Here is a 41872-nt window from a genome sequence, read left to right on the forward strand (position 1 = left end):
CTGAGGCCGTCCGGGGTGAAGGCCGTGCCGTCGTAGTCGCCGCCGATGCCGAGGTGGTCGATGCCCGCCACCTCGCGCATGTGGTCGAGGTGGTCCGCCACCGTCGAGACCGTGGCGACCGGGCGCGGGTGATCCTCCTCGAAGGCTCGGTGGACCTTCATCGCCTCCTCGGTCGTGTCGAGGTGGTGGAAGCCGTGTGCGCGCATGTTGTCGTCGGCCGCGGCCGTCCAGTCCACGGCCGCCTGGAGCACGAACTTCGGTACGAACGTCACCATCGCCATGCCGCCGTTGGCGGGGAGGCGTTCGAGGACGTCGTCGGGGATGTTGCGCGGGTGGTCGCACACCGCCCGGGAGGAGGAGTGGGAGAAGATCACCGGCGCGGACGTCGCAGCCAGCGCGTCGCGCATCGTCGTCGCCGCCACGTGCGAGAGGTCGACGAGCATGCCGAGGCGGTTCATCTCGCGGACCACCTCGCGGCCGAACGCCGACAGGCCGCCGACGTTCGGCTGGTCCGTCGCCGAGTCCGCCCACGGGATGTTGTCGTTGTGGGTGAGCGTCATGTAGCGGACGCCCAGCTCGTACAGACCCCGCAGCGTGGCCAGGGAGCCCGCGATCGAGTGCCCGCCCTCCGCGCCCATCAGCGAGGCGATACGGCCCTCCGCACGCGCCGCCTCCATGTCGGCGGCGGTCAGCGCGGCCCGCAGGTCAGCGGGATAGCGGGCGATCAACTGCCGTACACAGTCGATCTGTTCGAGGGTCGCCGGGACCGCGTCCGGCTGGTCCGAGCGGACGTACACCGACCAGTACTGCGCCCCGACCCCGCCCTCGCGCAGCCGCGGGATGTCGGTGTGGAGGTAGGCGTTCTGGTGGGCGGCGATGTCGCGGGCGTCGAGGTCGTAGCGGACCTGTTCGCGCAGCGCCCACGGGAGGTCGTTGTGCCCGTCGACGACGGGGAACTCGCGCAGCAGCGCCCGGGCTTCGTCGAGAGAGGTCGATGAGGTCTGAGAAGTCATACCTGTCACTTCCCGAAGCCGAAGCCGCCCGACCCCTCCACCTTGGAGCGCAGCCGGCGCCCCTTCTCGGTGGCCTGGTCGTTCAGCTCCTGCTGGAACTCGCGCATCCGGGCCATGAGTTCCTCGTCGTGCGTGGCGAGGATGCGCGCCGCGAGCAGACCGGCGTTGCGGGCACCGCCGACGGAGACCGTGGCGACGGGGACACCGGCCGGCATCTGCACGATGGACAGGAGCGAGTCCATGCCGTCCAGGTGCTTCAGCGGCACGGGGACGCCGATGACCGGCAGCGGGGTGACGGACGCGAGCATGCCCGGCAGGTGCGCGGCACCCCCGGCGCCCGCGATGATCGCCTTCAGTCCGTGCTCGGCCGCCTGCTCGCCGTACGCGATCATCTCGCGCGGCATACGGTGCGCCGAGACGACGTCGACCTCGTACGCGATCTCGAACTCGTCTAGGGCCTGGGCGGCGGCCTCCATCACGGGCCAGTCGGAGTCGGACCCCATGACGATGCCTACAACAGGGCTCATTCGGTGATCGTGCCTCTCAGGTAACCGGCAGCGTGACGTGCGCGTTCCAGTACGTCGTCCAGGTCGTCGCCGTAGGTGTTGACGTGGCCGACCTTACGGCCGGGCTTCACGTCCTTGCCGTACATATGGATCTTGAGCTGGGGGTCGCGGGCCATGCAGTGCAGATACGCGGAGTACATGTCCGGGTAGTCGCCGCCGAGGACGTTGACCATGACGGTCCACGGGGCGCGCGGGCGCGGGTCGCCGAGCGGGAGGTCGAGGACCGCGCGGACGTGGTTGGCGAACTGTGAGGTGATCGCGCCGTCCTGGGTCCAGTGGCCCGAGTTGTGCGGGCGCATCGCCAGTTCGTTGACGAGGATGCGGCCGTCACGGGTTTCGAACAGTTCGACGGCGAGGTGGCCGACGACGCCGAGTTCCTTGGCGATGCGCAGGGCCATCTCCTCGGCCCGCAGGGCGAGCTCCTCGGGCAGGCCGGGAGCGGGCGCGATCACGGTGTCGCAGACGCCGTTCACCTGCTGGGACTCGACGACCGGGTAGGCGACGGCCTGGCCGTGCGGGGAGCGTACGACGTTGGCGGCGAGCTCGCGGACGTAGTCGACCTTCTCCTCTGCGAGGACCGGGACACCGGCCCGGAACGGGTCGCTCGCCTCCTCCGCGGTCTCCACGACCCACACGCCCTTGCCGTCGTAGCCGCCGCGGACCGTCTTGAGGACGACCGGGAAGCCCTCGCCCTCCGCCGCGAAACGGACCACGTCCTCGAGGTCGGCGACGATCCGGTGCCGCGGGCACGGCACGCCGATCGCGTCGAGCTTCGCGCGCATCACGCCCTTGTCCTGGGCGTGCACGAGGGCGTCCGGGTCCGGGCGGACGGCGATGCCGTCCGCCTCCAGCGCACGGAGGTGCTCGGTGGGTACGTGTTCGTGATCGAAGGTGATCACATCGCAACCGCGCGCGAACTCACGCAGCGTGTCCAGGTCGCGATAGTCGCCGACGACGACCTCGCTGACGACCTGCGCCGCGGAATCCTGAGCGGTGTCACTGAGAAGCTTGAACCTGATGCCCAACGGGATGCCCGCCTCGTGTGTCATACGAGCGAGCTGGCCCCCGCCGACCATGCCGACTACCGGGAACGTCACGCCCCCAGGGTATCGGCCACGCCAGGTCGGCCGGATTGCGCGCCTGCGAGCAGTGCTCTTACCGGTTGTTTCACCAGCTCTTGTCCTGCTTTTCCGGTGCTCTTTCCGACTTGTTTCCGATCTGTGAGCTTGCCCACGGGCGCCGGAGAAGCCGGGTGGTTAGCATGACTGAGCTGACGAAAACCTACGGACGGGGGACTGCACGACCATGGAACGTGGTTCCTCGGGCTCGCGAAAGCTCGTCCACGAGATCGCCAAGTTCGGCGCGGTGGGTGCGGTGGGCACTGTCGTCAATTTCGGAGTGTCCAACCTGCTGTGGCATCTGACCACCCTGCAGGCCGTGCGCGCCAATGTGATCGCCACCCTCGTCGCCATCGCCTGCAATTACGTGGGTTTCCGCTACTTCACGTACCGGGACCGTGACAAGAGCGCGAAGAGCCGTGAGCTCACGCTCTTCCTGATCTTCAGCGCGATCGGCCTGGTCATCGAGAACGGCATCCTGTACGCCGCGATCTACGGCCTGCACTGGGAGAGCTCCCTGCAGCGCAATGTCTTCAAGGTGGTCGGCATCGGCCTCGCGACCCTGTTCCGCTTCTGGTCGTACCGCAGCTGGGTGTTCAAGGCGCTGCCGGTCCACGAGCCCGAGCCCGTCGCGGAACCCTTCCTCGCGCCGGAGCAGAGCGCCACGCGCGCCCGGCAGCGGGCGTAGGCGGCCGGACCCCGCGGTCAGCGCACCGTCGGCTCGTCCTCGACCTGTTGTTTCCTGAGCGGCGGTGTCCGCGACAGGAACAGGCCGAACACCGGCGGCTGGGCCTGGAGCAGTTCCAGGCGGCCGCCGTCCGCCTCCGCGAGGTCACGGGCCACCGCCAGGCCGATGCCCGTCGAGTTCCGGCCACTGATCGTCCGCTCGAAGATCCTTGCGCCGAGGTCGGCCGGGACCCCGGGCCCCTCGTCGGTGACCTCGACCACGGACTGGTTGCCGGTGACGCGGGTGCGCAGGGCGACCGTGCCGCCGCCGTGCATCAGCGAGTTCTCGATCAGTGCCGCCAGCACCTGGGCCACTGCGCCCGGCGTGCCCACGGCCTGAAGATGCCGCTTTCCCGAGCTGACGATCGCGCGGCCGGCGCTGCGGTAGGCGGGGCGCCACTCGGCGAGCTGCTGCTGGATGACCTCGTCGAGGTCGAAGGAGACGGCGGAGCCGGTGCGCGCGTCGCGGGCATTGGTGAGCAGCCGCTCCACGACGTCCGTCAGCCGCTCCACCTGTGTCAGCGCGACGTTCGCCTCCTCCTTCACCGTGTCCGGGTCGTCGGTGAGGGTGATCTCCTCAAGTCGCATCGACAGGGCGGTGAGGGGGGTGCGCAGCTGGTGGGAGGCGTCGGCGGCCAGCCGGCGCTCGGCGGTGAGCATCCGGGCGATGCGCTCGGCGGAGGAGTCCAGGACGTCGGCGACACGGTCCAGCTCGGGCACGCCGTACCGCTTGTGCCGGGGGCGCGGGTCGCCCGAGCCGAGGCGTTCGGCGGTCTCCGCGAGGTCGGTCAGCGGGGAGGCGAGACGGTTCGCCTGGCGTACGGCGAGCAGTACGGCGGCGACGACCGCGAGCAGCGCCACCGCGCCGATGATCAGCAGGGTGCGGCCGACCTCGCGCGTCACCGACGAGCGGGGCTCCTGCACGGTGACCCGCTCGCCCTCCTCGCCGTCGGCGCTGGAGTGGATGACATCGCCCTGCGGCTTGGTGCCGAGCTCGATCGGCGGCCGGCCGGGCATCGTGATGACGGCGTACTGACCCTCGCCGACCTGACTGCGCAGTATCTCGGCGTTGACGTTCTCCGCGCCGAGGATCCGGCTGTCCACGATGCTCGCGAGGCGCAACGCCTCGGAGTCCACGCGCTCCTGAGCGCTGTTGCTGATCGTCCGCGTCTCGACGATGACCAGCGACACACCGAACACGGCGATCACGACGAGAACGACGGCGAGGGTGGACTGGATCAGTCGACGGCGCATGTCCTGTTACCCGAGCGGCCCTGGGAGGGCTCAGCTCTTCTCGAAGCGGAATCCGACTCCACGCACCGTCGCGATGTACCGGGGGTTCGCCGCGTCGTCGCCGAGCTTCTTGCGGAGCCAGGAGATGTGCATGTCGAGCGTCTTGGTGGACGACCACCACGTCGTGTCCCAGACCTCGCGCATCAGCTGGTCCCGCGTCACGACGCGGCCGGCGTCGCGCACGAGCACCCGCAGCAGGTCGAACTCCTTGGCGGTGAGCTGGAGTTCCTCGTCGCCCATCCACGCGCGGTGCGACTCGACGTCGATGCGCACGCCGTGCGTGGCCGGGGGCTGCTGGGGCTCGGCGGAGCCGCGCCGGAGCAGGGCCCGGACCCGGGCGAGCAGTTCGGCGAGCCGGAAGGGCTTGGTGACGTAGTCGTCGGCGCCCGCGTCCAGGCCGACGACGGTGTCCACCTCGTCGGCGCGCGCGGTCAGGATGAGGATCGGAACGGTGTGGCCCTCGGCACGCAGTCGGCGGGCGACCTCCAGGCCGTCCATGCCGGGCAGGCCCAGGTCCAGTACGACCAGATCGACGCCGCCCTGCATTCCGGCGTCGAGCGCGGCGGGTCCGTCCTCGCGCACCTCCACCTCGTAACCCTCCCGGCGCAGGGCGCGGGCCAGCGGCTCAGAGATGGACGCGTCGTCCTCGGCGAGCAGTACACGGGTCATGAGGTGATGGTAGACCGCCTGCGCACGGACCTGGGGTGTGATGGCGACCAGGGATTCTTACCTTGGGGCACAGTGGTACGAACCTATGGGCGAGAGGTGCGATCGTAGGAGAGACCTTCGAAACCGGGTCCGCGGTTCCCCCGACACCTGTGATCCGTATCTCAAGTCCTTCCATATCCGGCAGTGTCCTGCCGTATGGTGACCTGAACGTCTGTAGTACACCGAGGGCCTTCCGCGGAAACTGTCGCTGAAGGTCCCTTTCGTGTGCGGGCCGGTCTGTGCCGGCCTCGAAAGGAATGACCTCTGGCCGGGCTCCCGACGCACCGTCGCGTCACGGGGCGTGGATCCCGGTGGTCGCCGTCCGCCGCTCCGCGATCCGGAGCGGGCTCCCCTCGGGCGTGGGGTGGACGCGTGGACCTGCCGGTGCCGGCCGCCTCCCCCCACGGGCGCGCAACGCTCCACCGCGCGTCCCGACCAGCAAGGAACGACCATGGCGTCCAGCCTGACGAAGGACTCGGTCCACCCGGGCACCCCCGGTTCCGAGAAGACCTTCTTCGGCCACCCCCGCGGACTGGCCACTCTCTTCATGACGGAGATGTGGGAGCGGTTCTCCTACTACGGCATGAAGGCCCTGCTCACCGTCTATCTGCTGTCCGGCGGCCCCGGCGCGGGCAAGGGCAGCATGGGCGGCGGCCTCGCCATGGACGTGGCCACCACCACGGTGATCGTCTCCGTGTACTCGGCGATGGTCTATCTGCTCGCCATGCCTGGTGGCTGGCTCGGTGACCGCGTCTGGGGTCCGCGCAAGACGGTGACCATCGCGGCCGTGACGATCATGTCGGGTCACATCGTGCTGGCGCTGCCCGGTGGCCAGGCTCCGTTCTTCGCCGGTCTGGCGCTGGTCGCGGCCGGTTCGGGTCTGCTGAAGGCCAACATCTCCACCATGGTCGGTCACCTCTACAACGGCCCGGACGACCCGCGTCGCGACGGTGGCTTCACGATCTTCTACATGGGCATCAACGCCGGTGCGTTCTTCGCCCCGCTGGCCATCGGCACCGTCGGCCAGAAGGTCAACTGGCACCTCGGCTTCGGCATGGCCGCGGTCGGTATGGCGATCGGTCTCGCCGCGTTCCTGCTGGGCACCCGCAACCTGAGCCCGAAGAGCACCGTCGTCCCGAAGCCGCTGGCGGCCGAGGAGCGCGCGACGTTCCTGCGCAAGGGCCTGACCTGGGTGATCATCGCCGCCGTCTTCTACGGCGTCGTCGGCGTCACCGGCCACTTCACCCTGAACTGGGCGATGATCCCGCTCACGGTCATCGGTCTGATCGTGCCGGCGGGCGTGCTGCTGCGCATCAAGCGGGACAAGGACCTCTCGACCGCCGAGCAGTCGAAGATGACCGGCTACATCTGGTTCTTCGTCGCCGCCGCCGTGTTCTGGATGATCTACGACCAGGGCGCCTCCACGGTCCAGGCGTTCGGCGAGGGCAAGGCCTCCGGCTCGCTGCTGGGCTTCGACTTCCCGTCCTCCTGGTACCAGTCGCTGAACCCGCTGTTCATCATGGCGCTGGCCCCGGTGTTCGCCTGGGTCTGGATGTGGCTGAACCGCCGGGACAAGGAGCCGAGCACCATTGTGAAGTTCGCGATGGGTCTGATCCTGATCGGTGTGTCGTTCTTCTTCTTCCTGGTCCCGCTGGGCATGGCGGCGAACGGCACCGCGGTCAGCCCGATGTGGCTGGTGGGCATCTACTTCATCCAGACCGTCGGTGAGCTGTGCCTGTCGCCGGTCGGCCTGTCGGTGACGACGAAGATGGCCCCGGCCAAGTACGCCAGCCAGATGATGGGCGTCTGGTTCCTCGCGGTCACCGCGGGCGACTCGATCACCAGCCTCCTGTCCAACCCCGCGATAGCCGGCATCGACCTCGGCGGCAGGGGAGCCGTCCTCGGCGAGGCCCTGCTCGCCGCACTCGCGGGCTTCGCGGTCTACATGTACCGCCGCAAGGTGAAGACCCTGATGGGCGACGTCCGCTGATGTCCCCGCACTGAACGCTCAAGGGCCGTCGCACCCACAGGTGCGACGGCCCTTGAGCGTTGTGCGGCGCCCAACGCCCAGGACGAGTCAGCGGGTTCGTCGACCCGGCAGGAACGTGAACACCGCGCCGCCCAGCAGGATCGCCGTGCCGGCCACCAGGCCCAGGGCCTTCAGGGCACCGTGGTCGTCCGAGCCAGTTGCGGCCAGGCCGCCCGAGGTGGACGTGCCGCCGCCTGTCGACGAGCCGCCCGAGCTCGAGGTGCCGCCGGACGCGCCGCCCGGTTGCTGTGTGGTGTCCAGGGTCAGGGAGACCTCCGTCTTCTGCGGTGTGCAGGTCGTCGTCGTGCCGAGGGCCTTGACCGTGAGCACGCCCGGGGACAGCGTCGACGTGCCGCTCGCGCCCGGCTTGTAGGTGCCGGTCAGGTCGGGGATCTCGATCGGGTCGCCCGACTTGATGTCGTTCGCGTTCGTCGGTCCCTCCACATGCACGGTGCCCTTGTCGGCGCCGCCCAGGACCACCTCCATCGACGGCTTCACGGAGTCCTTGGGGATGTCGGCGGGGCTGTCCATCACCGACTTCTTGAACTGCACCGTGAGGTCGTAACTCCCGCGGTTCTTCCTGGCGTTGATCTGCACCGGCGAGGTCGCGCTCTTGTCGCCGATCGGCGTCTTGCAGGCGTACGGCACCTGGACCTCCTTGCCGGTGAAGTCGGTCTGCCCGCTGCCGCCGCTCTCCGAAGCGGAGGCAGAGGCAGACGGGGAGGGGGAGGAGGAAGCCGACCCGCTCGGGGTGTTCGACGGCCCCGGTGACGTGCTCGACGTACCCCCGTCGCCCGGCGTCACCTCGATCGTCGCCGCCTTCTGCACCGTCTCCGTCGGCGTGCACTTCGTGTCCGTCGACATGGCGTTCACGGTGTACGCGTCCGGCGTCAGCGTCACCTCGCCCGGCGTCGTCAGTTTCAGCGAGCCCTTCATGGCGGACAGCACCATGGCGGCGCCCTTGGGGATCGCCGGGTTCTCGCGCGGCCCCTGCATCGCGATGTCGGCGGCCTGCGCACCCGCCGCCTTGACGATGCCGGACGGCTGGACCGAGTTGGCGGGCAGGTCGATGATGTCGGGGTTCTTCGACGCGGCCTGCACGAACGTCCACACGACGTCGACCGTGTCGCCCACCTTCGCCGTCGCCGGCGCGGTGACCTCGACCTTGGTGGTCCCGTCGACGGGCTCGATGCCCGCGGGCGGTACGCAGTGCGTGGCGAACGACACCTCGGCCGCCTGCGCGGGCGCCGCCGCCACCCCCAGCAGGACGCCCGCCCCGCCGAGTACCAGTGCGGCCGCCGCCGCGCCCGCTCTGCGTCCGCCGGCCGGTGTGACTCTCCTTCGCATGCTCACGTGTGTCCCTTCCTGCTGGGAGTCGTAGGACTCGTCGGGCTGTCGTCGTGCGGTGCGGAGAGCCGACCGGCCGTGCCCGGACCGGAGTCCGGGGTGAACCACGGCAGGGTCGAAGTCGGTGGTGCGGGAGGTGCCTGCTGGTGCCGGAACTTCGGCATGCGGAACGCCGGTCGGGGGATCGTTCGGTGCCGGACACCGGTCGCCCCGCCCGGCCGTACCCGGTCCACGACCGCCATCCCGGCGCGGAACACCGCCGCCGGCACGACCAGGCAGAGCAGGATCCAGAACAGTGTCACGCCCCAGGGCCGGCCCACACCCCAGGGCTGCTCGGCGAGCACCTTGCCGCCGTACCGGAGCGAGACGGTGTAGTCGCCATGCGCCCCGGCCGCGAGCTCCAGCGGCAACTTGATCTGCGCCTTCCTGCCGGGCGCAAGGGTGCCGCGCCACTGCTGCTCGTCCCACTGCGGGGCGAACACGCCGTGCGCGGTGCCGACCTGGAACACGGGGTCGCGGACGGCAGACGTGCCCACGTTGCCGACCGTGAAGACCAGCGTGCGGGACGGGGGCGCGCCGAACCAGGTGAGCAGTCCGCTGGATCCCGCGAGCCGGATGTCGGTGAGGACGGACAGGCGGCCGTCGGCGGTTTCGGCCGGCAGCGGTGCCACGGCGTGCCCGGCGACCTGGAAGACGGCGTCCGCCTCGGCCTTCGTCCCGGTGACGGTGGCCACGTGCACGACGCAGGGGCAGGGCACGGGCGGTTCGGCGACGGGGAGTTGCCGGTGGAAGCCCCCGCCGGCGTCGGTGGTGACGGCCCGTCCGTCCGCGTTGGCGCAGGAGTTGGTGCCGCCGATCACGCCCCGGGACGGCGTGGCCCGTCCGCAGATCAGCATCATCAGCAGGGTGCGCGGGCGCCAGCCACTGCCGCTGACGGTGATCGAGCCGCCCGTGCCCGCCTGCGACTCGGACAGCGTCACGGCCGGCCGGTCCGTCGCCGACGCCGTGCCCGCGAGCGGCGCCAGGAGCAGCGCGAGGACCGCCACCAGCGCCGGTATCCGCAGCTTGCCGCTCACGTCACCGCTCCCGTCAACTCGACTTCCCTGTCCGGCTGTTCGGCCGCCTCTTCGGTCGTGCGACGCCTGCGCAGCCGTACGACGGCCGCCGCGCCCGCGCACAAAGTCATGGCGAGACCCGTCCCCAGCGCCGCCCACGGCACGAACCGCACCGACGTCCCCGCCGTGTCGTGCGCGCCGCCGGCCGCGGTCGCCGTCAGGCGTACGTCGACCGCGTCCAGGGCGGGCCGGTCGGGCCAGGGCTCGGTCAGGCGCAGCCGGCGGCCCGGGGGCAGTTGGACGTGCAGGGTGCGCGGGGCGCGGTCCAGGACCGTTCCGAAGACACCGTCCGCGCGCACGGCGAGCTTCGGAACGAGGACGGTCGTACCGCGATTGACCAGGTCGTACGTGATGCGGTCGCCATGCACGGCGACGTGTTCCACGGTCAGCGCCGACAGCCTGGGGCCGCCGACGCGCAGCCGGATCCGGACGCTGTACGTACGGCCGGCGCCGTCGCGGGCGGTGATCGTGCCCGGGCGGTCGCCGGGCTCGGCCCCGGCCGGGACGGCCACCGTGAAGGGGACGTCGGCGCGGGTGCGGGCGGGCACGCGCACCGCGGCCTCGGCGAAGGTGACGCGGACGCCGGTGCCGCGCAGCCGTACCGTGACCGGCCCGCCGGTGCGGTTGGTCACGGACAGCGTGTCCTGCAGGACCGCGCCGGGGGTGCCCTCGGCGTAGAACGACGGGCGTCCGCCGCCCGAGGGCGCGAGGGACCAGCCCTCGGCCGCGGTCGCCGCCGGGGCGGCACCCAGCAGCAGGAGGAGAGACAGGCACGACAGGCACAGGACACGGGCGAGGGACGGCATCGGCGGCTCCAGCGGTCGGGCCCGGACGGTCAGCGTCGTACGGGCTGGTGACGCCTCGTCAGCCACAGCCCGCCCGCCGCGCCCGCGAGGAGGACCGTGCCGCCGAGCGTGCCGAGGGCGATCGCCGAATCCTCCGGACCGGTCTGCGGAAGCTGTCCGCCGGAGTCGGCACCGCTCTGCGAGGCCGAGCCGCTTCCGCCGCCGCCCGCCGCCGTCACGTCCAGGGTCAGCGAGGGCTTGGGGTTGTTGGCCGGAGTACAGGTCGTCGTCGTACCGAGCGCCTTGATGGTGAGGTTGGCGGCGGTGAAGGTGACCTTGCCCGACTTCTTCGGCGTGTAGGTGCCACTCAAGTCGTTGATCTTGATGGGGGTGTTGGCGGGGATCGCGGCCTGGTTGGCCGGGCCCGACACGTTCATCGTGCCGCTGTCCGCGCCGCCCAGCTTGATGGTGGCGCTCGGGTTCATCGCGCCCTTGCCCAGTTCGACCGGGCTGGAGGAGACGCCCTTCTGCCAGGACATGGTGATCCGGTATCCGCTGCCGCTCCTGACACTTTTGATGTCGATGGGAGAGACCGCGCTCTTGTCCCCGATCGGCGTCTTGCACTGGTAGTTGACGTCGACGACCTCGGCATGGGCCGCCGGCGCGGCCAGCAGCACCGCCGAGCCGGCCAGCGCGGCGGCGGACGCGAGCGCGGCGGTTCGTTTCGGGTACGACACGGCGGGCCACCTCATTCCTGACGGCACATCAGATCGGCCGTCAAGGTACGCCGGGGCTCGTGAGGAGGGAAGACACGACGCACGCCTGAAGTTGTGACGATCCGGCGTGCGCGCGCAGGGGTTCGGGTGGAGAGGGTGACCCCGGGTAACCCGGAGCTGGAAGGATGGCGTCAGGCCGGGGCGCCCAGCTCCGCCCAGACCGTCTTGCCCGCGACGCCGGGAGTCCGTACGACCCCCCAGTCCAGACACAGGCGCTGCACGATGAACATCCCGTGGCCGCCGGGGCGACCGGCGCGGTGCGGGGTACGCGGGGCCGGCTGGCCGGTGCCGCGGTCGGAGACCTCGAGCCGGATCACCTTGTTGTCGCAGGACAGGAGCAGCTCGTCGGGGCCCTCGGCGTGCAGACAGGCGTTGGTGACCAGTTCGGAGACGACGAGCAGCACGTCCTCGGCGGCGGCGCGCTGGTCGGCGGTGGCGGCGGGGAGCCAGCCCCAGGCGTACAGCGCCTGGCGGGTGAAGTCGCGGGCGAGTGGCACGACCCCGCTCTCGCCATCGAGGCGCAGCCTGCGGACCTGCGGCCCATCCGACGGCACGGCCGTCGCCCCCTCGGTGCTCATCAGCGCTTCACCTCACCGATTCGCCGGTTCGCGATTCAGTAGTCAGTACGTCGGTACAGCTGGCTCAGTACAGGTCGTTACGGGTCGTTACAGGTCGGTACGTACGTCGTACGCAAGTCGTTCGTGGTTCACCCGAGGCTTTGCCTGCCGACGGGCTCAGGTTGTCTCCTGCCCGGCGGATCCGGCGGAACACCCCCTTGTGCGGCGGCGGCGCCGGAGCCTGTATCGGCCCAGGTCAGCCGGTCCCGTCGGCCAGGGCTGCCTCGATCGAGTCGTGGACGGTGAAGACCGCCCCCGCACCCGTGATCTCGAACACACGGGCCACCACGGGGAGCATCCCCGCGAGGTGCACCCCACCCCCGGCGGCCTCCGCCTTCAGGCGTGTGCCGAGAAGCACGTTCAGGCCCGTGGAGTCGCAGAACTCGAGTCGCGAACAGTCCACGACGAGCCGCGAGAACCCCTTGGCGAGGAGGCCGTCGAGCGGCTCGCGCAACAGATCGGCGGTGTGGTGATCGAGCTCACCCGCCGGTGTCACAACTGCGCTGGAGCCTGCTTCCCGCACCTCCACCAGAAGCCGGCCCGACTGTGCGCTGCCGACCGTCCCGCGGTCCATGCCGTCTCTCTCCCGAGGTCGTGGCTGCTGACTGATGCCCTCGAACACTACGCCTTCCCTACGCACTCCGACACCCGAACAACCGCCCAGAATCGGACATATGACAACAGAATGCACTTGCGACGGACTCGGTGAAACGGGTAGGGCTAGTAGGGACAGGAAATCGACACGGCCGGCTTGGAGGCGCCGCACGCCGCAGTGCACGCAGGCTTCGGCAGCCATATGCCGAGAACGATGGAGGACACCATGTCACCCCGGCTCGACGCACCGCCTACCCACAACGCGACGTCGACACCCCCACCGGAACCACTGGATCCCATCGAGGGGCTCCCCGAGATCCCCCCGTACGACGAGGTCGGCGCCGTCGACGCGCGGGCTCTGTCCAAGACCCTCTTCGCGCGGCTCGAGTCGCTCGAGGAAGGCACCCACGAGCACGCGTACGTCCGCAACACCCTCGTCGAGCTCAACCTGGCACTGGTCAAGTTCGCCGCCTCCCGCTTCCGCTCCCGCAGCGAGCCGATGGAGGACATCATCCAGGTCGGCACCATCGGCCTGATCAAGGCAATCGACCGCTTCGAGCTGTCCCGCGGTGTGGAGTTCCCCACCTTCGCCATGCCGACGATCATCGGCGAGATCAAGCGCTTCTTCCGCGACACCTCGTGGTCCGTGCGCGTACCGCGCCGCCTCCAGGAGCTGCGGCTCGACCTGGCCAAGGCCGGTGACGAACTGGCCCAGAAGCTGGACCGCGCCCCGACGGTGCCGGAACTCGCCGAGCGCCTCGGCCTGTCGAAGGACGAGGTGGTCGAGGGCATGGCCGCGTCGAACGCGTACACCGCCGCCTCGCTGGACGCCCAGCCCGAGGAGGACGACTCCGAGGGCGCTCTGGCGGACCGCATCGGGTACGAGGACCACGGGCTCGAAGGCATCGAGTTCGTCGAGTCGTTGAAGCCGCTGATCGCCGAACTCCCGCCCCGGGACCGGAAGATCCTCTCCCTGCGCTTCGTGGCGGGCATGACCCAGTCGGAGATCGGGGACGAGCTCGGCATCTCGCAGATGCATGTGTCACGGCTGCTGTCGCGGACGCTGGTGCGGCTGCGCAGGGGGCTGACTGTTGAGGAGTGACCCCAGCCTGGGGTGACTTCCGCCTCCGTGCAGAGACTTGGGGCGGTCCGGCCGATGGTGCCGGACCGCCCTCGTCTTTCTCCATCGCACCGGGAGTCTCCTCGGTTACCCCGGGAAACGTCTTTCCCAGAAGGTCTCCCTCCATCACTATGGGCACCCCGAACTGGCTGGTATGTCAGAAGCGGGAGCGCGGAGGGACGACCGCGCCGGGTGCGAGGAGGCTCAGGAATGGCTCAGGGCGACGTGGCCGACGGCGACGACGGTTACGGCGACCACGGCAGCGGTTACGGCGATGGTTCCGGCGACGGCGAGAACGCGCGGGCGTCGGACGCACGGCTGACGGAGTTGCTGCGCACCCACGCCTCGACCGCGTACCCGGCCCTGCGGGAACTGCGCCGCCGCCACCATCCGCGCGTCCTCGACTACGCCCGGTTGTGCACGGCGAGCGAGTCGTCGGCACGGCAGCTGGCGGCGCAGACGCAGACCACCGCCGCCCGCGAGACGGCACGCGGCGTCGAACCGCGCGTCCCCCTGCGCCACCAGCTCCTGCTGCTGACCGCCCGCTCGGCCGCGACCTGGGCCGCCGACGAGCGTGCCGCGGGCGTGGACCCCGGTCTGCTGCTGGTCCTGAACACGTCCGGCACCGCCGGCGGCCCGACCCCGCCCCTGCTTCCGGCGTTCCGCTCGCTGCCCTCCCGCACCCAGGGCCTGATCTGGTACGGCGTCGTGGAGCGGGAACCGACCGAACGGACAGCCACTTTCCTCGGCCTGACCCACGAGGACGTGACGTACGGCATCCCGCAGGCCCTCCAGGCCATGTCCCAGGCCTGCCTCCGCTCCCGGCTGGCCGCCTCCGACGACCCCCGCTGCGGTGACTTCCGCCGCCTGATCGAGGAGTCGGTCCGCCCCGGCACTCCCCGCTACAGCGCCGACCTGCACGCCCACATGGGGCACTGCCCGCACTGCACGGCCGCCTACGAGGACCTCACCGCCCTGCGGGACGATCCTCGTACGGCGCTGGCGGAGGGGCTGTTGCCGTGGAGCGGCACGGCGTACGTCCGGGACGAGGGTGCCGTATCCGCTCCCGACTCCCCTGCGGCCCAACGGAGTTGGCCATCGTCCCGCCGGCTGCTGCTGGCCTCGGCGGCGCTGGGCGTGGCCCTGGCACCGATTCTGGTGTTCCTGCTGGCACAGGCCGACACGCGCGACTCCGGATCGACGGCCGCGACCGTGCTGCCGACGAGCCCGCCGGTCACGGTGACGACGACGGCGACGCTCTCTCCATCGCCGTCCAAGTCCACCGAACCCCCCTCGCCGTCACCGACCCGCACGTCCCACCCGCCGAGGACGTCGGCGCCCCCGAAGCCGAAACCCACCCCCAGGCCGACGCCCTCGCCCCCGGGCGCCGCCTACGCCCAGGTGGTGAACGCGGCCACGGGCCGCTGTCTGGACGTCCGCGACGGCGACTTCGAGAAGGGCACGGACGTGATCACGGCCCCCTGCTCCGCCTCCGCCACCCAGCGCTGGCGCGTCGACACCGGCCGAGGCGTCGTCCAGTCCGCCGCCGACCCCGACTTCTGCCTGGACAGCCGCGGCTCCGCGGACCGGGGTGTCGGCATCTGGGAGTGCTCCTCGGTGTACGGCAGCAACGGGCAGAACCTGCGTTTCACCGTCGACCCCGACGGCGTGATCCGCCCGGCGATCGCCATCGAGACGGCGGTGGCACCGGACGGGGACGGGGGCGACGGGATGGTGCTGGAGCCGTTGGACGGCGGGGCGGGGCAGCGATGGCGGGCGGGGGCGGTCTGAGGAGACTCAGACCGCGCGGACGCCGCGCCGCCACACCCCGCTGACCAGGGGCACACCCGGCCGGTACGCGAGGTGCACATGGCTCGGCGCGTCCAGCAGGATCAGGTCGGCGTACGCGCCGGGGGTGAGCCGGCCGATGTCGTCCCGGCGCAGGGCCGCCGCGCCGCCCGCCGTCGCCGACCACACCGCCTCGTCTGGGGTCATCCCCATGTCCCGTACGGCCAGCGCGACACAGAACGGGACGGAGGAGGTGAAGGACGAGCCGGGGTTGCAGTCGGTCGACAGGGCGACGGTGACACCCGCGTCCAGCAGTCGGCGGGCGTTCGGCCACTCGGCGCGGGTGGAGAACTCGGCGCCGGGGAGGAGAGTGGCGACCGTACGACCGTTCGCGAGCGCGTCGACGTCCGCGTCCGTGAGGTGGGTGCAGTGGTCGGCGCTGGCCGCGTCGAGCTCGACGGCGAGCTGCACACCGGGGCCGTTGGAGAGCTGATTGGCGTGGATGCGGGCCTGGAGCCCCTTCGCCTGGCCGGCGGTGAGGATGGCACGGGCCTGGTCGCCGTCGAAGGCGCCCTTCTCGCAGAAGACGTCGATCCAACGGGCGTACGGGGCGCAGGCGTCGAGCATCTCGCCGGTGACGAGGGCGACGTACGCCGCCGGGTCGTCGGCGTAGTCCGGGGAGACGATGTGGGCGCCGAGGTAGGTGACCTCGTCGGTGTGCTTCGCCGCGATGCGCAGGGCGCGGGACTCGTCCTCGACGGTGAGGCCGTAGCCGGACTTCGTCTCGAACGTCGTCGTGCCCTGGCGCAGGGCCTCGGTCAGATAGCGGGTGAGGTTGGCCTCCAGTTCCGCGTCGCTCGCCGCGCGGGTCGCCGCGACGGTCGTCCGGATGCCGCCCGCGCTGTAGGAGCGGCCGGACATCCGGGCGTTGAACTCCTGCGTGCGGTCGCCCGCGAAGACCAGATGGGAGTGGGAGTCGACGAAGCCCGGCAGCACCGCCCGGCCGCCCGCGTCGACGCGATTGTCAGTGGCGGGTGCTTTGCTGGATTCACCGGTCCACGCGACGCGGTCGCCTTCGATGACGACGGCCGCGTCCTGGATCAGACCGAGGGGAGACCTTCCCCCACTCTCGAATTTGCTCGAGTGGGGGGACCCCCATCCGAGGGAGGGGTCGTTGGTGACCAGCGTGGCGATGTTGGTGATGGCGGTGCTGCTGCTCATGGCGTCCTCAGGGGTGATGGGATTCAGCCGCGCAGGGCTTCGATCGCGTCTGCCAGCGCCGACGGCACATTCGGTACGAGGGTGTGCGCGCCGTCTCGTACGACATGGCGGCCGCCCACGACCGTGTGGCGCACGTCCGCGGCGGAGGCGGCGAATACAGCCGTCTCCGCACCGAGCCTGGGCAGCGGCCCCGCGGTCCTGACCGAGTCGAGGGCGATCGTCGTGAAGTCGGCGAGTGCACCCGGCTCCAGTCGGCCCGTATCGTCCCAGCCCAGGGCTGCGTGACCGTCCTCCGAAGCCGCGCGCAGCAGTGCCGCGGCCGTCCAGTGGCCGCGGGTGCGGGTGCGCAGCCGCTCGTTCAGCTCCATGGCGCGCGCCTCTTCGAGCAGGTCGATGACGGCGTGGCTGTCGGAGCCGAGGCAGAGCGGGGAGCCCGCGCGCTGGAGGGCCACGGCGGGTCCGATGCCGTCGGCCAGGTCGCGCTCGGTCGTCGGACACATACAGGTGCCGGTGGTGGAGTCGCCGAGCAGGGCGATGTCCTCGTCGGTGAGATGGGTGTTGTGCACGCCGGTGGTGCGCGGCCCGAGGACACCGTGGTCGGCGAGGAGCCGGGCGGGGGTGATGCCGTGCGCTTCCCGGCAGGCGTCGTTCTCGGCGGTCTGCTCGGACAGGTGCACATGGAGCGGGGCCCGCCGCTCCTCGGCCCACCGTGCCACGGTCGCCAACTGGCCCGCGGGCACGGCCCGTACGGAGTGGATGGCCGCTCCGATCCGTGCGTGATCCCGTTCCTTGAGAACTGAACAGCGTTCGGCCCAGGCCTCCGCGCTCCCGTCGGAGAAGCGCAGCTGGTGGCTGTTGGGCGGCTGTCCGAAGCCGGAGGAAAGGTAGGCGGTGTCGAGGAGGGTGATGCGGATACCGGCTTCGGCGGCGGCCGCGATGAGCGCCTCACCCATGGCGTTCGGGTCGGCGTAGGGGGTGCCGCCGGGCGCGTGGTGCACGTAGTGGAACTCGCCGACGGAGGTGACGCCGGCCAGCGCCATCTCCGCGTACACGGCGCGGGCGAGGGCGTGATAGGTCTCCGGGGTCAGCCGGTCGGCGACGGAGTACATGACCTCGCGCCAGGTCCAGAAGGTGCCCGAGCCGACCTGGACCGTGCCGCGCAGGGCGCGGTGGAAGGCGTGGCTGTGCGCGTTGGCCAGCCCGGGGAGGGTGAGTCCGCGCAGGATCTCGGCGCCGGCCGGCGGCGTGGGCACGCCGGTGCGGACAGCGGCGATCCGCCCGTCGCTCACGTCCAGGGCCACGCCCGGCTCGACATAGGTTCCGAGCCAGACGTGCTCCAGCCAGTACGTCCGCTTGGTCACGTGGCGAGCCCTTCCAGTACGTCGGCGAGAGCGGTGACCCCGGCCAGGCAGTCGTCCTCGGCCGCGAACTCGGCCGGGGAGTGCGAGACGCCGGTGGGGTTGCGCACGAACAGCATGGCGGTCGGGATGCTCCCGGAGAGGATTCCGGCGTCGTGTCCGGCACCGGTACCCAGGACAGGCACCTTCATCTCCGTGTCCTTGCCGAGGATGCGGGCGAGTTCGTCGCGCAGGGCGTGGTCGAACTCCACGACGGGCGTGAAGGACTCGCGGACGACGTCGAGGTCGACGCCATGGGCGGCGGCGTACTCCCGGGCCGCCCCCTCGATCCCGCCGACGACCCGGTCGAGGGCCTCCTGATCGGCGGCACGGGAGTCGAGCCAGCCGCGCACCAGGGACGGGATGGCGTTGACGCCGTTCGGCTCGACGGCGATCTTGCCGAAGGTGGCGACGGCACCGGCGAGTTCGGCCTCCCGGCGGGCGGCGAGCACGGTCTCGGCGTACGACAGCATCGGGTCGTGCCGGTCCACCAGTCGGGTCGTGCCGGCGTGGTTGGCCTCGCCCCGGAAGTCGAACCGCCAGCGCCCGTGCGGCCAGATGGCACTGGCGACTCCCACCGCGTCACCGGTGAGGTCGAGGGCCCGCCCCTGCTCGACGTGCAGCTCGACGAAGGCACCGATCCGGGCGAGCCGCTCCGGATCGGGACCGATGGCGTCGGGGTCGTACCCGGCGGCCTCCATCGCCTGCGGCAGCGTGACCCCGTCCCCATCGGTGAGCCGATGGGCCTGCTCGACGGTGAGCTGCCCGGCGGCGAGCCGCGACCCGACACAGGCGAGCCCGAACCGGGCCCCTTCCTCGTCACCGAAGTTGACGATGGCAAGGGGCTTGGCGAACTGCACTCCCCTGCGGCGCAGTTCATCGAGCGCGGCGAAGGAGGACACGACCCCGAGGGGCCCGTCGAAGGCCCCTCCATCGGGCACGGAGTCAAGATGCGACCCCGTGACGACGGCGCCTCCGGCCTCCGGGTCCCCGAGCCAGGCCCACTGATTCCCGTTCCGGTCGACTTCGTAGGTCAGCCCACGGGCGCGGGCCTGGTCCTCGAACCAGACCCGGCACTCGGCGTCGGCCCCGCTCCAGGCGTAGCGCCGGTAGCCGCCCGAGGCGGAGCTGCGGCCGATGGGCTGCAGCTCGCGCCACATCTCATGGAAGGAACCGCCCACAGGCACAGGCTGCGCAGAGCGCACGGGCAGTGCAGGCCGTCCAGGCTGTGGGCAGTCGTTCCGCAGGGCGATGGGGGTCCCCCCGGTCGAGCGAAGCCGAGACTGGGGGCGGGTGGGCACAGCCGAACCGGCAGCCGGCGACGAGACCTCAGCCCCCACCGGAGGGTTGTCGTGCCCGCCCTCACGAACCGTCACGCGTCGTCACCCTCGCGCATAGGAACCCGAACACCGCGCTCCTGGGCGACCGACTCGGCGATGTCATACCCGGCGTCCACATGCCGAATGACACCCATCCCGGGGTCATTGGTCAGCACCCGCCGAATCTTCTCGCCAGAGAGCTTCGTACCGTCGGCCACAGTCACCTGCCCCGCGTGGATGGACCGCCCCATGCCCACACCACCACCGTGGTGAATGGACACCCACGACGCACCCGAGGCCACGTTCACCATGGCATTCAGCAGCGGCCAGTCGGCGATCGCGTCGGAGCCGTCGAGCATCGCCTCGGTCTCCCGGTACGGAGACGCCACGGACCCACAGTCGAGGTGGTCACGGCCGATGGCCAGCGGAGCCGCCAGCTCACCGGAGGCCACCATGTCGTTGAAGCGCTCACCGGCCTTGTCCCGCTCGCCGTAGCCGAGCCAGCAGATGCGCGCGGGCAGGCCCTGGAAGTGCACGCGCTCACCGGCCAGCTTGATCCAGCGGGCCAGGGACTCGTTCTCCGGGAAGAGGTCGAGGATCGCCTTGTCGGTCTTGGCGATGTCGGCCGGGTCACCGGACAGCGCCGCCCAGCGGAACGGACCCTTGCCCTCGCAGAACAGCGGCCGGATGTATGCGGGGACGAAGCCGGGGAAGGCGAACGCCCGCCCGTACCCGGCGAGTTGGGCCTCGCCGCGGATCGAGTTGCCGTAGTCGAAGACTTCGGCGCCGGCGTCCATGAAGCCGACCATGGCCTCGACGTGCTTGGCCATGGACTCACGGGCCCGGGTGGTGAACCCGGCCGGGTCCTTCGCGGCGGCGGAGCCCATGTCCTCGAAGGCGATACCCACCGGCAGGTACGACAGCGGGTCGTGGGCCGAGGTCTGGTCGGTCACAATGTCGATGGGCGCATCCATCGCGAGCAGCTGCGGAACCAGCTCGGCGGCGTTGCCGAGGACGCCGATGGACAGCGGGCGGCGGGCGTCGCGCGCCTCGACGGCCAGCTGCAGCGCGTGGTCGAGCGAGTCGGCCTGCACATCGAGGTACCGGTGCTCGATACGGCGCTCGATGGCGCGCGGGTCGCAGTCGATACAGATGGCGACGCCGTCGTTCATGGTCACGGCGAGCGGCTGGGCGCCACCCATGCCGCCGAGGCCGGCGGTGAGGGTGATCGTCCCGGCGAGGGTGCCGTTGAACTTCTTCGCGGCGACGGCGGCGAAGGTCTCGTAGGTGCCCTGGAGGATGCCCTGGGTGCCGATGTAGATCCAGGAGCCTGCGGTCATCTGGCCGTACATGGTCAGGCCGAGGGCCTCCAGGCGGCGGAACTCCTCCCAGTTGGCCCAGTCGCCGACCAGGTTGGAGTTGGCGATCAGGACGCGCGGGGCCCATTCGTGGGTCTGCATGACGCCGACCGGGCGGCCGGACTGGACCAGCATGGTCTCGTCCTGCTTGAGGGTCCTGAGCGTGCGGACCATGGCGTCGAAGGAGCGCCAGTCACGGGCGGCCTTGCCGGTGCCGCCGTAGACGACGAGCTTGTCGGGGTGCTCGGCGACCTCTGGGTCGAGGTTGTTCTGGAGCATCCGGAGGGCGGCCTCCTGCTGCCATCCCAGGGCGCTCAGTTCCGTACCACGCGGCGCTCGTACGGGGCGGGGTCCTGACATGGTCTGCCTCCTGGCGGTTGCTCCCAAGGGATTGTTACTGCGGTTATTCACATCCTGGCCTGATGAATAGAACTAGTCAATACGGCAGGACGCCGATGTCGGCGCGGCGCAGGTGCTTCGCTGGAGACATGCAGTCGAGCGATGACATGACGGGGGGCCTCGTGGGCGGTGCGAAGTCCGGGTACGCGGACGAGTCCGAGCGAGCGGCACGGCGGGACGACGCGGTGCGGGCCGCCGTGGAACAGGGGCTGCTGGGGCCGGGCAGTCCCGTCGTGGGCCTGCTCGACGTCACCGGCATCCGGGAGTCCGCGGCCGGGCTGCGGGCGGCGTTCGAGGCGGTCACGGCGCCCGGCACACCGGTGCTGCATGCCTTCGCGGTGAAGGCGTCGCCGCTGGTGCCGGTGGTGCGGCTGCTGCACGAGGAGGGCATCGGCGCGGAGGTCGCCAGTCCCGGCGAGATGGCGCTGGCGCGGGCGGCGGGGGTGCCGGCGGAGCACATCGTGCTCGACGCGCCCGCGAAGACGACGGCCGAGCTGCGGGAGGCGCTGGACCTCGGGGTCACGGTCCATGTCGACAACCCGCAGGAGCTGGACCGGCTCGACGGTCTGATGCGCGGGTCGAGCAGCCGCTCACCCCTCGGGATCCGGGTGAACCCGCAGGTCGGCGGCGGCTCCATCGAGGCGCTGTCGACGGCGACGGCGACCTCGAAGTTCGGGGTCGCCCTGCGCGACGAGGGTGCCCGGGAGTGGGTCGTCCAGGCCTATCTGGACCGGCCGTGGCTGAACCGGCTGCATGTGCACGCCGGATCGCAGGGGATTCCGCTGTGCGTGGCGGCCCGGGGCATCACGGAGACGTACCGGCTCGCCGAGGAGGTCAATCGGCGCGCGGGCCGCCGGCAGATCGACACGCTCGACATCGGCGGCGGGCTGGCGGTGAACTTCGGCTCGGACGCGATCACGCCGACGTACGCGCAGTACGCGCGGCTGCTGAGCGAGGCGGTGCCGGGGCTGTTCGACGGGCGGTACGGGCTGGTGACCGAGTTCGGCCGGTCACTGCTGGCCAAGCACGGGACGATGGTGGCGCGGGTCGAGTACGCCAAGAGCGCCGGCGGGCGGGCGGTCGCGGTGACGCACGCGGGCGTGCAGGTGGCGACGCGGACGGTGTATGCGCCGGGGACGTGGCCGCTGAGGATCGCCGCGTACGACGCAAAGGGGCGGCCGAAGACCGGGCCCGAGGTGGTGCAGGACGTGGCGGGTCCTGCGTGCTTCGCCGGGGACCTCCTTGCCGAGGCGCGTGCGCTGCCTCTGCTGGAACAGGGGGACCATGCCGCTGCGCTGGACACGGGCGCGTACTACTTCGCGCACCATTACGCCTACAACTCGCTTGCGCGGCCTGGGGTTTACGGGTTCGTTCCGGATGGGTCCGGGGGTGTGGTCTTCGCGACGGTGCGGGAGCCGCAGACGGTTGCAGAGATCGTCGCGGAGTCCGGGGGCAGGCATGTTGGTTCGTTGACGGAGTTGGGGTAGCTACGCGCCGTAGGGGCCACGGTGGTGTGTCGACTTGCGGTCCGTCGTGGCAAATCGACACAGCCCCGCGCCCCTTCGGGGCGACTGCAGTTCCGTCAGACCAAAGCCTCCGTACGCCTTCGCGCACCCCCCGGCGCCGCATCCCCCGCCGCCATGCCCGTGCCGCGGTATGCCTTGACCCGCTTGCCCACCGGGCGCCCGCCGCGGGTGTCGAGCCAGTCGACGCGTACCCACAGCAGCGTGTCCGTGTCCCTCTCCCGCCGCCCGATCCAGGCCGCCTTCAGGCGGAGACCCGCGCCGGTCCCGGCGAGGAGCATGCCACCGGCCGCGGGGAGGGCGAAGGAGGTGCCGAGGGCCGCGGCGAAGGCGAGCAGCAGCCACCAGCGGTGGCCGCGGCGCCAGGTGCGCACGCTGACCGCGCGGTCCTGGAGCACGTCGTGCCGGCCCGCACGGGCGGCACCGCGGGCGAGAGCGGCGTACCGGCTGCGGCGCGCATACGCCACCACCGCCGCACCCACGATGAACAGCGCCGCCCCGGCCAGGACGCCGATCCGGCGCCCCGTCACCCCGGGCGGCAGCACCCCGGTGCCCGCCGCGAACACCCCGAGCCACCCGAGCGGTGCCGCCCCGGCCCGCACCACGACGGCCACCCGGGCAAGTCCCTGTCCTCCGCGTCCTGCGCGCGCCACGTCCGACCTCCCGTGTCACGTTCGTACGAAACGTCTGCGGGCGGCATGTTAACGACTCAACGTGAGACCAGTCTGAGAGCGGCGGATCACTCCACGAACAGGCTGCGCGCCGCCGCTCTGGCGTCGAACTCCTCCAGGCGGGCCTGGGCGTCGGGCAGGTCGTCCGCCATGGCCTCCAGGAGCACGCGCCCGAGCAGCATCGGCGCGCACGCGGTGTCGAAGGCGAGCCCGGTGCCGACGTTGGCGGGCAGCAGCAGGTCCGAGTACTTGGCGACCGGCGCGAACACGGAGTCGGCGACCGTGACCACGGACAGGCCGGCGTCCTTGGCATAGGCGAGGGTGTCGACGACCTCGCGCGGATGCCTCGGCAGCGCGAAGCACAGCAGGGTCGAGGCGCCCGCGTGGACGGCCGCGTCGATACGGTCGTGGATCATCGTGCCGCCCTCGTTGAGCAGCCGGACGTCGGGGTGGACCTTGGCGGCGAAGTACGCGAAGCCGTATGCCTGGGAGGCGGCGGCCCGCAGCCCGAGCACCGCGAGCGGGCGGGAGGCGGCCAGCATCCGGCCCGCCCTCTGCACGGGGCGGGGGTCGGCGAGCACCTCGGCCAGGTGCCGCAGGTTCTCGATCTCGGCCTCGACGGCCTGCTGGTACTCGTTGTACGACGCCGAGCCGGCGGCCTGCTCGGCGGGCACGACGTCGCGCAGGTGCTTGCGCAGGGCCGGGTAGCCGTCGAAGCCGAGGGCGACCGCGAAGCGGGTCACGGACGGCTGGCTGACCCCGGCCAGTTCGGCCAGCTCCACGCTGGACAGGAACGGCACGTCGGACGCCCGCCGCACCATGCTGTGCGCGATGCGCCGCTGGGTCGGCGTGAGCCGGTGCCCCTCGAAGAGCGCCTGCAGTCGAGTCGCAGGGCTTTCGGTCACGCTCATGACGTGCTCCCCCTCCAGATGTCCGTGAACCGGTCGAGCAGTGCGGCAGCGGCCGTCACGTCGTCCGTGAGCGGCCGGTCGGCCGGGTCCTCGTCGAGCGCCACCTCGGCGAGCGCCAGTGCCCGGCCCACCGGAAGATCCGGGTCGGGCTTGAGGTCGCGCTGGCGCAGCGCCCGTACTGCGGCGACGAGTTCGCAGCCGACCACCAGACGGTACGCAGCGCAGGCGCGCAGCGTTTGACGGGCGGCGAGCGAGGCGAAGCTGGCCTGTTCCTCGACGCCCCGGGAGAGTACAGCGTGGCCGAGCGACGCGGGGGCGGAGAAGGCACGCAGGTCGCCGAGGGCGGCGCCGGCGGAGTACTCCAGGATCATCACGCCGGAGGCGGCGGGCTCGTGGTCGGCGAGGAAGGGGCGCAGCCGCGTGTAGGCGGGCTCGTTGAGGGTGGACAGGCGTGACGTCGACAGCCGTGCCACCTGGGTGACGGCCAGCCTGAAGTGGTCGAGGGCGAGGGCGAGTTGGGCCTGGTAGAAGCCGCCGTGGTGGTAGGCGGCGAGGTCCTCGACGGAGATGAGGGGGTTCTCGGCGGCGGCGTTGATCTCGACGGCGAGCACCTGCTCCAGGGCGTCGGCGGCGTCGTGCGCGGGGCCGTGGATCTGGGGCAGGCAGCGGAAGCCGTACGGGTCCTGGATGCGGCCCAGCGGCGGGGTGGGCCGGTCCGCCGCCCCGATCAACTCCCGCATACGCCGCGCCACTTCGACGCTCCCCCGGTGCGGGCGGGCGGCGTGCACGGGGGCGGCGTAGGCCTCGTGCGACCCGTCGACGGCGAGCAGCGAGAGGGCGGCGACGACCTGGGTGGCCCCGATAAGCCCCTGCAGCTCGTGCAGCGCGAGAGCGGCCTGCCCCAGAGTGAGCGCGTTGCTGCTGATCAGGGCCAGGGCGTCGTTGTTGTCGAGGGGCTGCACCTCGGGGGCGCCCGCACCCCGCCAGGGATGCTCCCCGGCCAGCGCCAGGCCGAGTTGCGCAAGGGGCGCGATGTCTCCGGTCCCGACCGAGCCGAACTCGTTGACAACCGGGTACGCGCCCGTCTCCAGCGCGGCGCACAGGGCCGTGATCACACTGGGCCGCAGTCCCGCGCCGGCCGCGAGGAGCTGGTTGGCGCGGACCGCGAGCATCGCGCGGACCTGGCGGGCCGGGAGTTCCGCGCCGATCGCGCCCGCGTGGCTGCGCAGCAGGCGCAGACCGTGTCCCGCGGCGGCCTCGGTGGGCACGTCCTCGTTCCGGTTGGCACCCACGCCGGTCGAGCGGCCGTACACGCGCCCGGTGGCCGCGATCTGCCGCGCGGCGTTCCAGGACTCCTCGGCCCGGCGCATCGCGTCGGTCCCCGGAACCGGCCGCGCGGCCCCGTCGGCGAGGCGTACGACGTCCTCGACGCCGAGCCCGATCCCGTCGAGGACGACCAGGCCACCGCGCACAGACTCAGGGGCGTCCACGATTCGAGACGACATAAAGCCCAAATTCCCCTCAATCCGAATATTCGATCTTGATTCTCGGTCATCGGTTACCTCGGCTCGGTCATCGGTTACCTCGGATTGACACCGGAGCATTGACAACCTATTCAGACACCAAGAACTCTGCATGACGTTATACAGCCGGGCAAGGGACATCTCATGATCCAGTTCGATGCGGTCCACAAGCGCTTCCCCAACGGCACGACAGCAGTCCACGATCTCTCCCTGGCGATGCCGGAAGGCGGGGTGACCGTCCTGGTCGGCTCCTCCGGTTGCGGCAAGACGACCACCCTGCGGATGATCAACCGGATGGTGGACCCCACCTCCGGCACCATCCGGGTCGGCGGCCGGGACGTCATCGAGCAGGATGCCGCCGAGCTGCGCCGCTCAGGCGGTTACGTCATCCAGCAGGCCGGACTCTTCCCGCACCGCACGGTCCTCGACAACGTCGCGACCGTGCCGCCCCGGCCGAGGACTCCGACGCCTTCGTCGTGACCCGCGAGACCGCGGACAAGTACGGCCTCACCTCGCTCGCCGACCTCCAGAAGCAGAACGGAAAGCTGGTCGTCGGCGCCGCCCCCGAGGTCAAGAAGCGCCAGGTCGGGGCGGTCGGCCTGAAGGAGGTGTACGGCGTCGACTTCAAGGAGTTCAGGTCGCTCGACTCCGACGGACCCCTGGTCAAGGGCGCCCTGAAGAAGGGCGACGTGGACGTGGCGAACCTCTTCACCACCGACACCGACATCGAGGCCAACGGCTGGGTGGTGCTGGCCGACCCGAAACATCTGATCCCGAGCCGGCACATCGTTCCGCTCATCGCCGACCGCAAGGCCGACGACACGGTCCGCAAGGCCCTCGCCCGGCTCGGCAACACCCTGACCACCGCCGACCTCACCGAGCTCAACCGCCAGGTGGACAAGGACAAGAAGGACCCCGAGGACGTGGCGAACGCGTACGCGCGCCGGAAGGGACTGGTGAAGTAGATGACCGGGCTCGTCGAACTCCGCTCCATCGACGTCGTCCCCGACGAGGAACGCCACGGCACCGCGTTCAGCCAGTTCACCCTCTGGCTCGGCGCCAACCTCCAGATCACCGCAGTCGTCACCGGCGCCCTCTCGGTCGTCTTCGGCGGGGACGTGGTCTGGTCCCTCGCCGGCCTGCTGCTGGGCAATCTGCTCGGCGGCGCCGTGATGGCCCTGCACTCGGCACAGGGCCCCAAGCTGGGCCTGCCCCAGATGATCCAGTCGCGCGCCCAGTTCGGGGTGCGCGGGGCGGTCGTACCGCTGCTGCTGGTGATCGTCATGTACATCGGCTTCTTCGCGTCCGGCAGCGTGCTGGCCGGTCAGGCGGTCGGCGAGCTGACACACACGAACGACACGGCCGGCATCGTCGTCTTCGCCGCCGTCACCGCGGTCGTGGCGACGGTCGGCTACCGGGTCATCCACACGCTGGGCCGCATCACCAGCGTGATCTGCGCGCTCGCCTTCGTCTACCTGGGCATACGACTCCTGGACCGAGCCGATCTCTCGCACGGCGCTCTGCGGCTCTCGCGCCGGAGCGGACGGCCCATGCGCCGGTTGCCGATCAAGAGGCGGTATCGCGGCGGCGATGATCTGACGATGAATCAGCCAAGTGTCGTTAAATGGGCACCGAGGGTGACCGTACGCATGCCTACGGTGAGTGCGCGCCACAAGCGCTACTCCTGAGGAAGCGTCATGGCCTCGAACCGCAGGATCTTCCTGACGGTCACCGCCGCCGGTGCGCTGACCGCCGCCCCTCTGACCCCGGTGGCGGCGGCAGCGCCCGGTTTCCCTCCCCGTCCCCCGCGCTCCGCGCGCGCCGCGCTCGCCGAACTCCTGGCAGGCAACCGCCGGTACGCCACCGGTCGCCCCCGGCACCCGCACGAGAGCCGGCGGCTGCGCCGCCAACTGGCCGCCGTCCAGCACCCGTTCGCAGTGATCGTCGGCTGTATCGACTCCCGGGTCCCGCCGGAGCTGATCCTCGGCCACGAGCGCCGCGGGGCCGGGCGACGAACTCCCGGACGGCGCGGGCGGGGCATCGAGGTCCGCATCAGCGGGGTCGAGCACGGCCATCGCAGGGTCCTGGAGTCCTGCGGTGTCCTTTCGGCCGCTGCCCCCAGCCCCGACAGGGGGGCTATCCCCAGTGCGGCGGGGTCCCCGGCTCCCTAACCTGACGCGTATGACCGGAATGGACGCGCGCGACACCGACCTGAAGAAGGAACTCGACGCCACCCTGCGGGCCCGCGGGGAACTGGGCGAGGAGTACGAGTCCGCGCTGGTCGACTCGTTCCTTGAGAAGGTCGACCAGCGCATCGACGGAGCGGTGGAGCGCCGGCTGCGCCGGACGCTCGCCGAGCAGCAGATGCAGGTCGCCCGCGGATCGCGGTCGCCGAAGGCCACTGACTCCTGGGGCGAGCGCTTCGGCTTCGCCATCGTCTCGCTGGTGCTGGCGATCCCGCTGTCCGCGATCGGCGGCGGCATCGCCCATCTGCCCGGCCTGCTGGTGGCCTGGACGGGCATCGTCGGCGTCAACGTGGTCCAGGCGGCCCGCAGCAACCCGGGCCTGTTCGGCGGTCGGCGGCGCAGGAAGTCGTCGCAGGACAGCGACTGGGAGGACTGACACTCCCCGGTTGACGCACCGCACTCACCCCGGCCGGCCGCTCTACGCCGGCCGGCTTCTTTTCTCCGCCGCAACCAGACATCGGCCGAACCCGGCGAAACTACAGGTAGGCCAAAAGATGTGCGCGGGGACCGCCGCACCCCCGTTGCCGGGGGGCGGGACGACGGCGGTCCCCGCGAGGGACGCGGGCCGGGTCAGGGCCGGGCTTGCGCGTCCTAGGCGTCCATGGAGGTCCGGGAGCCGCTCCGGAGGTCCTTGGCGCCGTTCGGCGCCGGCCTGGGCGGGGAGCCGCTCCCGCCCTGCCGACACCCACTAATGTGCCGGACCCGTGTTAAGCCGGTGCTGCGCGCACGTGACGCGCTCGTACCACTTCCGCGAAGTCCACAGACCGGACAGGAAACCGTAAGTTCCCCGCCGTCACGGTCGGTTCACCGGACGTTTGCTACTGCCTTGCGCCCTTGGCGAGGAAGGCCAGCAGGTCCTGCCGGCTGACCACACCGGTCGGCTTGCCCTCGACGAGGACGATCGCCGCGTCCGCCGAGCCCAGCACCGACATCAGGTCCGCGACCGGCTCGCCGGAGCCGACCTGGGGCAGCGGGGCGCACATGTGCTTCTCCAGCGGGTCCTCCAGCGAGGCCCGCTTGTTGAAGAGGGCGTCGAGCAGCTCCCGCTCCACGACCGAGCCCACGACCTCTGCGGCCATCACGTCGGGGTGACCGGCGCCGGGCTTGACGACCGGCATCTGCGAGACGCCGTACTCGCGCAGCACCTCGATGGCCTGCCCGACGGTTTCGTCCGGGTGCATATGGACGAGGGAGGGGATGGCGCCGTGCACCTTGTCGTTCAGGACGTCGGCGACGCGGGCGCTGGGGCCCTCGTCCTCGAGGAAGCCGTAGTCGGCCATCCACTCGTCGTTGAAGATCTTGCTGAGGTAGCCGCGCCCGCTGTCGGGAAGGAGAACCACCACGACGTCGTCGGGGCCCAGCCGCTCGGCGACCCGCAGCGCGGCCACGACCGCCATGCCGCAGGAACCGCCGACCAGCAGCCCCTCCTCCTTCGCGAGGCGCCGGGTCATCTGGAAGGAGTCCTTGTCGGAGACCGGGACGATCTCGTCGGCGACGGTCCGGTCGTAGGCGGTGGGCCAGAAGTCCTCACCCACGCCCTCGACCAGGTACGGCCGCCCGGAGCCGCCGGAGTACACCGAGCCCTCGGGGTCGGCGCCGATGACCTGCACCCGGCCGTCACTGGCGTCCTTCAGATAGCGGCCGGTGCCGGAGATGGTGCCGCCGGTGCCGACACCCGCCACGAAGTGGGTGATCTTCCCCTCGGTCTGCTCCCACAGCTCGGGGCCGGTCGAGTGATAGTGCGAGAGCGGGTTGTTGGGGTTGGAGTACTGGTCGGGCTTCCAGGCCCCCGGGGTCTCGCGCACCAGCCGGTCGGAGACGTTGTAGTAGGAGTCGGGGTGCTCGGGATCGACGGCGGTCGGGCACACGACCACCTCGGCCCCGTACGCGCGCAGCACGTTGATCTTGTCGGTGCTCACCTTGTCCGGGCAGACGAAGATGCACTTGTAGCCCTTCTGCTGGGCCACGATGGCAAGTCCGACACCGGTGTTCCCACTGGTCGGCTCGACGATCGTGCCGCCCGGCTTGAGCTCCCCGCTCTGCTCGGCGGCCTCGATCATGCGTAGGGCGATGCGGTCCTTCACGGAACCGCCCGGGTTGAAGTACTCCACCTTGGCCAGGACGGTCGCCTGGATGCCCTTGGTCACGTTGTTGAGCCTCAGCAGCGGGGTGTTGCCGACGAGGCTGATCATCGAGTCGTGGAATTGCACCGTTGTCTCCGGTTGCTTGCAAAAAGAGTGGTCGTAGTGGTTCCGCCAGCCTAAGGCCCGGGCAGGGCGGGGTGGGCGTTCACTCCCCGTTGAGATTGGCGCACTGCCAGTACGGGGCAAGGAGTGGATGTACGGCTACGAGGAGGTGGCGGCGGCGGATGACGAACATGTCGAGGGCGAGGGTGGCCCGGCGGATCGCGGCCGGTGCGGCGTACGGCGGTGGCGGGGTCGGACTGGTCGGCGCGGCGGCCGTCGGCCTGCTGCTGGCCGAGGTGCGGCTGGCCAAGCGTCATGTGGGCAACGGGGACGGCGGCCGGGTCCCGTCGGCGGACGGTCTGTACGGCCCCGGCTATGCCGTCCCGGGCGAGCAGGCGCTGAGGCTGACACTGCTCGGCGACTCCACGGCGGCGGGCCAGGGCGTGCACCGGTCGGGGCAGACACCGGGCGCGCTGCTGGCGTCGGGACTCGCGGCGGTGGCGGAGCGACCGGTGGTGCTGCGCAACGTGGCCCTTCCGGGTGCCCAGTCGGACGACCTGGACCGTCAGGTGGCCCTGGTCCTGTCCGCGCCCACGCCCGCCCCGGACGTCTGCGTGATCATGATCGGCGCGAACGACGTGACCCACCGAATGCCCCCGACCCGCTCGGTGCGACACCTCTCGGCGGCGGTACGACGGCTGCGCACGGCCGGTGCCGAGGTCGTCGTCGGCACCTGTCCCGACCTGGGCACGATCGAGCCGGTGCAGCAGCCGCTGCGCTGGCTGGCCCGCCGGGCCTCGCGGCAACTGGCGGCGGCCCAGACGATCGGGGCGGTCGAGCAGGGGGGCCGTACGGTGTCGCTGGGCGACCTGCTGGGCCCCGAGTTCGCGGCGAACCCCCGTGAGCTGTTCGGCCCCGACAACTACCACCCCTCGGCGGAGGGCTACGCCACGGCGGCGATGGCGGTCCTGCCGACCGTCTGCGCGACCCTCGGCCTGTGGCCGGCGGGGGAGGAGCGCCCGGACGTCTCGCGCCGCGAGGGCTTCCTGCCGGTCGCCCGCGCCGCCGCGGAGGCGGCGTCCGAGGCCGGCACCGAGGTCACGGCGGCGATGCCGACGGGGCCGCGGGGACCGTGGGCACTGCTCAAGCGGAGGCGCAGGCGCCGGGTCAGCGAGCCGCAGCCTGCACCCACGTCACCGACCAGCCCGTCCGGCGTTTGAGGACGAGGCCGTCGGCAAGGCCGCCCCAGCGGCCCAAGCAAGCGCTTAGACAAGTGCGGTCAGGGTCACATGGCGAGACCGGTGACCGCGACGGTACGTGCGGGTAACTTCCCAAGTGAGCCCTGCCCGTACCCCCATACGCCCATGGAGCCGTGATGCCCGAAGCCGTCATCGTCTCGACCGCCCGTTCCCCCATCGGCCGCGCCTTCAAGGGCTCTCTCAAGGACCTGCGCCCGGACGACATCACCGCCACGATCATCCAGGCCGCCCTCGCCAAGGTCCCCGAGCTGGACCCGAGGGACATCGACGACCTGATGCTCGGCTGTGGTCTGCCCGGCGGCGAGCAGGGCAACAACCTCGGCCGGATCGTCGCCGTGCAGATGGGCATGGACCACCTGCCGGGCTGCACGATCACCCGCTACTGCTCCTCGTCCCTCCAGACGAGCCGCATGGCCCTGCACGCCATCAAGGCCGGCGAGGGCGACGTCTTCATCTCGGCCGGCGTCGAGATGGTCTCCCGCTTCACCAAGGGCAACTCCGACAGCCTCCCGGACACGCACAACCCGTTCTTCGCCGAGGCCGAGGCCCGTACCGCCGAGGTCGCCCAGCAGGTGGGCACGACCTGGCACGACCCGCGTGAGGACGGCCTCGTCCCGGACGCCTACATCGCGATGGGACAGACGGCCGAGAACCTGGCCCGCTGGAAGGGCGTCACCCGCCAGGACATGGACGAGTTCGGCGTCCGCTCGCAGAACCTCGCCGAGGAAGCCATCAAGAACGGCTTCTGGGAGCGCGAGATCACCCCGGTGACCCTCCCCGACGGCACGGTGATCAGCAAGGACGACGGCCCGCGCGCCGGCGTCACGATGGAGGGCGTCCAGGGCCTCAAGCCGGTCTTCCGCCCCGACGGCATGGTCACGGCGGGCAACTGCTGCCCCCTGAACGACGGCGCGGCGGCCGTGGTCGTCATGTCCGACACCAAGGCCCGCGAGCTCGGCCTCACCCCGCTCGCCCGCATCGTGTCGACCGGCGTTACGGGCCTGTCCCCCGAGATCATGGGCCTCGGCCCGGTCGAGGCGTCGCAGCAGGCCCTCCGCCGCGCCGGCCTCACCATCGACGACATCGACCTGGTCGAGATCAACGAGGCGTTCGCCGCCCAGGTGATCCCCTCCTACCGGGAACTGAACATCCCGCTGGAGAAGCTGAACGTCAACGGCGGCGCGATCGCCGTGGGCCACCCCTTCGGCATGACCGGCGCCCGCATCACCGGCACGCTCATCAACTCGCTCCAGTTCCACGACAAGCAGTTCGGCCTGGAGACGATGTGCGTCGGCGGCGGCCAGGGCATGGCGATGGTCATCGAACGCCTCAGCTGAGCCCGTTCGGTAATCGCTGCGGAACCCACCGTGACGCTTCGGCCCGGCTTTCGAGTACCGCTCGAACGCCGGGCCGATTTGTGATCCAATCTCCCCCAGGATGTGACCTATCTCCCTTCGGGGGGATATCTACGCAGGTCAGCGCCAGTACACAGCTAAACCCCAGACCCAAAGTCCTGTCCGTTTCGTGACGTTACGCACTGACAGCTGGTTAGTCCACCCTTCAAGCTGATGTAGGAAGTCGGGGGTCGACTTTGAACCGGGAGTACGTAGTGAGCGCCATGCCGATCGCCTTGCTGCTCACCACGGTCGCCACGGGCGCCGTGGGCGTCGCTGTTCTGCGCACCGTTCTCGTGCTGCGCCGTCAGGTGGCGGCCCTGCACACCCAGCTCGCCGAGAGCCAGGCAGCCGCCATGCGTGCGTTGCTGCCCGCCGCCCGCACCGCCGCCGACGCGGACGAGATACGCGCCGCCGTGGCCGAGGCGCTCGCCGAGGAACGGGAGCGGGAGCTCGCCGAGGCCCGCGCGTTCTGGGCCGCCCAGGAGAGCCGGGACGCCTCCGACGCGCCCTCGCTGCTGGGCCTCTCCGACAACGAACCGTTCCTGCCGCGGCAGACCGACTTCGTGGGTCTGGAGCCGCTGGAGCCGGTGGCCGAGCCGACGACGGAGGTCGACGAGTTCGCCGGGGACTCCCCCGAACTGGCAGCCGCCCGCCGCCGTCACCCCTCGCACCCGGACTTCGTGCCCGTGCAGTCGCCGGTCGTGAACGACCACGAGCGCACGGTCTCCACCCTGGAGCAGCTCGCCGAGGCCGGCGTGGAACTCACCGACGTCCGCCCGGGCCCGCTCGGCACGCTCGACGTCTACGTGTTCGCCGACGGCACGACCCTGTGCATGACACCGGGCCACCGCGAAACGGCGGAACGCCTGGCCACGGCCCTACGCTCCGGCGAGACCCCGGTCCTGCTGGGCGGCTCGGGAATCTCGGGGGCGTACACCCTGACGTTCGCGTGCGGCGAGCAGAACATCTACATCCTGGCGGACAGGGTCATCGCGTCGCTGTAGGAGCGCTCTCAAACCCCCGCCTTCTTCTGCGCCTCCTCGACCAACCGCACCGCCTCGACAACCTCGGCGTCGCTGCGCAGCAACACCGCCAAGTCATGCCCGGCAACGGTGATCTGGTCCGCGACCGCAAACATCCCCGCCTCGGGCATCTCCCGAGGCTCGGCACCCGGCTCCTCGATACGCTGCGCCCACTCGGACAGTTGCCGGGCCAGAGCAAGCGCGGCACCCGCCCCGCTACGCTGCAAGCGACTTTGCGGGGCCGCCCGCAAACGGTCGGCGAAGTGATCCACGGCTCGGCTCAGGGGTGACGTATCAACCACGCGGTGAGCGTAACGCGTAGCAGCGGGACTGTTGCCAACACGCCAACGCTCAGGCACGGTGACGTGAAGGACCGGCTTCGAATGCGTCCGGAGGCGCCGATGTCCCAAGTCTTCTCCGAGGAGACCCATCGCAATCTGCTCGCCCGCATCCCGCACTGCACCGGTCGTGAAGTCACCGACTGGCTTCGCGCTGTCGACGAAGGCCCCGCTCTCTTCAACTTCGAGGAGAAGGTCAGCTGGCTCCGGCACGAGCACAACCTCGCGTACGGCCACGCCAAGGCGATCGTTCATGAGTACGACATGAGGAGGGCCGCGCGCAAACTGCTCTAGGCGCGCACATCCGGAACGTCGAAGGGCCCCGGGACGGATCCCGGGGCCCTTCGCGACGCGTCTGCCGAGCGGCAGGTCGTCGGCTAGTCGCTGCTATTGAAGATCGCCACCAGCCGCAGCATCTCCACGTAGATCCACACCAGGGTCAGAGTGAGACCGAACGCGGCCAGCCAGGCCTCGTTGCGCGGGGCGCCGTACGCGATGCCGTCCTCGATCTGCTTGAAGTCGAGGGTCAGGAAGAACGCGCCGAGCAGGATCGCGATGATGCCCACGATCGCGCCGAGCGGACCGAAGCTGCGCAGACCGCCGTCCTCGGCGACGCCGAACACCACGAGCAGCAGGTTGACCGCCATGACCACGATGAACGCCATGGCGATGGCCAGGCCGATACGGGCGTAGCGGGCGGTGACGCGGATCCATCCGGCCTTGTAGACGAGCAGGGTCGCGCCCGAGACCGCCATGGTGCCGAGCACCGCCTGGAACGGGGCGCCGCTCCACGCGCTGTTGTACATCTCGCTGATCACGCCGAGGAAGACGCCCTCGAAGGCGGCGTATCCCAGGATCAGCGCGGGCGTCGGGGTGCGCTTGAAGCTCTGGATCAGCGCCAGGACCATCGCGACCAGGGCGGAGCCGATCGCCAGGCCGTAGCTGGTGGCCGAGACCGGGAGCAGCGCCCAGGCGAGGACCGCGCCGAGGGCGACCACGCCGAGCGTGGTGGCCGAGCGCATGACGACGTCGTCCATCGTCATCCGGTCGGTGGTGACCGGGGCCTGCGGGGCGCCGTACTGCTGGTCCTGCTGGGCGTACGGGTTCTGCGCGTAGGGATTGCCGGCCTGGGCGTACGGGTTGCCCTGTGCGTACCCGGCCTGCGGCGCGGTGTTGAAGCTCGCGTAGCCGTTGTCGCGGCTGAACCCCCGTCGCGAGAAGACCGGGTTGCTGCTCCTCATTTCACTCCTCCATGGCCACCCTGCGTGGCCTTGGCTCAAGAGTAATAGGTTGGCAAAGGGAAGACGCTAGTTCCTGGGGAGGATCTTTCCCAGCCGTGGTGCGCAACACGCTACGCGGGTGCCTCATTCCCGGCCATGGAGGGTGGCATTCCATGACCGACCCGCTACACGTCCGGAACCGGCCGGTAACCGCGAGGCCGCCCGCCGTACGCACTGGTCAGCCCAGCGGGAAGAGCGGGAAGCCGGTGTATGCCTCGGCCAGGTCGGTCTCGGCCGCGCGTGAGGAGGCGATGCGCTCCAGTTGGGCCAACTGGAGGCGGTCCTCGAAGGCGTCGGCGTCGGGGGCGCGGTGCAGCAGGGTCGTCATGTCGTACGAGAACCGCTCGGCCTGCCAGACGCGGCGCAGACACGTCGCGGAGTAGGCGTCGAGGAGCTCCGGCGATCCGGTCCGCTCGGCGTGGGTCAGCGCGTGGGCGAGGGTGACGACGTCGCCGACGGCCAGGTTGAGGCCCTTGGCGCCGGTCGGCGGCACGATGTGGGCGGCGTCCCCGGCGAGGAAGAGGCGGCCGTACCGCATGGGCTCGTGGACGTAGGACCGCATGGGCGTGACCGACTTCTGGGTGACCGGTCCGCGCCGCAGACGCCAGTCGTCGGTCGTCTCGAAGCGGCGCTCCAGCTCGTCCCAGATCTCCTCGTCGCTCCACTCCTCGGCGGCCGTCCCGGCGGGGACCTGGAGGTAGAGGCGGGAGACGGAGGGCGAGCGCATGGACAGCAGGGCGAAGCCGCGGTCGTGGCGGGCGTACACCAGCTCGTCGTGGGAGGGCGCGACGTCGGCGAGGATGCCGAGCCAGGCATAGGGGTACGACCGCTCGAAGACCCGGGACACGGCAGCGGGCACCGCCTTGCGGGCCACGCCCCAGAAGCCGTCGCACCCGGCGAGGTAGTCGCACTCCAGGACGTCCTCGCGTCCCTCCCGCCCTTCGCGCCGGAACCGGACGCGCGGCCGGTCGCCGTCGGCGTCCTCGACCCCGAGCGCCTCCGCGCCGAAGAGCAGCGGCCCGCCCTCCTTCAGCTGGAGGGCGATGAGGTCCTTGCAGACCTCGGTCTGCGCGTACACGGTCACGGACCGCCCGCCGGTGAGTCCGGGAAAATCGATCCGGTGGCGCCGCCGGTCGAAGCGCAGCTCGATCCCGTCGTGCCGCAGCCCCTCCCGGTCCATGCGCTCCCCGGCCCCGGCCGTGCGCAGCACGTCGACCGTGCCCTGTTCCAGGATCCCGGCCCGCTGCCGCTGCTCGACATAGCCGCGGTCACGGCTCTCCAGCACGACGGACTCGATCCCCGCACGGTGCAGCAGCCGCGCGAGCAACAGCCCGGCGGGACCGGCCCCGATGATGCCGACGGTGGTGTGCATCGCGTGAGTCTGCGACCCCACCCACCGGGTGTCAACGGTCCTGCGAGGGGGTCACGTTGGCAAGGAGGGACCGGCGCGCCAGGGCCGCCCCTCACTGGTCAGCTTGCGGAGGGACGCGGGGCGCGCAGGTGCGCCCGCTTCTCCAGCTCATCCTGTTCGACATACGTGAACATCGGCTGACCCGGCTCGCAGAGCATGAGCACGAGGAACTTGGTCGACGCGTCGGACAAGGCGTTGCCGTCCTGGTAGTGGATCACGTCGCCGCCCGGCTCCCAGAACGTCTCACCGGCCTTGACCACGCGCTCCGGCTCACCCTCGAGCTCGAACCGGACCGCTCCCTCCATCACGTAACCGAAAGCCGGCCCCGAGTGTCGGTGCGGAGCAGCCCCGGGGTGACCGGGAGGCCACTCGACAAGGACGGTCATCCCGGAAGCGCCCTCGGGAATGAAGGGCGGCTTGACGTCCGCCAGCATCTTGGGTCCGAACGTCGCCGAGCTCTCCTGCTCGGTGGTTCCGCTCACTGAGTCCTTCTCCGGCACTGAACTTCACCTCCGTAAACCTGCCCACAGAGAATCCCTCAACCACCCTGCCCCCTGTGAGCGGCCTCCACAATTCGGGACCCCGCGTCATCGAGGACGCAGCGCGCCAGACCCGGACATCGCATGAACAGGTGATGCGGCCGCCGGAACGGGCCGACAAGAATGCAGGATTACCTTTCGACGAACCACTCCAATCCGAGATCGGGGCAGGATCATGGAGCCCCTCGTACATGAATTCAAATTCCGGCCGCAACCGCACTCCACCCTGTGGATCTCACGACCCCGCCTCCTTCGGGAGCTGGATGCCACGTCCGCACCGATCGTGGTGGTCTCGGCACCGGCCGGATCGGGGAAGACGTCGCTCTTGGCGGAGTGGTCGCAGGCGGCTCGGAACCGAGGCGAGTGCGCATGGCTCAACCTCGATGCCCGGGACAACACGCCGGCGCGTCTGCGGGACGGCATCACCCGGGCACTGAGGGAGGCGCGACCCGCCCTCCCCGGGCCGTCCCCGGCGCATACCGAAGCAGAGAGTCCACAGCTCGACACCCATTTCCCAGTCCTGCCGCGGGAGCTCGCCGAAGGCCGTTCCACATTGATACTCGATGGCCTCGAGTTCCTCACGGACGTGGAGGCCCTGCAGACCCTGGCGGACTTCGTCACCTGGATTCCCCCGGGATTGCGCATTGTGATCGCGACCCGGCGTGTGCCGGGCGGGCCCGTTCCGTCGCTGCGCGCCCGGGGAAGCGTCGCCGAATTCGGTCCCGACGATCTGCGTTTCACGCCGGAGGAAGCGGAGGAACTTTTCAGGGCCGCGGAAGTCGCCCTTCCGGCCGGGCGGTTCGCGGAACTGTACGCCGGCACCGAGGGCTGGGCGGCCGGCCTGGGCCTGGCTGCGCACCTGGCCGCCCGGCCGGGAGAGGTCCCTCGGGAACCGGATTACCTCACTCGTGTGGAACGGGCCATCTCGGACTATCTCCGAGCCGAAGTCCTCGGCCGGTTGACCACGCGTCAGCGGGACTTCCTCGAGGATCTCAGCGTGCTCGACGAACTGGCTGCCGGACCGTGCTGGGCGGTGACCGGTGAGGCCCGGGCCGGTGCCCTGCTGCAGGAACTCGCCCAGGCGGTCCAGTTCCTGGTTCCCCTCGGGCCCGGGCGCGAGACCCTTCGCCTGCATCCCGCGTTGCGTTCCGTCCTGGCCAAGGCCGTGGATGCCGAACGGCCGACCGGGTCTGTTCCCCTTCACCGCGCTGCCGCACGATGGTTCGATCAGCACGGAGAGACTTCGCGCGCGGTCCGGCACGCGGTTCTCGGTGCGGACCTCACGACAGCTGCTTCGGCGGTTCTGCAGGCATGGGAAGGCGCGGTGGTCACCGGGCGGCACGCGGATGTGGCGCTCTGGCTGGAGCAGCTGCCCTGGGAGATGGTTGCTGCGGACACCAGGCTGTGCATCGTCCGTGCCATGACCGCGCTCGCCGGGGGAGACGCCGAGTCGGCCGGCTGGTCGCTCGATCTGGCCGATGCGCACCGGCCGGGGCCTGTCACCTTCGGCGAGACGTCCCCGATCGATGCGACGGCCATCGCCCGGTCCGCGGTGTCCTGCCTGAGGGGAGAGATTCTGACGGCCGCTCGGCTCACCGAGCCCGCCGTTCCCCAGCTGCGTGGGCCCGGGCCTCTGACGAGCTGGCGGGCGCTGGGATGCGTGACCCGTGGTCTGGCCCTGCTGTGGCACGGGGACTACGAGGAGTCGCAGAGCTGGCTCGGTGAAGGAGCCCGTCATGCACGGGCGTCGGGCCATGCGCTGGCGTTGGTGCGGGCACTTGGGGCCCAGGCTGCTTGTGCCGGCCTCTCCGGACGGCCGGGACAGGCCGAGACACTCGGTGCGCAGGCCCTCGAGACCGCCGAGGCAGCGGGTCTGAGCGGCCACTTCGTGACCGTATTGGCCCATGTCAGCCGCGGAGGCGTGGCGCTCGGTACCCACGCCTTGGACGAGGCGGACCGTTCGCTGGCCCTTGCCGAGCGGGTCCTTGCCACCGCCGCGTGGCCGCCCGGCGAACCGCACGCCCGCGCCCTGTGCGGCCTGCTTCGATCCCGCCTGGAAGACCGGCGTGGGGACCGTGACGCGGCACGAGAAGCGCTGCGGAGCGCCGCGGTCACCGCCACGCGGTGCGAGTCCCCGGGGATTCTCAGCGGCCTTCTTCCGGTCACCTCGGTGACATCGGGCACGGTGGTCACTCCGTCGGAAGAACCTCGAGAACAGGAACTGTCGGCCGCCGAACGCCGCATCCTGCGAGCTCTGTGCGGTCCGCTGACCCTGCGTGAGATCGCCGCGGAGCTGTACCTCTCCCGGAACACCGTGAAGACCCAGGTGAGGGCGATCTTCCGCAAGCTGGACGTGCACAACCGTCCCGGCGCTGTTGCCCGGGCCCGTGAACGAGGCCTCCTATAGCGGCGAAGCACGGCCCGATGTGCGGCGGCCGCCGCACATCACCCGGGTGATACGGCGCCGGGGCGCATCAGTCACCCCATCGGCGTCCACCATCGAGCCGTTCCCTTCCCGACGAGCCCGAGGAGCCTGACGTGCTGCGAACCGGCAAGGACTACCTGGCATCCCTCAACGACGGCCGCAAGGTGTGGGTGGGCGACGAGCTCATCGACAACGTGGCCACTCACCCGAAGACGCGGGCGTACGCACAGCGCATCGCGGAGTTCTACGATCTCCACCACAGGTCCGACCTGACGGACGTCATGACCTTCGTGGACGACGACGGTCGGCGCCGGTCGATGATGTGGTTCCAGCACCGGTCCAAGGAAGACCTGCGACGCAAGCGCCGGTACATCGAGACGGTGCTCCGGGAGCTCGGTGGCGGATCCACGCCCCGTACGCCGGACGTCAACAACTACGTCCTGATCACCTACGTCGACGACCCGGAGCCCTGGAGCAGTGAGTCCGTCGGCACGGACGGCCGGGACCTGACCAAGGGCATCGCCGACTTCTGGGACCTTGTCCGGGACGGAGACCTGAACACCACGCCCGCCTTCGTGGACCCTCAGACGGACCGGTCCCGGGAATCGGCACAGGCCGAGTCGCCGGCCCTCCGCGTCGTCGCCACCTCGGAGGAGGGCATCACGGTCCGGGGCGTGAAGGCCATCAGCACCGGAGCGGCCTTCGGCGACTGGATCCACATCGGCGTGTTCTTCCGGCCGGGGATCCAGCCGGAGCAGGTGATCTTCGGGGCCGTCCCCACGAACGCCCCGGGTGTGACCGTCGTCTGCCGTGAGAGCAACGTCAGGGACGGCGAGGAGCAGGAGCACCCCCTCGCGTCGCAGGGGGACGAGCTCGACGCCGTCCTGCTGTTCGAGGACGTGCTCATCCCCTGGGACCGTGTGTTCCACATCGGCAACCCGAAGCACGCCTCGCTGTACCCGCAGCGCGTCTTCGACTGGCTGCACTACCAGGCGCTGGTACGGCAGATGGTGCGCGCCGAGCTGATGCTGGGACTGGCGTTGCTGATCACCGAGCACATCGGCACGTATCAGCTGCCTCCGGTCCAGACTCGGCTGGCCCAGTTCGCCGAGTTCCACCAGACCCTCAAGGCCCATGTCGTCGCCTCCGAGGAAGAGGGCTTCACGACTCCGGGCGGCCTCTACAAGCCGAACGTCCTGATGTTCGACTTCGGCCGTGCCTTCTACCTGGAGAACGTCGGCCGCATGGTGGACGAGATCATCGACCTGGCAGGCCGTGCGTCGCTGATCTTCCCCACGGAGGGACAGTGGCAGCGTCCCGAGCTCAGGCCGTGGCTGCAGGCGCTGCAGACGGGCCCGGTCGGGCGGCCGCATGACCGGATGAAGATCAGCCGGGTGATCCGCGACCTGTTCCTCTCCGACTGGGGCAACCGGATCGCCGTGTTCGAGAACTTCAACGGCACTCCGCTGCTTGCCATTCGGACGCTCACCATGAAGCGGGCCGAGTTGTCTCCGAGCGGGGCGATCGCCGACCTGGCGCGCCGGGTCTGCGGGATAGAGCTCCCCGAGCAGGAGTCGACGGACACCGAGTACATGGCGCAGGCCGACTACGCCCGCCGGCAGGATGCTTCCTGACCGGAGCAGAGAGAACAGGGCCGGGTCCGACTCAGTCGGATCCGGCCCTGTTCTCACGGGTGCCATTCGGCCCCTCGGGCAGCACCTACGTCCTTATGGTCAGTTCGGCGTCGGTGCTGTTGATGATCTCCGTGGTGCTCACGCCGGGTGCGCATTCGACGAGGTGCAGTCCGTGGTCGGTGATGTCGAGGACGCCGAGGTCGGTGATGACGCGGTTC

36 protein-coding genes and 4 pseudogenes (1 of these 40 cut by a window edge) are annotated in these 41872 nt (G+C 70.6%); 16 read left to right on the top strand and 24 right to left on the bottom strand.

Going from position 1 to position 41872, the window contains the following annotated elements; all coding sequences use genetic code 11:
- The 3 genes in view from ACFYXB_RS32610 to ACFYXB_RS32620 are tightly spaced (at most 20 nt apart) and all read right to left on the bottom strand, a layout consistent with a single transcriptional unit that may run on beyond the window.
- Positions 1–1013 carry the 5' portion of a dipeptidase gene (locus ACFYXB_RS32610; protein ID WP_389588463.1) on the bottom strand. It extends 184 nt beyond the left edge of the window, so only the first 1013 of its 1197 coding nucleotides appear in the window; it begins with the start codon at positions 1011–1013; its stop codon lies beyond the left edge, outside the window.
- Between the two features lie 5 nt (positions 1014–1018).
- The gene (gene purE / locus ACFYXB_RS32615) at positions 1019–1516 is read right to left on the bottom strand and encodes a 5-(carboxyamino)imidazole ribonucleotide mutase (RefSeq protein WP_351350950.1); all 498 of its coding nucleotides are present in this window, start codon (positions 1514–1516) and stop codon (positions 1019–1021) included.
- Between the two features lie 20 nt (positions 1517–1536).
- Complete coding sequence (locus ACFYXB_RS32620; protein ID WP_389588465.1) at positions 1537–2676, bottom strand: 5-(carboxyamino)imidazole ribonucleotide synthase; 1140 nt, start codon at positions 2674–2676, stop codon at positions 1537–1539.
- Between the two features lie 208 nt (positions 2677–2884).
- Between ACFYXB_RS32620 and ACFYXB_RS32625 the strand changes: the two genes are divergently transcribed.
- Positions 2885–3385 (top strand): GtrA family protein, encoded by a 501-nt coding sequence (locus tag ACFYXB_RS32625; RefSeq protein ID WP_351350892.1) that lies wholly within the window; start codon positions 2885–2887, stop codon positions 3383–3385.
- A 17-nt stretch (positions 3386–3402) separates the two neighbouring features.
- Here the strand turns inward: ACFYXB_RS32625 and ACFYXB_RS32630 are convergent, their stop codons facing one another.
- Positions 3403–4677 carry an ATP-binding protein gene (locus ACFYXB_RS32630; RefSeq protein WP_351350890.1) on the bottom strand — a complete coding sequence of 425 codons (1275 nt, stop codon included), beginning with the start codon at positions 4675–4677 and terminating at the stop codon, positions 3403–3405.
- A 30-nt stretch (positions 4678–4707) separates the two neighbouring features.
- On the bottom strand, positions 4708–5385 hold the full coding sequence (locus tag ACFYXB_RS32635) for a response regulator transcription factor (RefSeq protein WP_351350888.1): 678 nt from the start codon (positions 5383–5385) through the stop codon (positions 4708–4710).
- Between the two features lie 490 nt (positions 5386–5875).
- Here ACFYXB_RS32635 and ACFYXB_RS32640 point away from each other — a divergent pair, with 490 nt between their 5' ends.
- On the top strand, positions 5876–7414 hold the full coding sequence (locus ACFYXB_RS32640) for a peptide MFS transporter (protein ID WP_389588469.1): 1539 nt from the start codon (positions 5876–5878) through the stop codon (positions 7412–7414).
- 87 nt (positions 7415–7501) lie between these two features.
- On the opposite strand, the gene ACFYXB_RS32645 is transcribed toward ACFYXB_RS32640, so the two are convergent.
- The 6 genes from ACFYXB_RS32645 to ACFYXB_RS32670 all read right to left on the bottom strand — a co-directional run bounded on the left by ACFYXB_RS32645 (position 7502) and on the right by ACFYXB_RS32670 (position 12667).
- Entirely contained in the window at positions 7502–8800 is a 1299-nt protein-coding gene (locus ACFYXB_RS32645; protein WP_389588471.1) for a hypothetical protein, read from the bottom strand.
- A 2-nt stretch (positions 8801–8802) separates the two neighbouring features.
- A complete protein-coding gene (locus tag ACFYXB_RS32650; protein WP_389588473.1) occupies positions 8803–9876 on the bottom strand; it encodes a hypothetical protein in 1074 nt (357 codons plus the stop codon).
- Entirely contained in the window at positions 9873–10721 is an 849-nt protein-coding gene (locus tag ACFYXB_RS32655; RefSeq protein ID WP_351350880.1) for a hypothetical protein, read from the bottom strand. Before ACFYXB_RS32655 ends, ACFYXB_RS32650 begins: the two co-directional genes overlap by 4 nt.
- A gap of 29 nt (positions 10722–10750) precedes the next feature.
- Positions 10751–11437 (bottom strand): LPXTG cell wall anchor domain-containing protein, encoded by a 687-nt coding sequence (locus ACFYXB_RS32660; protein WP_389588475.1) that lies wholly within the window; start codon positions 11435–11437, stop codon positions 10751–10753.
- 170 nt (positions 11438–11607) lie between these two features.
- On the bottom strand, positions 11608–12054 hold the full coding sequence (locus tag ACFYXB_RS32665) for an ATP-binding protein (RefSeq protein WP_351350876.1): 447 nt from the start codon (positions 12052–12054) through the stop codon (positions 11608–11610).
- Positions 12055–12289: 235 nt separating this feature from the next.
- Positions 12290–12667: an STAS domain-containing protein gene (locus ACFYXB_RS32670; RefSeq protein ID WP_351350874.1), complete on the bottom strand. Its 378-nt coding sequence runs from the start codon at positions 12665–12667 to the stop codon at positions 12290–12292.
- Positions 12668–12913: 246 nt separating this feature from the next.
- Between ACFYXB_RS32670 and ACFYXB_RS32675 the strand changes: the two genes are divergently transcribed.
- Both ACFYXB_RS32675 and ACFYXB_RS32680 read left to right on the top strand, forming a co-directional pair.
- Positions 12914–13789, top strand: coding sequence for an RNA polymerase sigma factor SigF (locus ACFYXB_RS32675; protein WP_389588478.1), 876 nt, complete (start codon positions 12914–12916; stop codon positions 13787–13789).
- A 228-nt stretch (positions 13790–14017) separates the two neighbouring features.
- Positions 14018–15598, top strand: coding sequence for a ricin-type beta-trefoil lectin domain protein (locus ACFYXB_RS32680; RefSeq protein WP_389588480.1), 1581 nt, complete (start codon positions 14018–14020; stop codon positions 15596–15598).
- Positions 15599–15604: 6 nt separating this feature from the next.
- Here ACFYXB_RS32680 and hutI read toward each other — a convergent pair whose 3' ends face one another.
- The 4 genes from hutI to hutU form a co-directional block, all read right to left on the bottom strand.
- Positions 15605–16816, bottom strand: a complete 1212-nt coding sequence (gene hutI, locus ACFYXB_RS32685; protein WP_351350868.1) for an imidazolonepropionase — start codon at positions 16814–16816, stop codon at positions 15605–15607.
- A 23-nt stretch (positions 16817–16839) separates the two neighbouring features.
- Complete coding sequence (locus ACFYXB_RS32690) at positions 16840–18177, bottom strand: formimidoylglutamate deiminase (RefSeq protein WP_389588483.1); 1338 nt, start codon at positions 18175–18177, stop codon at positions 16840–16842.
- Entirely contained in the window at positions 18174–19373 is a 1200-nt protein-coding gene (locus ACFYXB_RS32695) for an allantoate amidohydrolase (protein WP_351350948.1), read from the bottom strand. Before ACFYXB_RS32695 ends, ACFYXB_RS32690 begins: the two co-directional genes overlap by 4 nt.
- A gap of 212 nt (positions 19374–19585) precedes the next feature.
- Positions 19586–21250, bottom strand: coding sequence for a urocanate hydratase (gene hutU, locus ACFYXB_RS32700; RefSeq protein ID WP_389588485.1), 1665 nt, complete (start codon positions 21248–21250; stop codon positions 19586–19588).
- Positions 21251–21396: 146 nt separating this feature from the next.
- Between hutU and ACFYXB_RS32705 the strand changes: the two genes are divergently transcribed.
- The gene (locus ACFYXB_RS32705; RefSeq protein WP_389588515.1) at positions 21397–22776 is read left to right on the top strand and encodes a diaminopimelate decarboxylase; all 1380 of its coding nucleotides are present in this window, start codon (positions 21397–21399) and stop codon (positions 22774–22776) included.
- 95 nt (positions 22777–22871) lie between these two features.
- On the opposite strand, the gene ACFYXB_RS32710 is transcribed toward ACFYXB_RS32705, so the two are convergent.
- From ACFYXB_RS32710 to ACFYXB_RS32720, 3 genes are all read right to left on the bottom strand, one after another.
- The gene (locus ACFYXB_RS32710; RefSeq protein WP_389588488.1) at positions 22872–23465 is read right to left on the bottom strand and encodes a hypothetical protein; all 594 of its coding nucleotides are present in this window, start codon (positions 23463–23465) and stop codon (positions 22872–22874) included.
- 86 nt (positions 23466–23551) lie between these two features.
- Entirely contained in the window at positions 23552–24394 is an 843-nt protein-coding gene (locus ACFYXB_RS32715) for a MurR/RpiR family transcriptional regulator (RefSeq protein ID WP_351350861.1), read from the bottom strand.
- Positions 24391–25899, bottom strand: a complete 1509-nt coding sequence (locus tag ACFYXB_RS32720; protein WP_389588490.1) for an aromatic amino acid ammonia-lyase — start codon at positions 25897–25899, stop codon at positions 24391–24393. The genes ACFYXB_RS32715 and ACFYXB_RS32720 overlap by 4 nt, the downstream gene beginning before the upstream one ends.
- Positions 25900–26061: 162 nt before the next feature.
- On the opposite strand from ACFYXB_RS32720, the pseudogene ACFYXB_RS32725 reads away from it, so the two are divergent.
- The 5 genes and pseudogenes from ACFYXB_RS32725 to ACFYXB_RS32745 form a co-directional block, all read left to right on the top strand.
- Positions 26062–26364: pseudogene (locus tag ACFYXB_RS32725) on the top strand (ATP-binding cassette domain-containing protein); the annotation flags it as partial.
- A 5-nt stretch (positions 26365–26369) separates the two neighbouring features.
- Positions 26370–26882: pseudogene (locus tag ACFYXB_RS32730) on the top strand (ABC transporter substrate-binding protein); the annotation flags it as partial.
- Positions 26883–27428 (top strand): annotated as a pseudogene (locus ACFYXB_RS32735) (cytosine permease); the annotation flags it as partial.
- 186 nt (positions 27429–27614) lie between these two features.
- On the top strand, positions 27615–28088 hold the full coding sequence (locus ACFYXB_RS32740; protein ID WP_389588492.1) for a hypothetical protein: 474 nt from the start codon (positions 27615–27617) through the stop codon (positions 28086–28088).
- 19 nt (positions 28089–28107) lie between these two features.
- A complete protein-coding gene (locus tag ACFYXB_RS32745) occupies positions 28108–28539 on the top strand; it encodes a hypothetical protein (protein ID WP_351350944.1) in 432 nt (143 codons plus the stop codon).
- 442 nt (positions 28540–28981) lie between these two features.
- Here ACFYXB_RS32745 and ACFYXB_RS32750 read toward each other — a convergent pair whose 3' ends face one another.
- Entirely contained in the window at positions 28982–30373 is a 1392-nt protein-coding gene (locus ACFYXB_RS32750) for a cystathionine beta-synthase (protein ID WP_389588494.1), read from the bottom strand.
- Between the two features lie 158 nt (positions 30374–30531).
- On the opposite strand from ACFYXB_RS32750, the gene ACFYXB_RS32755 reads away from it, so the two are divergent.
- The 3 genes from ACFYXB_RS32755 to ACFYXB_RS32765 all read left to right on the top strand — a co-directional run bounded on the left by ACFYXB_RS32755 (position 30532) and on the right by ACFYXB_RS32765 (position 34009).
- The gene (locus ACFYXB_RS32755; protein ID WP_389588496.1) at positions 30532–31569 is read left to right on the top strand and encodes an SGNH/GDSL hydrolase family protein; all 1038 of its coding nucleotides are present in this window, start codon (positions 30532–30534) and stop codon (positions 31567–31569) included.
- A gap of 155 nt (positions 31570–31724) precedes the next feature.
- Positions 31725–32945: an acetyl-CoA C-acetyltransferase gene (locus ACFYXB_RS32760; protein WP_389588498.1), complete on the top strand. Its 1221-nt coding sequence runs from the start codon at positions 31725–31727 to the stop codon at positions 32943–32945.
- 281 nt (positions 32946–33226) lie between these two features.
- On the top strand, positions 33227–34009 hold the full coding sequence (locus tag ACFYXB_RS32765; protein WP_389588518.1) for a hypothetical protein: 783 nt from the start codon (positions 33227–33229) through the stop codon (positions 34007–34009).
- Between the two features lie 8 nt (positions 34010–34017).
- On the opposite strand, the gene ACFYXB_RS32770 is transcribed toward ACFYXB_RS32765, so the two are convergent.
- Positions 34018–34299, bottom strand: coding sequence for a hypothetical protein (locus ACFYXB_RS32770; protein WP_389588500.1), 282 nt, complete (start codon positions 34297–34299; stop codon positions 34018–34020).
- Positions 34300–34428: 129 nt separating this feature from the next.
- Here ACFYXB_RS32770 and ACFYXB_RS32775 point away from each other — a divergent pair, with 129 nt between their 5' ends.
- Positions 34429–34659 (top strand): DUF4287 domain-containing protein, encoded by a 231-nt coding sequence (locus ACFYXB_RS32775; protein WP_351350847.1) that lies wholly within the window; start codon positions 34429–34431, stop codon positions 34657–34659.
- A gap of 83 nt (positions 34660–34742) precedes the next feature.
- Here the strand turns inward: ACFYXB_RS32775 and ACFYXB_RS32780 are convergent, their stop codons facing one another.
- From ACFYXB_RS32780 to ACFYXB_RS32790, 3 genes are all read right to left on the bottom strand, one after another.
- Positions 34743–35606, bottom strand: a complete 864-nt coding sequence (locus tag ACFYXB_RS32780) for a Bax inhibitor-1/YccA family protein (RefSeq protein ID WP_351350845.1) — start codon at positions 35604–35606, stop codon at positions 34743–34745.
- 217 nt (positions 35607–35823) lie between these two features.
- Positions 35824–37017 carry a 4-hydroxybenzoate 3-monooxygenase gene (locus ACFYXB_RS32785; protein WP_389588503.1) on the bottom strand — a complete coding sequence of 398 codons (1194 nt, stop codon included), beginning with the start codon at positions 37015–37017 and terminating at the stop codon, positions 35824–35826.
- A 98-nt stretch (positions 37018–37115) separates the two neighbouring features.
- Positions 37116–37490: a cupin domain-containing protein gene (locus tag ACFYXB_RS32790; protein WP_351350940.1), complete on the bottom strand. Its 375-nt coding sequence runs from the start codon at positions 37488–37490 to the stop codon at positions 37116–37118.
- Between the two features lie 658 nt (positions 37491–38148).
- On the opposite strand from ACFYXB_RS32790, the gene ACFYXB_RS32795 reads away from it, so the two are divergent.
- Positions 38149–40002 carry a LuxR C-terminal-related transcriptional regulator gene (locus tag ACFYXB_RS32795; RefSeq protein ID WP_389588505.1) on the top strand — a complete coding sequence of 618 codons (1854 nt, stop codon included), beginning with the start codon at positions 38149–38151 and terminating at the stop codon, positions 40000–40002.
- Positions 40003–40133: 131 nt separating this feature from the next.
- Positions 40134–41654 carry a 4-hydroxyphenylacetate 3-hydroxylase N-terminal domain-containing protein gene (locus ACFYXB_RS32800; protein ID WP_351350839.1) on the top strand — a complete coding sequence of 507 codons (1521 nt, stop codon included), beginning with the start codon at positions 40134–40136 and terminating at the stop codon, positions 41652–41654.
- Positions 41655–41739: 85 nt separating this feature from the next.
- Here the strand turns inward: ACFYXB_RS32800 and ACFYXB_RS32805 are convergent.
- Positions 41740–41872, bottom strand: a pseudogene (locus tag ACFYXB_RS32805) (succinyl-CoA--3-ketoacid-CoA transferase); the annotation flags it as partial.

It is taken from the genome of Streptomyces sp. NPDC002619 (genome assembly GCF_042889305.1).
Taxonomy (GTDB): domain Bacteria; phylum Actinomycetota; class Actinomycetes; order Streptomycetales; family Streptomycetaceae; genus Streptomyces.

What these genes read in the sequence shown, in the direction of transcription:
- purE (WP_351350950.1), bottom strand. Translation starts at nt 1,516, where the DNA reads ATGGGGTCCGACTCCGACTGGCCCGTGATGGAGGCCGCCGCCCAGGCC.
- ACFYXB_RS32625 (WP_351350892.1), top strand. Translation starts at nt 2,885, where the DNA reads ATGGAACGTGGTTCCTCGGGCTCGCGAAAGCTCGTCCACGAGATCGCC.
- ACFYXB_RS32630 (WP_351350890.1), bottom strand. Translation starts at nt 4,677, where the DNA reads ATGCGCCGTCGACTGATCCAGTCCACCCTCGCCGTCGTTCTCGTCGTG.
- ACFYXB_RS32635 (WP_351350888.1), bottom strand. Translation starts at nt 5,385, where the DNA reads ATGACCCGTGTACTGCTCGCCGAGGACGACGCGTCCATCTCTGAGCCG.
- ACFYXB_RS32640 (WP_389588469.1), top strand. Translation starts at nt 5,876, where the DNA reads ATGGCGTCCAGCCTGACGAAGGACTCGGTCCACCCGGGCACCCCCGGT.
- ACFYXB_RS32645 (WP_389588471.1), bottom strand. Translation starts at nt 8,800, where the DNA reads ATGCGAAGGAGAGTCACACCGGCCGGCGGACGCAGAGCGGGCGCGGCG.
- ACFYXB_RS32655 (WP_351350880.1), bottom strand. Translation starts at nt 10,721, where the DNA reads ATGCCGTCCCTCGCCCGTGTCCTGTGCCTGTCGTGCCTGTCTCTCCTC.
- ACFYXB_RS32665 (WP_351350876.1), bottom strand. Translation starts at nt 12,054, where the DNA reads ATGAGCACCGAGGGGGCGACGGCCGTGCCGTCGGATGGGCCGCAGGTC.
- ACFYXB_RS32670 (WP_351350874.1), bottom strand. Translation starts at nt 12,667, where the DNA reads ATGGACCGCGGGACGGTCGGCAGCGCACAGTCGGGCCGGCTTCTGGTG.
- ACFYXB_RS32675 (WP_389588478.1), top strand. Translation starts at nt 12,914, where the DNA reads ATGTCACCCCGGCTCGACGCACCGCCTACCCACAACGCGACGTCGACA.
- ACFYXB_RS32680 (WP_389588480.1), top strand. Translation starts at nt 14,018, where the DNA reads ATGGCTCAGGGCGACGTGGCCGACGGCGACGACGGTTACGGCGACCAC.
- hutI (WP_351350868.1), bottom strand. Translation starts at nt 16,816, where the DNA reads ATGAGCAGCAGCACCGCCATCACCAACATCGCCACGCTGGTCACCAAC.
- ACFYXB_RS32695 (WP_351350948.1), bottom strand. Translation starts at nt 19,373, where the DNA reads ATGTGGCGCGAGCTGCAGCCCATCGGCCGCAGCTCCGCCTCGGGCGGC.
- hutU (WP_389588485.1), bottom strand. Translation starts at nt 21,250, where the DNA reads ATGTCAGGACCCCGCCCCGTACGAGCGCCGCGTGGTACGGAACTGAGC.
- ACFYXB_RS32705 (WP_389588515.1), top strand. Translation starts at nt 21,397, where the DNA reads ATGACGGGGGGCCTCGTGGGCGGTGCGAAGTCCGGGTACGCGGACGAG.
- ACFYXB_RS32715 (WP_351350861.1), bottom strand. Translation starts at nt 24,394, where the DNA reads ATGAGCGTGACCGAAAGCCCTGCGACTCGACTGCAGGCGCTCTTCGAG.
- ACFYXB_RS32720 (WP_389588490.1), bottom strand. Translation starts at nt 25,899, where the DNA reads ATGTCGTCTCGAATCGTGGACGCCCCTGAGTCTGTGCGCGGTGGCCTG.
- ACFYXB_RS32740 (WP_389588492.1), top strand. Translation starts at nt 27,615, where the DNA reads ATGGCCTCGAACCGCAGGATCTTCCTGACGGTCACCGCCGCCGGTGCG.
- ACFYXB_RS32745 (WP_351350944.1), top strand. Translation starts at nt 28,108, where the DNA reads ATGGACGCGCGCGACACCGACCTGAAGAAGGAACTCGACGCCACCCTG.
- ACFYXB_RS32755 (WP_389588496.1), top strand. Translation starts at nt 30,532, where the DNA reads ATGACGAACATGTCGAGGGCGAGGGTGGCCCGGCGGATCGCGGCCGGT.
- ACFYXB_RS32760 (WP_389588498.1), top strand. Translation starts at nt 31,725, where the DNA reads ATGCCCGAAGCCGTCATCGTCTCGACCGCCCGTTCCCCCATCGGCCGC.
- ACFYXB_RS32765 (WP_389588518.1), top strand. Translation starts at nt 33,227, where the DNA reads ATGCCGATCGCCTTGCTGCTCACCACGGTCGCCACGGGCGCCGTGGGC.
- ACFYXB_RS32775 (WP_351350847.1), top strand. Translation starts at nt 34,429, where the DNA reads ATGTCCCAAGTCTTCTCCGAGGAGACCCATCGCAATCTGCTCGCCCGC.
- ACFYXB_RS32780 (WP_351350845.1), bottom strand. Translation starts at nt 35,606, where the DNA reads ATGAGGAGCAGCAACCCGGTCTTCTCGCGACGGGGGTTCAGCCGCGAC.
- ACFYXB_RS32785 (WP_389588503.1), bottom strand. Translation starts at nt 37,017, where the DNA reads ATGCACACCACCGTCGGCATCATCGGGGCCGGTCCCGCCGGGCTGTTG.
- ACFYXB_RS32790 (WP_351350940.1), bottom strand. Translation starts at nt 37,490, where the DNA reads ATGCTGGCGGACGTCAAGCCGCCCTTCATTCCCGAGGGCGCTTCCGGG.